The sequence below is a fragment of the Geodermatophilus sp. SYSU D00525 genome (assembly GCF_054050475.1).
Genome location: NZ_JBJGZK010000014.1, coordinates 54,943 through 103,950, shown reverse-complemented (window position 1 = coordinate 103,950; position 49,008 = coordinate 54,943). Strand labels below are relative to the sequence as shown.

Below are 49,008 nucleotides of genomic sequence, written 5' to 3'. Positions count from 1 at the left end.
CCCCCCCCCCCCCCCCCCCCCCCCCCCCCCCCCCCCCCCCCCCCCCCCCCCCCCCCCCCCCCCCGCCCCCCCCCCCCCCCCCCCCGTGACCGCGGGGGCGACCGCCTCAGAGCATCGTGCGCAGGCGCTCGCGGCGGGCGCGCAGGACCTCGACCGGCGCCGAGGCCGACGGCGGCCCCGGCACGTGCTGGCGCAGCTGCGTGTGCACCACGGCGTGCGGCGTCGACGTCTTCGCCGACACCCGGCTGACCAGGCGGTTGATCTCCCGCCGCAGCTCGGCGACGTCGCGCCAGCCGCGGCCGGCGTCGTCCTCGTCGGGGTGGTCCTGGACGATCGGCAGCTCGCCGGTGTCCTCCTCGTGCACGCGCTGGGCGATCCGCAGCCGCAGCTCGTCGTCGCGCTTGGCCAGCAGCGACGCCGTCTGCTCGGCGGTGAGCAGGCCGGGGATGCCGAGGAACTCCTCGTCCTCCGGCGCGACGGCGACCGCGCCGGCCCCCTCGCCGGTGTGCGCCGTCCCGCCGTGCAGCACGTGCGCGAAGCGGGCCTCGGCCTCCAGCGCCTCCCACTGCTTCAGGCCGACCGCCTCGCGCTCCTCGGGCGGCAGCGGGTCGAGGTCGAGCGCCTCGGGGTCCTTGGCCTTCGGCGGCGGCATGACGTGGTTGCGTTCCTTCTCCATGGACGCCGCCAGCGACAGCAGCGGCCGCACCGCGGGGAGGAACACCGTCGCCGTCTCGTGCGACGCCCGGGAGCGGACGACCCGGCCGACGGCCTGGGCGAAGAACAGCGGCGTCCGGTAGGAGGTCATCCACGCGAGGACGGCGGCGCGCGGGACGTCGACGCCCTCGGAGATCATCCGCACGCAGACGGCGATCCGCGCGGACCCGGTCGAGAAGCGCTCGATCTTCTTCGACGCCTTGGGGTCGTCGGACAGGATCAGCTCGGGCGCCTTGCCGGTGATCCGCTTGACGATGCGGGCGTAGGCGCGGGCGTCGTCCTGGTCGCTGGCGAGGATCAGCCCGGCGGCGTCGGGCATGCCGCCGTGCTCGCGCAGCTGGGTGATCCGGTCGTCCATGGCGGCGACGACGTGCGGCACCCACTGGCCCTTGGGGTCCAGCGCGGTGCGCCAGGCGGCCATCTCCACCGAGCGTGTGCCGGCCTCCGACAGCGACGCGGCCACGACCTCGCCGGCCGAGTTCCGCCAGCGCGAGGTGCCGGTGTAGGCGGCGAAGACGACCGGGCGGACGACGTTGTCGGCCAGCGCCTCCTTGTAGCCGTAGGTGTAGTCGGCGCGGCTGACCAGCCCGGCGCCGGCCTCCCCGGCGTCGCCCTCGAAGCCGTCCTCCTCGTAGCGCACGAAGGGGATCCGCTCGTCCGGCTTGGTGCGGAACGGCGTCCCGGTCAGGCACAGCCGGCGGGCGGCGAATCCGTAGGCCTCCTCGATCGCCTCGCCCCAGGACAGGCCGTCGCCGGCGTGGTGCACCTCGTCGAGGATCACCAGCGTCTTGACGGCGGTGGCGCGCGCGGCGTGCAGCATCGGCTTGCCCGCGACCTGCGCGTACGTCGTCACGTAGCCCTGGGTGCCGGCGCGCACGGGGCCGACGGCGTTGGTCAGGCCCGGGTCGAGGACGATGCCCATCCGGTCGGCGGCGTCGGCCCACTGCATCCGCAGGTGGTCGGTCGGGCAGACCACGATCACGCGGGCGACCTCGCGCCGCTGCAGCAGCCGCGAGGCCAGCGTCAGCGCGAAGGTGGTCTTGCCGGCGCCCGGGGTCGCGGTGACCAGGAAGTCCTTGGGGGAGGACTCCTCGTAGCGCTCGAGCGCCGCCTGCTGCCAGGCCCGGAGCGGTCGGCTGGTCGTCTGCGGGGCGACCGCCCCCGCCCGTGCTGCACTCGCCATCTCGCGGCCCATCCTGCCTGCGCGCGGGAGGACACGCCCAACCGGCCACCTCCCGCGCGCCCGCCCGCGGCCGTCGTATACGCGACACCCGGCACGCGTCTGACCTGCGGTTTCGTCCGCGGCGACCGGTGCGGCGTGGCAGGCCTCACATCGGGAACGGACTGGTCCGGCGCGTCCCGCCGGCCTCGTCCGCCCCGCGGCTCAGGGCAGCCCCGGCAGCAGCTTGTCCAGGGTCACCGGCAGGTGCCGCACCCGGACGCCGGTGGCGTGGAAGACGGCGTTGACGACCGCGGCCGCCGTTCCGACGATGCCGATCTCGCCGATGCCCTTGCTGCCCATCGCGTTGACGTACGGGTCGTGCTCGTCGATCCAGTGCGCCTGCACGTCGCCGACGTCGGCGTTGACCGTGACGTGGTACTCGGCGAGGTCGTGGTTGGCGACCTGGCCGATGCGGGTGTCCCAGGCGCTGTTCTCGTGCAGCGCCATCGACAGCCCCATGGTCATGCCGCCGACGAACTGCGAGCGGGCGGTGCGCGGGTTGACGATCCGGCCGCAGGCGAAGACGCCGAGCAGCCGCGGCACCCGCACCTCGCCGGTGTCGGCGTGCACCCGCGCCTCGACGAACTGCGCACCGAACGCGTAGGTGGCGTGTTCCTGGTCCTTGGCGGCCTGGTCCACCGAGCCCTGCGCCTCGTCGCCCTCCTCGGGCCGCGGGCCGAACTTGCCGCGGAACTCCCGCGCCGCCTCGACGATCGCCGAGCCCCACGTGTTCGTCCCCGAGGAGCCACCGGCCACCGAGGCGATCGGGTAGCGGGTGTCGCCGATGCGCACCTCGACGTCGTCGACGTCGACGTCGAGCGCGTCCGCGGCGATCTGCGGCAGCACCGTCCAGGCACCGGTGCCGAGGTCGGCGGCGCCGATCTCGACGACGTACCGGCCGTCCTCGCGCCGGACGGTCGCCGTCGACTGCGCCTGCCGCATGGTCGGGTAGACCGACGACGCGACGCCGGTGCCGACCAGCCAGCCGTCCTCGTGCCGGACGCCGGGGCGCGGGTCCCGGTCCGCCCAGCCGAACCGCTCGGCGCCCTCGCGCAGGCACTCGACCAGGTGCCGGCTCGACCACGGTTGGCCGGTCTCGGGGTCCTGCTCGGGCTCGTTGCGGACCCGCAGCTCCACCGGGTCGATGCCGAGCTCGTGCGCCAGCTCGTCCATGGCGACCTCGGGGCCGAACATGCCGGGGCACTCGCCGGGCGCGCGGAACCAGGAGGGCACGGGGACGTCGAGGGCGGCCAGCCGGTGCGTCGTCCGCCGGGCGGCGGCGGTGTACATCATCCGGGCCGGGACGCCGGTCTGTTCGGCGAACTCCTTGATCCGCGAGGTCTGCTCGACGACGTCGAGGGCCAGCGCGCGGATGCGGCCGTCGCGGTCGGCGCCGAGCTGCATCCGCTGGATGGTGGGCGTCCGGTAGCCGGCCATCGTGAACATCTGCTGGCGGGTGAGGGCCAGCTTGACCGCGCGCCCGGGCACCGCGCGGGCGGCCAGGGTCACCAGGACGACGTTGGCGTGCGGGGTGCCCTTCGAGCCGAACCCGCCGCCGACGTACGGGCAGACGACCTGCACCTGCTCCTGCCCGAGCCCGAACACCTCGCAGACCGCCGCCCGGTCGGGGTGCACGCCCTGCGTGGAGTCCCACAGGGTGAGCTTCCCGCTGCCGGCGGCGTCCCAGAGCGCGGTCGAGGCGTGCGGCTCCAGCGGGTTGTTGTGCACCATCGCCGTCGCGTAGGTCTGCTCGACCCGGACCGCGCTGGCAGCGAGCTCGGCGTCGACGTCGCCCTGGACGGTGTCCGTGTCGTAGGACGGGTTGACCTCATCGGGCGCGTAGAGGTCGTCGCGGTCGGCGGCGAGGGCGCTGTCGTGCGGCTGCTCGTCGTAGGTGACCCGCACGAGGTCGGCGGCCTGCCGGGCAACCTCCGAGGTCTCCGCGACGACGACGCCGATCGGCTGGCCGCGGAAGGCGACGTCGGGGGACTGCAGGACGGCGAGCTCGGCGTCGTCGGTGGAGGCCAGCCGCTCGGCGTTCTCGTGGGTGAGGACCGCGAGGACGCCGTCGAGCGCCTCGGCGGCGCCCGTGTCGACGGCGGTGATCCGGCCGCGCGCCACCGTGGCGGTGACCGGGTGGGCGAAGGCGGGGGTGTCGACGGGCGTCTCGTAGGCGTAGGTCGCCGTCCCGCGGACCTTCTGCACGCCGTCGCGGCGGACCAGGTCGTGGCCGATGGCGCGCGGTTCGAGCAGCTCGGTCATCGGTCAGCCCTCCCGGCCTGTGAGGACCCGCAGGGCGGCGGCGAGCGTGCGCGCGACCAGCGGGAGCTTGAACGCGTTGCCGCCGTCGATGCCCGGCTGCGGGACGGCGTCGGTCAGCTCGGCCTCGGCGGCCGCGCGGGCGGCGTCGTCGGTGGCCTGCTGCCCCCGCAGAGCCTCCTCGGCGCGGGTGGCCCGCCACGGCTCGTGCGCCACGCCGCCGAGGGCGATGCGGGCGTCGCGGACCGTGCCGTCGTCGGCGAGGTCGACCGCGGCCGCCACGCTGACCAGGGCGAAGGCGTAGGAGGCGCGGTCGCGGACCTTGCGGTAGGTGGACCTGCGCGCCGTCTCCAGCGGCGGCAGCTCGATCGCGGTGACCAGCTCGCCGTGCTCGAGGACGGTGTCGCGGGACGGGTCGTCGCCGGGGAGCCGGTGCAGCTCACCGAAGGGGATGGTGCGCGCGCCTCCGGGCCCCTCGGTGTGGACGACGGCGTCGAGGGCGGTCAGCGCCACGGCCATGTCCGAGGGGTGGGTGGCGATGCAGTGGTCACTCGCGCCGAGGATCGCGTGGTAGCGGGTGTAGCCGCCGATCGCGGCGCAGCCGCTCCCCGGCTCGCGCTTGTTGCACGCGGTGGTGACGTCTTGGAAGTAGACGCACCGGGTGCGCTGCAGCGGGTTGCCGCCGACCGTGGCGAGGTTGCGCAGCTGCCCGTTCGCGCCGGCGAGCAGCGCCTGGGTGAGCACCGGCCAGCGCTCGCGGACCCGCCGGTCGGCGGCCAGCTCGCTGTTGGTGACGGCGGCGCCGACGAGCAGGCCGCCGTCGTCGGTGTCGGTGATCTCGCGGGAGGTGAGCGTCCGGACGTCGACGACGAGGTCGGGCCGGGCGACGCCGAGCTTGAGGTGGTCGACGAGGTTGGTGCCGCCGCCGAGGAAGACGGCGTTCGGCTCCGCGGCGACCTCGCGGACGGCCCCGGCGACGTCCCCGGGCCGGGCGTAGGCGAAGGGCTTCACCGCGCGCCGCCGGCCTGCTGCACGGCGGGGGTGATGTGGGCGTAGGCGGCGCAGCGGCAGAGGTTGCCACTCATCCGCTCGCTGACCTCGTCGGTGGTCAGCTCGGGGTCGGCGGTGAGGTCGCCGGTGGCGTGGCTGGGCCAGCCCCGGTCGACCTCGCTGAGCACGCCGACCGCGCTGCACACCTGGCCTGGCGTGCAGTAGCCGCACTGGAAGGCGTCGTGGTCGAGGAAGGCCTGCTGGACCGGGTGCAGCTCCCCCTCGGGCGCCAGGCCGTCCGCCGTGGTGATCTCCGCACCGTCGTGGGCGACGGCGAGCGCGAGGCAGAGCAGGGCCCGCTCGCCGTCGAGGAGCACGGTGCAGGCGCCGCACTGGCCGTGGTCGCAGCCCTTCTTCGGGCTGGTGTTGCCCAGCCGCTCGCGGAGCAGGTCGAGCAGCGTGGTGCGCGTGTCCACGGTGAGCTCGTGGAGCTCGCCGTCCACTCGCAGCCTGATGTCGGCGTCCATGGCGGGCTCGGTGCCCGGTGCGCTCGGCGTGGCAAACCGCCGTCGCGGGCCGCCTGGTTCCGGATGATGCGGGGGCTGTTCTTCGCTTCCGTGAACGACCTGGCCGGCTACTGCGCCTGCCACCACCGCGGCAAGCACCAGGCACCCGGCTGGCGCCACCACCTGGCGCCCGACGGCATCCTCACCGTCACCACACCCACCGGCCTCACCGCCGTCACCACCCCACCGCCCTACTGAGCCGGAGCCCACGGGCTCCGGTCGGCTTGAGCGCACCCTTCGTCCTCGTGGGGTGACGCCTGCGCGCCCGGGTCCGGCCCAGGCTGGGGGTCACGAGCAGGTGCACCAGGGCGGTGTCGTTCTCGCGGACGACCGAGAGGGGCAACGGATGAACGGCTGGCTCATGTGGGGCGTGATCCTCCCGTTGCTGCTGGTCGTCGCCGGGATCATCACCATCCGCCGCCGCAACCACCGGCCCTGACGGGGCATCCCGGCGTCCCTGTCAGAGGGCGGGGCTCAGTGCGTGAGCTTGAGCCCGATCACGCAGCCGACGATGCCGAGCAGGAGCAGCACCCGCAGCGCGGACAGCGGCTCCTCGCCCGACGCCATGGCGTAGCCGGCGGTCAGGGCCGCGCCGATGCCCACCCAGACCGCGTACGCCGTCCCGACGGGCAGGGTGCGCATCGCCCAGGCGAGGCCGAGCATGCTGCCGACCAGGCCGAGGACGAACACGACGGTCGGCGCGAGCCGGGTGAGGCCCTCCGTGCGGCCGAGCGCAGTGGCCCACACCGCCTCGAGGGCACCGGACAGGACGAGGACGAACCAGGACACGACGACTCCCGAGGACGCCGTCTTGTCGCTGTCCGGGTACGGCGCCGCTCGTCCGGGGGCCCGCTGCGGACCCGCCTCCACGGTCGCACACCCCGGCCGCCCCGGCTGGTGAGAACGGCCACCACCCCTGGGAGGTCAGGCCCTCCAGCACCGCGAGCGCGCGGTCGGCGTCGTCGACGGGGACGAACAGGTGGTCGTGGTGGTACCCGGCCACCACGTTGCAGCTGATCCCGGCGTCCGCCAGCGCCGTGCTCACCGCCGCGGTCAGCCCCACGGCGGCGAGGTCCGAGTGCACGTGCAGCGTCACCCGGGCGGCGAGGAACCCGTACGCCAGCCCGGCCCGGTCGGCGTCCTCGCGGAGCAGGACCAGCGTCAGGCCCTCGTCCTCCCGCACGGTGGCGAACGGCGCCGGTCCGGCCGGCAGCCCGGGGCCGGGGACGGTCGTGAAGACGTACGTCCCCGGCGCGCGTCGCGGCGCCATGCCGGCCAGCAGCCGCCCGAGGTCCCGTTCACCGGCCACGGGCGCATCCTGCCCGGCGGACGACCGCGGCCCCCGGGTCACGGGGACCAGGGGGCCGCGGGCGACGGAACTCAGTCGGCGGGCTCGTCGACCCAGTCGGGGCCGTTGACCTCGCCGGGGCCGGCCAGGTCGGCGGCGTCGACGATCGTGTACGCGTAGCCCTGCTCGGCGAGGAAGCGCTGCCGGTGGGCGGCGTACTCGGCGTCGAGGGTGTCGCGGCTGACCACCGTGTAGAAGTGCGCCTGCCGGCCGTCGGCCTTGGGCCGCAGCACCCGGCCCAGCCGCTGCGCCTCCTCCTGCCGCGACCCGAAGGTCCCCGACACCTGGACGGCGACCGCGGCCTCGGGCAGGTCGATGGAGAAGTTGGCGACCTTCGACACGACGAGCGTCTTGACCTCCCCGGCGCGGAACGCGTCGAAGAGCTTCTCCCGCTCGCGGTTGGTGGTCGACCCCTGGATCACCGGGGCGTCCAGCGCCCGCCCGAGCTCCTCGAGCTGGTCGAGGTAGGCCCCGATGACCAGCTTCTGCTCGTCGGGGTGCCGCTCGAGCACCCGCCGGATCACCGGCAGCTTCGACGACGCCGTGGCCGCGATCCGGTACCGCTCCTCGGGCTCGGCGACCGCGTAGGTCATCCGCTCCTCGTCGTCGAGACCCACCCGCACCTCGATGCACTCGGCCGGAGCGATGTAGCCCTGCGACTCGATGTCCTTCCACGGCGCGTCGTAGCGCTTGGGCCCGATGAGCGAGAAGACGTCGTCCTCCCGCCCGTCCTCGCGCACCAGCGTCGCGGTCAGCCCGAGCCGGCGGCGGGACTGCAGGTCGGCGGTGAGCCGGAAGATCGGCGCGGGCAGCAGGTGCACCTCGTCGTAGACGATGAGGCCCCAGTCCTGGGCGTCGAACAGGTCCAGGTGCCGGTACTCGCCCTTCCGGCGGGTGGTCATCACCTGGTAGGTGGCGATGGTGACCGGGCGGATCTCCTTGCGCTCGCCCGAGTACTCGCCGATCTCGTCCTCGGTCAGCGTGGTGCGGGCCAGCAGCTCGCGCTTCCACTGCCGCCCGGAGACGGTGTTGGTCACCAGGATCAGCGTGGTCGCCCGGGCCTGGGCCATCGCCGCGGCGCCGACCAGCGTCTTGCCCGCGCCGCAGGGGAGGACGACGACGCCCGAGCCGCCGGCCCAGAACCCGTCGACGGCCTCCTGCTGGTAGTCGCGCAGGTGCCAGCCGTCCTGCGCCAGCTCGATCGGGTGCGCCTGCCCGTCGACGTAGCCGGCGAGGTCCTCGGCCGGCCAGCCCACCTTGAGCAGCGCCTGCTTGAGCCGCCCGCGCTCGGAGGGGTGCACCACGACGGTGTCGGGGTCGATCCGCGCCCCGAGCATCGGCGCCACCCGCTTGGAGCGGATGACCTCCTCCAGCACCGCGCGGTCGGTGGTGGTGAGCACCAGCCCGTGCACCGGGTTGTTGACCAGCGTCAGCCGGCCGAAGCGGTCCATCGTGTAGGCGACGTCGACCAGCAGCGCGTGCGGCACCGGGTAGCGCGAGTAGCGCACCAGCGCGTCCACGACCTGCTCGGCGTCGTGCCCGGCGGCGCGGGCGTTCCACAGCGCCAGCGGGGTGACCCGGTAGGTGTGCACGTGCTCGGGCGAGCGCTCGAGCTCGGCGAACGGCGCGATGGCCGCGCGGCACTCGCGGGCCGCCGGGTGGTCGACCTCGAGCAGCAGCGTCTTGTCCGACTGGACGATGAGGGGTCCGTCGTTCACGGGGATGGGTGGCCTCTCCTCGGCGGGTGGGCGTCTGTCAGGTCAACCGTTGCCGGCGGCCGGGGCTTCCTCGTCGACCAGCGCCACCGAGGTGATCCGGTGCACCGCGAAGGTGCGGTTCTCCTGCCGGCGCTCGTCCCACCCCTGGAGGAAACCACCGGCCAGTGACACCGGCTGCACCACGCGCTGGCTGCCGCTGCCCTGGGCGTCGACGTAGCCCAGCCACACGGGGACGCCCTCGCGGACGGCGCGGGACAGCAGCTCCAGCGTGCCCGCGGTGGTCACCCCGGGGACCTGCCGGACGGGGGCGGTGGGCCGGGCGGCGAGCGCGGCGTCGCCGGCGCGGATCTCGCGGACGGTCGCCTCCGCCTCGGCCGGCGTCAGCGGGCGCCCGGCGGCCGAGGGCGGCGGCCCGGGACGGCGGCCGGCGGCGCGGGGCCGGGCCGGCGGGCGGGTGAGCACCGCGCCGCCCGGCGACTCCCCGGCCGGGGCGTACCCGGCGGCCCGCAGCACGGTGAGCACCTCGTCGGCGCCCAGCCCGCTGACCAGCACACCCGGGGCCAGCCGGCGCAGCTCGGCACCCGCCGTCCGCCGGTCGCCGAGCACCTGGGACAGCAGCCCGTGGTCGTCGGAGCGGACGTAGCACTCGATCGCGCCGACCCGCAGCCGGCCGTGCTGGCGCGCGACGTCGTCGACCAGGTACCGCAGCGCCTGCGGCACCGGCGTCCGCGAGGCGCGGGTGAAGAACTCGTGCAGGTCGGTGGCCGACCACCCGGCGTCCAGCGCCCGGCGCACCGAGGACTCCGACACCCGGAACACCGTCGCCCCGCCGGAGGACTCGACGTCGGCGACGACGGCGAGGGTGTCGGCGAGGTCGGCCACCAGCGGGCCCGGCGCGACGAGGGTGAGGTCGGGCTGGGCGAGCACGTGGTCGACCGGCTCGGGCAGCAGCCCCTGGACCCCGTCGGCGGCGCCCTCCTCGCCGCGGGTCAGCAGGCCGCGCCCGCCGGAGGACAGCACCCCGCCCACCAGGACGCCGACCCGCGCGGCCTCGGCGAGCATGTCGGGCACCGGTGCGAGCCGGTCGGCGCGCCGCGGGGTCCGCCAGCGCAGCAGTGCGACGAGGTCGTCGGGCGCCAGGCCGCAGCCGGGCGGGGCGTCCAGCAGCGCGGCCAGCGCCGAGCGGCGGATCGCCGGGGCGGTGTGCCGGACCAGGTCGGGCGACAGCGCGTTGACCGCCTTGCCCGCCACGTCCCGCGACCCGACCAGGGAGGGCAGCCGGGTGCTGTCCAGCCAGCCCGCGACCAGCGCCGCCCACCGGTCGGGCAGCGGCTGCTCGCGCCACAGGTCGTAGCCGCGGGTGGGCAGCCACTCGTCGCGGTGCGGCCCACCGACGTCGAGCAGCCCCGCGGCGAACGCCAGCTCCAGCAGCCACCCGGCGTCGGCCTCGGACACCGACAGCGCCCTGGCCAGCCGCTTGCGGTCGCGGACGGCGACCCCGCCGCTGCGCAGCAGCCCGGCCGGCTCCTCCTCGAGCACCGCCAGCAGCTCGCCGACCCGCCCGACCGCCTCCAGCGCCGCCCCGGCCGCCTGCCGGTCGACCGCGGCAGGGTCCCGCTCCACGGCGGCGGGCTCCGGGCGCAGCCGCGGCGGGCCGTAGGGGAGGTCCCCGCGCAGCAGCAGGCCGATCTCGCGCGGCAGCTCGACGTTGAGCGCGTCGATGCGGGCCAGCAGTCCGGCCTGCAGCAGCCGCCGGGCGGGGGACGCCGCGCCGCCGCCGGTCTCGGGCAGGTGCCCGACCGGGCGGTCGCCGGCCAGCCGCTCGAGCACCTCGCGCTCGCTGGGGGCCAGCCCGCCGACGGCGGCGGCCAGGTCGGCGGGCAGGGTCACCCGCAGCTCGACGGCCCGGCGGCCGAGGCCCGCGGGGTACCGGACGGCGCGGCGCACCTGGTCGGGGGCGTGCAGGACCTCGTCGCCCCACAGCAGCGCCCGGGTGGTCAGCCGCTCGATCGCCGCGTCGACGACGTCCTCGGGCAGCCCGGGCAGCGCCGCGACGACGTCGGCGGCCGCCACGCCGTCGGTGGGGGCGAGCAGCACGACGTCCAGCACCTGCAGGGTGGCGGCATCGAGCTCGTCGAGGGCGCGGTCCACCGACACGGGCACCGCCAGCCGGCCGGCCAGCGCGACGACGTCGGAGGGCGCGGGCCGGGCCACGTCGGGCCGCGCGGCCAGCAGCGCCCCGAGCTGGGCGTCGCTGCGGGTGCGCAGCCACGCGGCCAGCGTGGCGGGGCGGTCGGCAGGCATCCGGACCACGTTACGTCCGCCCCCGACCGTGCCGCCCCGGCGGCCGGTCCTGCCAGCATGGACGCCGTGCAGCCGGCCGCCGACGACCCGCATACCCGGACCGCCCTGGAGGGCTACCGGGCCGGCGCGCTGCGCTGGCTGGTGGGCGGGCTGATCGCCGTCGTCCTGGCCGTGCTGCTCGGCGCGGTCGTCGTCGCCGTCGCGGAGGACCGCGGCCGCCCGGTGCCGCTGGCCGGGACGGTCGTCGTCGCCCTGGTCGTCGTCGGCCTGGTCGCCGCCGGCGCGGGCCTGGGCGCGATGGCCCGCGCCCTGCGCTGGCGGCGGGCGCTGGCCGCCGTCGCCTGGCAGCGCGGGCTGCTGCGGATCGCCGGGCCGGCGATCGTGGCCTTCGAGCCCGAGGGCTACGACGAGTGGGACCCCACCCACGAGCCGGTGCGGCTGACGCTGGCGAGCACCTCGGTCTGGCGCACCCGCCAGGTGCAGGGGCTCGACGGCGGCGAGGTCCGGCTCGCGCCGGTCGGCCCGGGGCAGTGGGTGCTCACCGCCGAGGGGCTGCCCACCCTCTACGGCGCCCGGTCCGCCCGCCGCGCTCCCCGCGATCGGGGGTGACGCGGACCGGGCTGCTGCGGGTAGGACCAGGGACACGCGAGAATGACGCCGCACGTGCGCCCCCCGAGGGAGCGCACCGGACACGGAGGCGAGATGGCCAAGCGCAACGAGAAGCACGCCCACCTGGTGGAGCCGACCTGGGGCCAGTCGGAGAACGCCGGCCCGCCGGTCACCGAGTTCCTCGGGGAGATGGCCGGCCCGCTGTCGCCGTTCGGCGAGGACCACAGCTTCCCGCTCCCGCCGGACCGCATCCGCTACGCCCACCCCACCGACAAGCCCAACCGGGCCGGGGTCCAGCTGCCCGAGAACCGGCGGCCGTGACCACCCCCGCGCTGCCGTCCTACGCCAGCGGCACCTCCACCGTCCCCCTCCTCGGGGACACGATCGGTGCGGACCTCGACCGGACGGCAGCGCGGGTGGGCGACCACGAGGCGCTCGTCGAGTGCGCCACCGGCCGGCGCTGGACGTACCCGCAGCTGGTCGCCGACGTCGACGCCTGCGCCCTCGGCCTCGACGCCCTCGGCGTGCAGAAGGGCGACCGGGTCGGCATCTGGGCGCCCAACTGCGCCGAGTGGGTGTTCGTCCAGTACGGCACCGCCAAGCTCGGCGCGATCCTGGTCAACATCAACCCGGCGTACCGCACGCACGAGCTGGCCTACGTGCTGCGCCAGGCCGGCATCTCCGTGCTGGTCGCCGCGCCGGAGTTCAAGACCAGCGACTACCGGGCCATGGTGGCCGAGGTCCGCGACGACTGCCCCGACCTGCGCGAGGTCGTCTTCCTCGGCGACCCGGAGTGGGAGCGGCTGCTGGCCACCGGCCGCGCCGCCGACCGCGCACTGCTGAGCGAGCGCGCCGCCGAGCTCTCGCCCGACGACCCGATCAACATCCAGTACACGTCGGGGACCACCGGCTTCCCCAAGGGCGCCACGCTGTCCCACCACAACCTGCTCAACAACGGGTTCTTCGTGGGCGAGGGCTGCGGCTACACCGAGGCCGACCGGATCTGCATCCCGGTGCCCTACTACCACTGCTTCGGCATGGGCATGGGCAACCTCGGGGCCACCAGCCACGGCGCGACGATGGTCATCCCCGCGCCCGCCTTCGACCCGGCGGCCACGCTGCGGGCGGTGCAGGACGAGCGGTGCACCTCGCTGTACGGCGTCCCGACGATGTTCATCGCCGAGCTGGCGCTGCCGGACTTCGGCACCTACGACCTCTCCAGCCTGCGCACCGGGATCATGGCCGGCTCGCCGTGCCCGGTGGAGGTGATGAAGCGGGTGGTCGCCGAGATGGGCATGACCGAGGTGACCATCTGCTACGGCATGACCGAGACCTCCCCGGTCTCCACCCAGACCGGCGCCGACGACGACCTCGACCGCCGGACCTCGACCGTCGGCCGGGTGCACCCGCACCTCGAGGTCAAGGTCGTCGACGCCGAGACCGGCACCACCGTGCCGCGCGGGACGCCGGGGGAGTTCTGCACCCGCGGCTACTCGGTGATGCTCGGCTACTGGGACGAGCCGGAGAAGACCGCCGAGGTCATCGACGCCGCCCGCTGGATGCACACCGGCGACCTCGCCGTCATGGACGAGGCCGGCTACCTCAACATCGTCGGCCGGATCAAGGACATGGTCATCCGCGGCGGGGAGAACGTGTACCCGCGGGAGGTCGAGGAGTTCCTCTACACCCACCCCGACGTCGTCGACGCGCAGGTGATCGGCGTCCCCGACGAGCGGTACGGCGAGGAGCTCATGGCCTGGGTCCGGCTGCGCGAGGGCGCCGAGCCGCTCACGCCCGAGGCGCTGCGCGAGTTCTGCGCCGGGAAGCTGGCGCACTACAAGGTGCCTCGCTACGTCAAGGTCGTCGAGGGCTTCCCGATGACGGTGACCGGCAAGGTCCGCAAGGTCGAGATGCGCGAGGTCTCGGTGGAGGAGCTGGGCCTGGAGGCGGCCGCCGCGGTCCGGAACGCCTAGACGAAGGACCCCGTCCTCCCCACCCTCCGCAGGCTCAGGACGGGACCCGGGACGGGGCCACCTGCCGATCGAACGGGGTCCTAGGGCGCGAGCCTCACCAGCAGCTTGGACACCAGGTTGCCGACGACGACCCAGACCAGCGCGGCGATCGCGGCGTTGACCGTCTCGCCGGTGCGCGGGTCCGACGGCCGGAACAGGTCGACGGTGAACCAGCCGAGGTCCCGGCGCACGTCCGCGGCGGCCGAGACCAGCGTGTTCGCCGGGTTCGCCTCGAAGAAGGTGAACACCGCGTGGAGCACGATCACCACCGCCACGAGCGAGGCGACCAGTCGCACCGCCGAGGCGACCAGGGTGAAGGCGCGGGTGCCGACGTCGGACGCAGCCATGGGCTGATCGTGACACCCCTCGCTGTCACGACGCCAACCGCCTCACCCGACCGCGCACGGCACCACCAGCGCGCGGTGGTCCGACAGCGGCAGCCGCACCACCTCGGCCGGGCCGGTGGCGGTCACCGGCCCGCGGGCCAGCACGTGGTCCAGCTGCCGGACCGGGACGTCGGCGGGGAAGGTCAGCCCCGCGGCCAGCGGCCGCAGCCCGCTGATCCGGGCGGCCTTGGGCGGCTCCATGTTGAGGTCGCCGAGGACCAGCAGCGGCTCGCGCGTCCCGCGCAGCGACCGCACCAGCCCGCGCAGCTGGACGGTGTTCCAGTACGGCACGAACGACAGGTGCGTGCAGGTGACGGTGAACTGCCCGGTCGGCCCGTCGATGACGGCGGCGACGGCGACCCGCGGCTCCTCGCTGACCAGCTGCGGCCGGCGCGCGCCACGGAACCACACCGGCACCCGCCCGCGCAGCGTCGGCATCCGCACCACCCGCCAGGACACCACCGGGTAGCGCGACAGCAGCGCGACGCCGTAGCTGGCCGCACCGGGCTGCTCGTCGCCGGTGGCCGCCATCCACGTGCCGCCGGGGGTCCCCGACAGCGCCGCCACGAACTGCTGGTCGACCGCGCCCATCGCCTCGGCGGCCACCGCGGTGAGGTCGGCGTTCATCGAGCGGGGCTGGTCGCGGTCGACCTCCTGCAGCGCCAGGACGTCGGCGTCCAGCGTCTTGACCGCCGAGGCCAGCCGGTCGACGTCGACCCGGTCGTCCTCGGGCGAGCGCCCGTGCAGGATGTTGAAGGTCGCGATGCGCACGGGACTCCCGTGCCCTCGCGGGCGGGACTCAACCGTGCGTGACCGGCCGGGCGCCGGGTAGACGCACCCCGTGCTGCCCTCCGACCGCGACGAGATCCGTGACCTCCTCAAGCGCACCGCCGTGGCCCTCAAGGAGGGCGGGGTGCCCTTCGCTCTGTGCGGCGGCTACGCCGCGTTCGTGCGCGGCGCCCCCGAGCCCGACCACGACGCCGATTTCCTCGTTCCCGCGGCCGAGGCCGAGCGGGCGGCCAAGGTGCTCGCCGACGCCGGCCTGCAGGTGGAGGACCCGGCCGAGGACTGGCTGACCAAGGTCGTGCAGGGCAACTCGTTCGTCGACGTCCTCTGGCGCACCTGCGGCAAACCGGTGGAGACCGACCTCATCGACCGCGCCGAGGACCTCTCCGTGCTGTCGGTGCACATGCCGGTGCTCGCGGCCACCGACATCCTGGTCACCAAGCTGATGACGCTCGACGAGCACTACTGCGACTTCGCGCGCCTCCTGCCGGTGGCCCGGGCGCTGCGCGAGCAGGTCGACTGGCCGTCCGTCCGGCGGGAGGTCGCCGGCAACGACTTCGCCGTCGTGTTCCTCGACCTGCTCGGCCGGCTCGGCGTCGTCGATCCCGAGGTGGTCAGCGGCTGAGCAGGGTCGCGGCGGCCGCCAGCGCCGTCGCGACGACGGCGACGGTGACCACCGCGGCCGCGGCCGGCGCCGGCCCGGGGGTCCGGGCGAGCGCGCGGGCCCGCCGGCGCGCGAGGACACCGAGGACGCCGAGGCCGGTGAGCGCCACCGCGGCCGCGAGGGCCAGGGGCAGCACCCGCTCGTCGAGCACGGCGTGCGAGCCGAGCACCGCGGCGACGCCGAGCAGGCCCAGCCCGGTGCGCTGCCAGGAGAGGACGGTGCGCTGCGGCTGGGTCTCCGGCGCGGTCATCAGGCGACCTCGACGACCAGCAGCACACCCACCAGCAGCACCACCGCCGTGACCAGCGCGACCAGCACCGGGACCTCGGGACCGACGCTCAGCGGGGCGTCGGTGGCGATCGCCCGCTCGTTGCGCCGCCACCGCCGGTAGCCGGCCAGCGCGGTGCCGAGCCCGGTCGCCACGAGCGCCAGGCCGACCGCGCCGCCGCCCCAGGACGCCCCCAGCCGGGGCACGTACGCCGCCACCGCCACCCCGCCGGCGACCAGCGCCAGCCCGGTGCGCAGCCAGGCCAGCAGGGTGCGCTCGTTGGCGAGGGTGAACCGGTAGTCCGGGTGCGGGGGAACCGGGTGCGCGGCGGACTCGGACGCGGGCGGCACCCGGCCAATCTAGGTGCGCGGGACGGCTAACCTGGCAGCGAGCGGTGCGCCCGCGCCGCCGTCCGCCGGCCCGCGCCGGGACACCCGCGAGCAGAAGCGACCCGAGGGATCAACGTGCCCACCGGCAGAGTCAAGTGGTTCAACCCCGAGAAGGGCTTCGGCTTCCTCTCGCGCGAGGACGGGCCCGACGTCTTCGTGCACAAGGACGCCCTCCCCACGGGCACCGCCGAGCTCAAGCCGGGCCAGCGGGTGGAGTTCGGCATCGTCGCCGGCCGCCGGGGCGACCAGGCGCTGCAGGTGCGGGTCCTCGACCCGCTGCCCTCGGTGGCGGCCAAGGTGGCCGAGGCGCGGCGGAAGAAGCCCGACGAGCTGGTCCCGATCATCGAGGACCTCATCAAGCTGCTCGACGACGTCTCGAACTCCCTGCGCCGCGGCCGGCACCCCGACCGCGCCGAGTCGCGCAAGGTCGCGGCGGTGCTGCGGGCGGTCGCCGGGGACCTCGAGGCCTGACCGTCAGCCGGCGGGCGTCGTGGTGGGAGTCGTGGTGGGCGTCGTGGTGGGCGTCGTGCCGACGTCCCCGCCGGCGCGCAGGAAGCCGATCGGCCAGGAGCCGGTGAGCAGGCAGTCGTCGTGCTCGTCCTCGACGACGACGAGGAAGTACGCCGGCGGGACGACGTCGGAGCTGTTGATCCCGTCGAACGTGGTCGTGCCCGCGTCGACGTCCACCTCGCCGAGCCGCTCCTCGAGGCGCTCGTCGAACACCTGCACGCTCCAGCCGTTCGCGGCGACGTCGTCGGGCACGGTGAGCGCGATCGGGGTGTCGGGGGAGACCTCGACCACCGGCGGCGAGACGTCGTAGCGCTGCCCCTGGCCGGACCCGCAGTACTGGCTCGGCCGGGCGGTGACCTCCTGCGGCCCGGCGGTCACCGTGACCTCGGGCGGGGTGTCCGACGAGCCGGACGAGCCGCCGCACCCGGTCAGCACGGCGGGGAGCGCGCCGGCCAGCAGGACTGCGGCGGGGCGGGTGGGGGTCCTCACGGGCGGGGTGCCTCCGGCACGGTCGGGGCGTCGGGCGCGGCGGGGACGGCGCCCGGGACGGTGGCGGCGTTCGGGTCGACCGGCGCCCACCGGCGGCGGCGCGGTGTCCACAGCACCAGCCCGACGGCGAGCACGAGCAGGGCCGCGGCCACGGTGAAGCCGAGCCAGCCGATCGGCGGCAGCGCGATGCCGAGCGCGCCGCCGAGGACCCAGGCCAGCTGCAGGACGGTCTCGGAGCGGGCGAACGCCGAGGCGCGCAGGCCCTCGGGCACCTCGCGCTGGATGATCGCGTCGAGGGCGACCTTGCCGAGGGCGTTGGCGACCGCCGCGACCCCGGCGACGGCGGCCGCGGTGGCCAGCCCGAAGAACACCGCGGCGAGCACGGTGACCGCGGCGGCGACGCCGGCCGACCAGACGACCACCCGGTCGGGGTCGGCGTGGTGCAGCCGCGACCCGATGCCGGTGCCGAGCACGCTGCCCGCCCCGGCCGCGCCGGCGATGGCGCCCAGCGCGAGGCTGGCCTCCCACCCGCCGTCGACGGTGGCCTGCACGAGGAACGCGGAGAAGATCGTCAGGAAGCCGCCGAGCCCGCGCAGCGCCGCGTTGGCGCGCAGCGCGAGCACCACGTGCGGGTTGACCGGGCGCCGCCGGCGGCCGGCGACGGGCACCGGGCCGGTGCTGAGCACGTCGGCCGGCTGCTCGCCGGCGGGGACGTCGACGTGCCGGGGCAGCCGGACGGCGAGCACCGCGGTGACGGCGAAGACCGCGGCGGTCACCCACAGCAGCGGCTCGAAGCCGAACGCCCAGGCGAGCCCCGCGCCGATGCCACCGAAGACGCCGGCGGTGACCAGGCCGAACACCGACAGCCGGGCGTTGGCCGAGGTGAGCGACATGGCCCCGGGCAGCACCCGGGGGACGACGGCGGCGCGCAGCACGTTGTGCGCCTTGGACAGCACCAGCACGCCGAGCGCCGCGGGGTAGAGCAGCCAGTCGGTCTGGTGCGCGGCCATGACCAGCGCCAGCGCCGCCCGGCCCAGCGAGGCCGCGCCGAGGGCCCAGCGGCGGCCGCGCTGCAGCCGGTCCAGCAGCGGGCCGACCACCGGGGCGACCACCGCGAACGGCGCCATCGTGACCAGCAGGTACAGCGCGACGTTGCCGCGCTGCGCGTCGGCGGCCGCGGCGAAGAACAGGGTGCCGGCGAGCGAGACGGCGACCATCGCGTCGCCGGCCATGTGCAGGGCGTTGACCCACAGCAGGTGGGTGAGGCCGCTCTCGGCGGCGCCGTCGGCCCGGCTGGCGGCGCGCACCCGGGCGACGGCCGCGCCGGTGAGCTCGCGGGTGCGCGCGACGGCGACCCGGGTGACGGTCACCCGCGGCTGCGCCTGCGGCGCCGCCGGCGGCTCGGCGGGCGGCGGGACCGGCGGGGGGGCGTAGCCGGGCGGCAGCGCCTGCGGCGGGGGGCCGTAGCCGGGCGGCGCCGGGGCGGTCGGCGGGCCGTGCCCGGGCGGGGGTGCTGCGGCCTGCGGCTGCGTTGCCGGGCGGGGCAGGTCCAGCGGGGTGGTGTCCAGGCGCTCGGGCGGGACCGGCTCCGCTCGCGACCGGCGCAGCGGGCCCCGGCGGGACCCGGGCGGACGCGACGACGGCACGTCCCCATGGTGCCGCACCTGCCTGGCAGTCCGGGGTGGGCGTGATCACGCGGGCTGCCCGCGTGCGCGTCGCCGGCACCCCCGTCTGGGAACATGGGGGCCGTGACCCCCGATCCCGCCCCCAGCGACGTGCTGACCGGCGCGGTCGACCTCGCCCGCGCCGCGGCCGAGGAGACCGCCGGCGACCCCGCGGTGGTCGGCGAGCACCTGGGCGCCTCCCCGGAGCGGCCCGGGGACGCCGCGGCTCCCCTCGACGTCCTCGGCGAGGTGGTCACGCACTCGTTCGCCAGCCGGCTGCCCGGCTACGTCGGCTGGCACTGGGCGGTCACCCTCGCCCACGTCCCGGGCGAGGACGGGGCCACCGTCGACGAGGTCGTGCTCCTGCCCGGCGACGCCGCGCTGCTGGCGCCGGCCTGGGTGCCCTGGCACGAGCGGCTGCGCCCGGGCGACCTGTCGGTGGGCGACGTCCTGCCGGCCACCGAGGACGACCCGCGGCTGGTGCCCTCCTACACGGCCGAGGACGACGCCGCGGCCGACCCCGAGGCGCAGGCGCTGGCGAGCGAGATCGGCCTGGGCCGGGAGCGGGTCATGTCCCGCGAGGGGCGCAGCGCCGCGGCCGCCCGCTGGCTGGCCGGGGACTTCGGCCCGCGCGCGCCGATGGCCCGCCACGCCCCGGGCCCGTGCGGCACCTGCGGCTTCTTCCTCCCGCTCGCCGGGTCGCTGCGGACCCTGCTCGGCGCCTGCGGCAACGAGTACGCGCCCGCCGACGGTCGCGTCGTCGCGGTCGACTACGGCTGCGGGGCGCACAGCCAGGCCACCCTCGTCGGCGGGGAGCCGGCCGAGGTCGTGACGTCGGCGCGCTACGACACCGCGGAGTTCGACGTCCTCACCGACTAGCGGCCGTGCCCGTCAACGGCGGGGCCCCAGCTGGCCCTGCCAGCGCATGACCGCCAGCCCCACTCCGGCCAGCACGATCCCGGCCACGCAGGTCCACGTCCACACGCGGTCCACCCGGTCGCCGAGGAGCAGCAGGACAACGAGGGCGAGCGCCCACAGCGCCGTCAGGGCGAGGACGACGCGGGCGGTGTCGACGCGCAGCGGGGGAGGGGCCTGCTTCAGGGGGCCGGGTGCAGCGGGGCGGGACACACGGCCGACACTAGGCGTCGTCCCCCGGAGACCGGCGGGGAGGCGCGCGTGCGGTGTGGCACGCTGTCGCGGCTCGCCGCCCGGCAGCCGCATGTCCGCAGGAGCCCGCATGCCCGAGAAGTCCCGTCCCGCCCGCGGCGCCCGCGCAGCCCGCGTCGACACCCCCACGGGGGGCACACCGGCCGACGTCGCGGTGGAGGCGCCCCGGCCGCGCCGCAGCGCCGGCCCGCAGGTCCGGCCGCGCAACGGGCTGGACCGCTACTTCGGCATCAGCGCGCGGCGCAGCACGGTCGGCCGCGAGGTCCGCGGCGGGCTGACCACGTTCTTCACGATGGCCTACATCGTGGTGCTCAACCCGATCATCCTGTCCGGGGTCGACGTCACGGGCGCCTCGCTGCCGTTCGGGGCCGTCGCCGCGGTCACCGCGCTGGTCGCCGGGGCGCTCACCGTCGTCATGGGCGTCGTCGGCCGGTACCCGTTCGCGCTGGCCACGGGCCTCGGCATCAACGCGATCGTCGCGGTCTTCGCCGCCACCCAGCTGGCCTGGCCGGAGGTCATGGGCCTGGTCGTGCTCGAGGGCTTGCTGATCACCGTCCTCGTGCTCACCGGCTTCCGGCGGGCGGTGTTCGAGGCGATCCCGCCGCAGCTGAAGACGGCGATCGCGGTCGGCATCGGCTTCTTCCTCACGATCATCGGCCTGGCCGACGCCGGGGTGATCCGCCCCGGCTCGCCGCTGATCAGCTTCGGCGTGGGCGGCCAGCTCGCCGGGTGGCCGCTGCTGGTGTTCGTCGTCGGGCTGCTGCTCACCGCCGTCCTGGTGGTGCGGAAGGTCCGCGGCGCGCTGTTGATCGGCATCGTGGTCTCGACCGTGCTGGCGATCGTGGTCGAGGCGGTCGCGGAGATCGGGCCGCGCGTCGGTCCCGACGGCCAGGAGCTCGACGCGCGCGGCTGGGCGCTGCAGGTGCCCACCCTCCCCGCCGACGTCATCAGCGCCCCCGACCTGTCGATCGTCGGGCAGTTCTCGCTGTTCGGCGGGTTCGAGCGGATCGGCGTCGTCGCCGCGCTGCTCATCGTCTTCTCGATCATGATCGCCGACTTCTTCGACACCGTCGGCACGGTCACCGCCGTCGGCGCGGAGGGTGACCTGCTGGACGAGGACCGCAACCTGCCCGGCGCGCAGCCGGTCCTGCTGGTCGACTCGGTGGCCGCGGCGGCCGGCGGCGCGGCGAGCGTCTCGTCGAACACGACCTACATCGAGAGCGCCTCCGGCGTGGCCGACGGCGCCCGCACCGGCCTGGCCAGCGTCGTCACCGGCGTGATGTTCCTGCTGGCGATGTTCTTCACGCCGCTGGTGCAGGTCGTGCCCTCGGAGGCCGCCGCCCCGGCGCTGGTGATCGTCGGCGCGCTGATGATCAGCCAGATCCGCACGCTGACCTGGGACGACATGTCCCTGGTCATCCCGGCCTTCCTCACCATCGCGCTCATGCCGTTCACGTACTCGATCACCAACGGCATCGGCGCCGGCGTGGTCAGCTACGTCCTGCTGCGCACGGCGGTGGGCCGGCGCCGCGAGGTGCACCCGCTGATGTGGGTGATCGCGCTGGCGTTCGTCGTCTACTTCGCGCTGGAGCCACTCCAGCAACTGTTCTGAGCGGCGCTAACGACCGGTAGTCTGGACCCGTGACCCGGTCGACGCTGGACACCGCAGCGCTCGCCCACGACCTGCGGCTGGCGGTCATGCGCTTCTCCCGCCGGCTGCGCAACCAGCGGGTCGACACCTCGGTCACCCTCACCCACCTCGCCGCGCTGTCCACGCTCCAGCGGCACGGCGCGATGAGCCCGGGGGAGCTGGCCGCGCACGAGCGGGTGCAGCCGCCGTCGATGACCCGCGTCGTCGTCGCGCTCGAGGGCATGGGCCTGGTCACCCGCACGCCGCACCCGACCGACGGCCGGCAGGTGGTCATCGACCTGACCCCGGCCGCCGAGACGCTGCTGGCCGAGGAGGCCCGGGCCCGGGAGGCGTGGCTGTCGGGCCAGCTGCAGCGGCTCACCCCGCAGCAGCGGGCGACCCTGCGCGAGGCCGCGGAGATCATGGAGGAGCTCGCCGGTGGGTGACGTCGACGCCTGCTGAACCGAGCCCGGGGGGACCGGCTGCCGGCGGACGCAGCCCGTTCCGGTCCCTCCGGGTGCACAACTTCCGGCTCTACGCGTCGGCGAACCTGGTCAGCCTGACCGGCACGTGGATGCAGCGCATCGGCCAGGACTGGCTGGTGCTGCAGCTGTCCGGCGACAGCGGGGTGGCGCTCGGCCTGATCACCGCCCTGCAGTTCGGCCCGACGCTGCTGCTGAGCCTGTACGGCGGGGTGCTGGCCGACCGCTACGACAAGCGCCGCGTCCTCGTCGTCACCCAGGCGCTCATGGGCCTGCTCGCGCTGGGCCTCGGCACGCTGGTGGCCACCGGCGCCGTCGCGCTCTGGCACGTGTTCGTCCTGGCCGGCGCGCTGGGGTGCGTGTCGGCGGTCGACGCCCCGGTGCGCCAGGCGTTCGTCTCGGAGATGGTCGGCGGCGACCTGCTGGCCAACGCGGTCGGGCTCAACTCGACGATCTTCAACGGCGCCCGGCTGGTCGGCCCGTCGCTGGCCGGGCTGCTCATCGGCGCCTCGGGCGGCGACACCGCGCCGGCGTTCCTCGTCAACGCCGGCAGCTTCGCGTTCACCATCGGCGCGTTGCTGCTCGTGCGGGCCGGGGAGCTGCGCCGCAGCGAGCCGGTCGCGCGGGCCCGCGGGCAGCTGCGGGCGGGGCTGGCCTACACCTGGTCGCGCCCGGACCTGCGGCTGGCGATGGCGCTGGCGTTCGTGATCGGCACTTTCGGGTTCAACTTCCAGGTCACCATCGCGCTCATGGCCCGCGAGGTGTTCGACCTCGGCGCCGAGGCGTTCGGCCTGCTGTCGACGACGTTCGCCGTCGGCTCGCTGACCGGCGCGTTCCTGTCCACCCGCCGCAGCGCCCGCCCGCGGCAGCGGTTCCTGGTCACCGCGTCGGTCGTGTTCGGGCTGCTCACCGTGGCCTGCGGCCTGGTGCCGGGCTTCTGGGCGTTCGCCGTCCTGCTGGTGCCCACGGGCGCGGCCGCCCTGGGGTTCAGCGTGGCCAACAACAGCTTCGTGCAGCTGGGCGCCGACCCGCAGATGCGCGGGCGGGTGATGGCCCTCTACTTCACGTGCTTCATGGGCGGCACGCCGCTGGGCGCCCCGCTCATCGGCTGGGCCTCCGAGCACCTCGGCGCGCCGTGGGGGCTGATCCTGGGCGGGCTGGTCGTCGCCGCGGCCGGCGCCGTCGCCGGGCTGTGGCTGGCCCGGGGGCGGCGGGTCCGGCTGGAGGCACGCGTCGTGCCGCCGCGGCTGCGGTTGCACGTCGGCGCGCGGGAGCCTGCGGGTCCCTGACCGGGCCCCCTGGCGGAGCGCGGTGTCCGCACGTACCGTCGCGGCCACCGTCCCCACGGAGTGACGATGACCTCCGCCCTGCTGCAGCTGGCCGGCATCACCGCGATGCTCGTCGGCGCCTTCGCCCTGATGGGTTTCGCCTTCCGCCTGCTCACCGGGCAGTTCCTGTGCGACCTGCGCGCCCGCCGGAGGGCTCGCGAGCAGCCGGCGCCCGTGCGGGCCGCGCCCCGGCCGGTCCAGGCCGTCGCCGCCGACCTGCGGCGGCTGGGCCGCCAGCTCGACGCCGTCCCCGCCGGGGTGCCCCAGGCCCGCCGCCGGGGCCTGCAGGCGGCCTACGACGACGTCCTCGCCGAGGCCGCCCTGCTGCTCGACATCCGGCACGAGCTGGGCGCCGTGCCCCCCGGCTTCCCGCGCGACGTCGAGCGGCTGCGGGTGGAGACCGAGCTGGCGGGGGCCGGCCTGGTGGTGCGCTGAGCGCGCCGGCGCCGCTGCGGCTGTTCGTCGCGGTGACCCCGCCCCCGCCGGCCCGGGACTCCCTCGCGGCGGCGGTCGCGCCGCTGCGCGAGGCCCCCGGCGCGCCCCGCTGGGGCGACCCCGCGCGCTGGCACCTCACCCTGCTGTTCCTCGGCGCCGTCCCGCCGGCCCTGCTGGAGCGGCTCACCGCCGCGGTCGGGTCCGCGGTCGCCGGCACGCCCCCGGCGGTGCTGCGGCTGGCCGGCGCCGGCCGGTTCGGGTCCGCGCGGCGGCCGCAGGTGTTCTGGGCGGGCCTGGACGGCGACGTCGCCGTCGTCACCACCCTGGCCGGGCGGCTGGCCCGCGCCGCCCGCGGGCTGGGCCTGCCGGTCGAGGACCGGCCGTTCCGCCCGCACCTCACCCTCGGCCGCTGGCACCCCCGCCGCCCGGCCGACGGCGACCTGCCCGCCCGGCTGGCCGGCTACCGCGGGCCGGAGTGGGCCCTGGCGGAGGTGACCCTCGTGCGCAGCACCGGCGGGCGGCACGAGGTGCTGGGCACCTGGCCCGTTCCCGACCGGGCCGGCCGCGGGAGCGGGCCCGCGGTCAGGTGACGGCGCCGGGCACCGGGAGGACCGCCTCGGGGTCGACCTCCTCGCCCGGCTCGAGCTCCTCACCGCCGTCGGGGACCTCGTCCTCCGGCAGTTCGTCCTCCGGCAGTTCGTCCTCCGGCAGTTCGTCCTCCGGCAGCTCGTCCTCCGGCAGCTCGTCCTCCGGCAGCTCGTCCTCCGGGGTCTCCTCCTCGGGCGCCTCCACCGCCCGCGGGTCGATCGCGTCGGCCCACAGGAGGAAGGAGCCGAACCCGTAGCCCGGGCCGGGGTCGAAGTCCGGCGCGGCGTTGAAGTAGGAGGTGCCGTCGCAGGCCATCAGCCCCAGGACCACCTCGGCGACGATCGTGCCGCCGACCGGTCCCAACCGGGTGCCGCCGAGCAGCTCGGCCTCCTTGAGCACGTAGAACCACAGCGGTGCCCTGCCCTGCCAGCCCGGCTCGGTCAGGCCCAGCTGCTGGTTGGTCAGCGGGGTGATCCCCATCGCGGCCGCGACGTCCTGGCCGGCGGGCAGGCCGAGCCGCTTGCCGCGGAGCAGGTTCCGCTCGGCGAGGGAGGTGATCGCCCCGGCCGTCGGGGCGACCACGGTCGGCGGCAGGGTCGACAGGGGCAGCGACAGCCGGGTGTCGATCAGCCGTGCCAGGTTGCGGTCGTCGGGCGTGGTCATCCCCGGGATCTCGAAGAAGTAGTTCCAGTCGATCCACAGGTCGGCGGGCACCGGCCGGTTGCCCCGCAGGTCCTGGTGGCCCTCGTTCGCGAAGACCGGCACCGTGTGCCGGTCGTGCACCTCGTACTCGGCCCGGATCATGCTGTGCCCGAACCGGTAGGCCGCCCCGGAGTACTCGACCGGCATGTACGGCCGGCGCCGGTCGCGCGGCCGGTAGAAGCGCGCCGTGCACTCGATCGGGCCGGTGCCCCGGCGGCGGAGCAGCCGGCTGACCACGTCGCGCCCGACGATCCGCGGCAGGTAGTCGTTGACGATCAGCCACTGGTAGTGCCAGCGGACCTGCTGCCGGGCCTGCTCGAAGGTCATCCCCTCGTCGCGCAGCCGGTTGTGCAGGCGCAGGAAGACCGCGTGCAACTGGGCCACGACGAGGTTCTCGTCGTTGCGGGGGTCGCCGAGCCAGGCGGCGCCCACCTCGTCGCGGGGCAGGTCGCGGACGCCGTCGTGGTCGTTGCACAGCAGGTACCCCGGGCGGGCGGGGTCGTAGAGCTCGGGGCTGCCGGCCGGCCCCCGGCCGTAGACGTTGCCCAGGTCGAAGCGCGGGGTGTCGTAGTTGACCGTCCCCCGCGGGTCCTGCTGCTGGAGGGTCAGCGGCGTGCGGTCCAGCGTCATGTCGTGGTCGATGAACTGGCCGAGGTAGATGTAGCCGGCCGGCATCCCCGGGTTGTCCGACGCCGGGTCGCTGTCGGCCACGTCGTCGAGCGGCGGACGGTCGTCGGTCATGCGCACCGCCAGCGCGGTCAGCAGCGCGTCCGGCGGGCTGAAGGCCGGGAGCTGCTTGAACATCACCCCGAACCGCGCCTCCCGGTCGCGGCCGATGCGCACCGCGACGTCGCTGCCCCGCGGGTTGCCGACGGCGTGCGCGCCGCGGGGAGCCCGGCGCGGAGCCGGTGGGGCGGGGGAGCGGGGCGGCGCCGCGGGCGGCCGCGGTGCGGCCTGTGCCGTCCCGCCGAGGACCGGCAACGCGGTCAGGGCCGCGAGTCCCGCCAGCACCGAGCGCCGGGTGAGCCGGACCGCGGCCGCGTCACGTGACCCGCTGAACGGGCAGCCGCCCCCGTCTCCCTCGAGACCCCGCACGATCCGCCCCCGCCGTCGGTGAGCGTGCCCCCCGCCGGCCGCTCTCGTCCCGGGGAGCGTCACGGCCGGACCAGCGGGCGGGACATCTCCGGGCGAGGGGTCGGTGCACCCCCAGTCCTGGGGACCGGTCCGGCGGGCCGCCGCGCTCGGGGTCCACGCGGTCACCGAGCGTCGACGGGCTCACCACGCGTACTCCATCGGAGCGGGCCGGAAGCCGGGGAAGACCTCGTCGAGGCGGTCGAGCTGGGCCCGCTCCAGCCGCACGTCGAGCGCGGCCAGCGACCCCGCGAACTGGTCCGTCGTGCGCGGGCCGACGATCGGCGCGGTGACGCCGTCCCGGTGCAGCAACCAGGCCAGCGCGACGTCGGCCGGGGCGAGCCCCCACCCGCGGCAGGCGTCCTCGTAGGCCTGCAGGGCCGGGCGGTGCCGCTCGATGCGCCGCTGCTGGCGGTCCTCCGTGCGGCGGGTGCCCTCCGGCTGCCCCAGCGCGCCGGCGAGCAGGCCGCCGGCGAGCGGGCTCCACGGGATGACGCCGATGCCGTAGTGCCGCGCGGCGGGGAGCACCTCGAGCTCCACGTGCCGGGTGAGCAGGTTGTAGTGCGACTGCTCGCTGACCAGCCCGAGGAAGTGCCGGCGGGCGGCGGCCTCGTTGGCGGCGGCGAGCTGCCAGGCGGCGTGGTTGGACGACCCGACGTAGAGCACCTTGCCCTGGGCGACGAGCGTCTCGCAGGCCTGCCAGATCTCGTCCCACGGCGTCTCGAGGTCGACGTGGTGGAACTGGTAGAGGTCGATCCAGTCCGTCTGCATCCGGCGCAGCGACTCGTCGGCCGAGCGCACGAGGTTGCGCGCGGACAGGAACGTGTCGTTGGGCCACTCGCTCATCGAGCCGTAGACCTTGGTGGCCAGGACGGTGCGCTCGCGGCGGCCGCCGCCCTGCGCGAACCAGGTGCCCAGCACCTCCTCGGTGCGGCCCTTGCCGGCGTCGAAGCCGTAGACGTTGGCCGTGTCGAAGAAGTTCACGCCCTCGTCGTGCGCGCGGTCCATGATCGCGTGGGCGTCGGCCTCCTCGGTCTTCCAGCCGAAGTTCATGGTGCCCAGGCACAGCCGGGAGACCGACAGGCCGCTGCGCCCGAGGTGCGTGTACTCCACGGGGGACCACCCTGGCACCCTGTCCGCCGTGCCGCAGACCGACACCGTGCAGTCCGCCTTCGACCGGGCCACCGCCGTCACCCGCACCGAGGGCGGCGGTGTCCGGGCCGAGCTGGACCCGGGCTGGGACGTCGGCAGCGGCGTCCTCAACGGCGGCTACCTGCTCGCCGTCGTGGCGCGGGCGGCGCTGCTGTACAGCCCGCACCCGCACCCGGTGGCGCTGTCGGCGAGCTACCTGCGCGCCACGCCGGGCGGGCCGGCCGACCTCGCGGTCACCGCCGGGCCGGCCGGGCGCACGCTCGCGCACTCCTCGGTGCTGCTCGCCGGGGCGGGCGGGCCGTCCCTCGCCGTCCAGGTGACGACGGCGACCCTCGGCACCGACCCCGCGGACTACACGGTCAACCCGGCGCCGGAGCTGCCTCCGCCCGGCGAGTGCGTGGCGACCCGGACCACCGAGGGCGGGCCGGCCGTGGGCCTGGCCCGGCAGCTGGACACCCGGCTGGACCCGGCGACGGCGGGCTGGGTGTCCGGCCGGCCCTCGGACCGCCGGTTGCTCCGCGCCTGGATCCGGCTGGCCGACGGCCGCGACCCCGACCCGCTGGCGCTCCTGCTGTTCGCCGACGCGCTGCCGCCCACCGCCTTCGCCGTCGGGAAGCCCGGTTGGGCGCCCACCGTGCAGCTGCAGGTGCTGGTGCGCGCGCTCCCGGCGCCGGGCTGGTGCGTCGTCGAGTCCCGGTCCACCGAGGTCACCGGCGGCTGGTCGGACGAGGAGTGCCGGATCTGGGACTCCACCGGCCGGCTGGTCGCCCAGGCCCGGCAGCTGGCCCGCGTCGCGCGCTAGTCCCGCCTCGCCTGCTCGTCCCGCCGGCCCGGGAGGGCGACGTCCCCGGTCAGGTAGCGCTGCAGGGTGGGTCCGACGGCCGCGACCAGTTCCTCGGCCGGCGCGGAGGCCAGCGGCTCGACGCGGAGCACGTAGCGGGTCATCACCACGCCGACCAGCTGGGAGGCCACCAGCGCGCCGCGGGCCTCGCCCTCGGCGGGCGGCAGGTCGAGGGCGCCGAGCACCCGTCGCAGCACCTGCGAGACGAGGAACTCGCGCAGCAGCCGCGCGGTCCACTCGTTGCCGACCGCGGAGCGGACCAGCGCCAGGCCGGCGGGGCGCATGGGGCCGTCCCACACCCGCAGCAGCATGCGGACGACGTTCTCCCCGAGGTGCTCCGGGCCGGCCGCGAGCACCTCGGGGAGGAAGGCCTCGGGGTCGGCCGGGGCCTCGATCGCGGCGAGGAAGAGCTTGTCCTTGGTGCCGAAGTAGTGGTGCACCAGGGCGGGGTCCACGCCGGCGGCCGTGGCGACCGCGCGGATCGACGTCGCGTCGAAGCCGCGCTCGGCGAAGGCGGCGCGGGCCGCAGCCAGCACCGCCTGCCGGGTGTCGGGGTTGCCGGGGCGCCGTCCCGAGCGCCGTGCTGCCGTCAGCTGGTCCTCCTCCGCAGGGTCGCCGCCGCCAGGGCGAGGGCGAGCACCGCCGCGCCGGCCACGATGCCGACGTCCCGCCACATCGTCCCCGTCTCGGCGGCCGACCGCCCGACCTCCTGCAGCGCCTCCACCGCGTAGGTCAGCGGCAGCACGTCGCTGATCGCCTGCAGCCAGCCGGCCATCTGCTCGCGGGCCACCAGCAGCCCGCAGAGGAAGAACTGCGGCAGCACGATCACCGGCATGAACTGCACGGCCTGGAACTCGCTGCGGGCGAAGGCGCTGGCCAGCAGGCCCAGCGCCACCCCGAGGACGGCGTTGGCGACGGCGATGAGCACCACCAGCCACGGCGACCCGGCGATGTCGAGGTCGTAGAGCGTGGTGGCCACCGTGACCGTGACGACCGCCTGCACCGCGGCGGCCAGGCCGAAGGCGGCGCCGTAGCCGAGCAGCAGGTCCAGCCGGGACAGCGGGGTGGTGAGCAGCCGCTCGAGCGTGCCGGAGGTCCGCTCGCGCAGCATCGCGATGCTGGTGACCAGGAACATCACCACGAAGGGGAAGACGCCGAGCATGGTCAGCCCGACCCGGTCGAAGACGCTGGGCTGACCGGGCAGCGTGGGCACGTCCCGCCAGAGCAGGTACAGCAGCCCCAGCAGCAGGCTGGGCAGCAGCACCATCATCGCGATGGTGCGGTGGTCGTGCCGCAGCTGCCGCAGCACCCGGGTGGTGATCGCGCCGGTGAGCCGGGGGCTCAGGACGGCGGCCGGGGCGCTCACGCCGCCACCTCCTGCTGCTGCGCCCGCACGAGGCGGAGGAAGGACTCCTCGAGGTCGTCGGTGCCGGAGTCGGCGCGCAGCCGCGCGGGGGTGGAGTCGGCCAGCAGCCGGCCCTCCCGGAGCAGCAGCAGCCGGTCGCAGCGCCCGGCCTCGTCCATGACGTGGCTGGAGACGACGAGGGTGGTGCCGGCCGCGGCGAGGGCGTGGAACCGGTCCCACAGCTCCACGCGCAGCACCGGGTCCAGGCCGACGGTCGGCTCGTCGAGGACCAGCAGTTCCGGCTCGCCCACCAGCGCGCAGGCCAGGGACGCCCGGCCGCGCTGGCCGCCGGAGAGGTCGCCGACCAGCTGCCCGGCGGCGTCGGTCAGGCCGACGGCGGCCAGCGCGTCGTCGGCGGCGCGGGCGCCCCGGCCGTACAGGGCGGCGAAGTGGCGGGCGTTCTCCCGCACGGTGAGGTCGGCGTAGACGCTCGGCGCCTGGGTGACGTACCCGACCCGTCGGCGCAGGCCGGGGGAGCCGGCGGGCTCGCCGAGCACGGTGACCGTGCCCGAGCGCACCTTCTGCACGCCGACCAGCGCGCGCATGAGCGTCGTCTTCCCGCTGCCGCTGGGCCCCAGCAGGCCGGTGACCCGCCCGGCGGGGACCGCGCACGACAGGTCGTGCAGCACCCGGCGGCGCCCGCGGTCGACGACGAGGTCGGTGACGGTGACGGCGTCGGTCATGTCGGCCTCCCGAGTGGCGAGAACTCAACGCCTGATGAACTCAACGCTAGATGAGTTCCGCGGGCGCCGTCAACGGCCCCGTGCGCGGGGAGGGGTCAGCGGCGGCGGGCGGCGGCGTCGACCAGCGCGATGAGCAGCAGCGGGACGGCGCACCACAGCCCGAGGACCCACGCGGCGCGGGCCACGCCGTCGCCGTCGAGGTAGGCCAGGCCGCGCAGCGCCCGCACCGCCACGCCGGGCGGCAGGACGGAGGCGAGCGGTTCGAGCCAGCCGGGCAGGTACTCGGGGGGGAAGCTGCCGGTGCTGGTCGCGGCGCCGACCGTCAGCAGCACCGCGGTGGCGACGAAGGTGCCCGCGCCGCCGAGCAGGCGCAGGGCCAGCGCGGCCGCGCAGCCGCACGCCAGGGCCAGCAGGCCCACGAGCCCGGCCACCGGCCAGGAGCCGGCGGGCAGGGCGGCGAAGACCGGGCCGGCCAGCAGGGCGCCGGTCAGGCCCGCCGCGGCGGCGAAGAGGACGGCGCTGAGCAGCCGCAGCCCCAGCCGCTGCTGCGGGGCGACCTGGTAGCTGGTGATGCCGAACAGGAAGCCCCCGAGCACCACGCCGAACGCGAGGTGGTCGATCGCCCGCCCCCGCTGGTCGCCGGCCGCCAGCGGCGTGAGGTCGGTGACCGTGGGCGGGGTGCCGGTCCGCGCGGCGACCGCCGGGACGAGGACCTCGGTCAGGTCCTGCGTGACCGCCCGGCCGTGCGCCCCGGCCACCAGCAGGGCCGGGCCCGGCGGCCCCAGCACCAGGGCCGCGTACGCGTCGCCGGAGGTCACCGCCCGCTCGGCGGCCCCCGGGTCGGGCAGGGCGACGAACCGGACCGCACCCGGCCGCGCCTCGTCCACCGCCTGCCGGACCGCGTCGACCTCGGCCGCCGGGCCGGTGACGCCGACGGGCAGGTCGTGCGGCGCCGCGGTGGGGAAGGCGGCCAGGTAGACCACGACCAGCAGGGTGCCGATGGCGACGGCCACCGCCGCCGGCAGGACGATGCCGCGCAGGCCGGCCCGCGCCGGGGACCCGTCCGAGCGCTGCTCCTCGGCCGCCTGGTCGGCCGGGCCCGGGGGAGGGGCGAGGCCCGCGGGCACTCAGTGCCCGCCCAGCGCGGCGCCGAGCAGGTGCCCGCTGCTCCAGGCGCTCTCCACCTTCGACGGCGCCCGCCACCCGTCGCCGCAGACGCCGACGCCCTCGGCCAGCCCGAACGGCTCCTCGCGCGGCGCCGCCGGCTTGGCGAACGTCCAGCGGTGCACGTGCGTCCACGCCGGCGGCGCGTCGATGCCCAGCGCCCGGCACACGGCGGCGGTGACCTCCGGCGCCGCCCGGCCGGGGTCGTCGAGGTGCGCGGCGGCGGTGCCCGGCGTCGTGTGCGCCACCAGCACCGGGGCGCCGTCGCCGCGCCGGTCGCCGTCGTCGGCGATCCACTCGACCACCGGGTCGTCGTGCACGAAGGCGCCGTGCAGGTCGGCCGGCCAGGAGCGCTGGTCCCAGCCCAGCGCCACCGCCAGGGTCGGCTGCCAGGGCCGCGCGTCCTCGTCGCCGAGCAGGCGGGCGGCCAGGTCCGGCGGCAGCAGCCGGCGGGCCTGCGGGTCGGGCAGCGCGAGGACGGCGGCGGGCACGTCCGCGCCGTCGACCCGGGCGCCGGGTTCCACCCGCTCCACCGCGGACTCCTGGACGACGTCGAGGCCCGCGGCGAGGTCGGCGACCAGCGAGCGCAGCCCGCCGGGCGCGGCGTACCGGACCGGGCCGCTGCTGCTGTCCCGGATCCCGTCCGGCCCGGCGACGGCGAAGGTGTCGGTCCACGGCCGGGCCAGCCCGCGGGCCACCCAGTCCTCGACGACGGCGGTGAAGGGCGCGCCGGCCGACGCGGTCAGGTAGGAGGCGCCGAGGTCGGTGACCCGGCCGGCCAGCGTCCGGGACGCCATGCGGCCCCCGGGGCGGCGGCCGCGGTCGCGGACCCGCACCGGCACGCCCGCGTCCGCGAGCGCGCGGGCACAGGCGACGCCGGCGATCCCGGCTCCGACGACGACGGTCTCGTGGGGCACCACTGGATCCTGCGGGCAGCCGGCGCGGACCGCTCGGGGAGGATCGGGGCGTGAGCGTGCCGATCACCGACGTCGCCGACGAGCGGGTGGCCGACTTCCGCGACCTGCACGCCGGCGACCGCCCCGCCGGGCGGGCGCGGGGGACCGGCCCGGTGATCGTCGAGGGCGTCCCGGCGGTGCAGCGGCTGCTGGCCTCGCCGTACCGGGTGCGGGCGGTGCTCGGCGTACCCGGGCGGCTGGCCGAGCTGGACCTGCCCGAGGGCGTGCCGGCCTACGAGATGGACAAGTGGGCGCTGTCGGAGCTGATCGGCTTCCGGCTGACCCGCGGCGTCCTGGCCTCGGCGGACCGTCGCCCCCCGGCCGACGTCGGCGCGCTGCTGGCCGGGCCGGACCCGGCGGCGCCGCGGCGGCTGGCGGTGCTCGAGGCGCTCAACGACGCCGAGAACCTCGGCTCGATCGCCCGCTCGGCGGTGGCCCTCGGCGTCGACGGGCTGCTGCTGGACCCGCGCTGCGCCGACCCGCTCTACCGGCGCGCGGTGCGGGTCTCGATGGGACACGTGCTGGTGCTGCCGTTCGCCGTCCTGCCCGACTGGCCGGCGGGGCTCGAGCGGCTGCACGCGGCCGGCTACCTCACCGTCGCGCTGACCCCCGCCGCCGACGCGGTGGACCTGGACGAGGTGGACCCGCGGGCGCACCCGCGCACCGCGGTGCTGCTCGGCGCGGAGGGACCCGGGCTCACCCCGGAGGCGCAGGCCGCCGCCCGGGTGCGCGCCCGGATCCCCATGCGGGCCGGCGTCGACTCCCTCGGCGTCGCCGCCGCGGCCGCCGTCGCGTTCGCGACCCTGAGATGAGTCGCCCTCCGGCCCCCTCGCAGGGGCCCGCGGCGAGCGTGCGAGCCGTGGGAGCGAGGGGGTCCTCCTACTGACGCAGGGACCAGCGGGCCAGGATGGCGCGGGCCTCCTCGGCGCGGGAGGGGTCGCACATGACGTCGTACCGGCTCGCGGTGACCTGCGAGACGCTGGTGAAGTCGCGCTGGCCGCGGGTGGCCGCGTAGCCCACGGCGCCGAACAGCGCGCCGAACGCGAGGCCGATGAGCAGCCCGGTCAGCACCGCGCTGAGCCAGCTGGTGCCGTCGGGGGCGAAGATGCCCAGCAGCAGGCCCACGAACAGGCCCCACCAGGCACCGCCGGCGGCACCCGCGCCGATCGCCCGGCCCCAGGTGAGCCGTCCGGTGACCCGCTCGACCAGCCGCAGGTCGGACCCGATGATCGTCACGTTCTCGACCGGGAACTTCTCGTCGGAGAGGTGGTCCACCGCGGCCTGCGCCGCCTGGTAGGTGTCGTACGACCCGACCTGGACACCGCCCAGGGGCATCGACACGGACATCGACATGTTGCGCTCCACTCCCGCACTCGTTCGGTTGTGGACGACGTACCCGCGGCCCCCCGGACGGACACGTCGGTCCGGAGCGGTGAGCGTACTGCTCAGCGGTTGCGGCGGACCCCGAAGACGATGTCCTCCCAGGCGGGCACCCGGGCGCGCGGGTCCTCGTCCTCGCCGTCGGACTCGCCGGTGCGCAGGACGACGGTGTCGTGCTCGGAGACGTCCTCGTCCTCGGTGGGGTCGGTGCGCCGCTCACCGCCGCCGGGGCGCGGCTCGTCGGCCGGCGGCACCGGCCGCTCGGGCGCGGGCCGCTCCGGGACGGCGGCGTTGCGGTGCACGGGCAGCGCCGGGCGCTCGGCGGGCACCCCGGGGACGACGCGGACCAGCCGGGTGCCCTCCGCGAAGTCGCGGGTGGGGGCGTCGAGGGGGCTGACCGCGCGGCCGGCGAGGTCGTAGGCCCACTGCGTGGTGCCCTCCTTGGTCCCGGCGCGCCAGGCGGCGGTGACCACCCAGGTGCCGTCCTCGGAGCGGGCGGCGTCCCAGCGGACGGCGTCGAGGTCGGCGCCGAGCAGCCGCAGCCGCTCGGCCATGAACTGCTGGAGCGGCTCGCCGGAGGTGCCCTCCGACAGCCGGACCCGCGCCTGGCGGGCCTGCTCGGCCATGCGGGCGCGCTCCTGCAGCACCGTGTGCGCGAAGCGCATGATCCGCTCGACCCGGGTGCCCGAGGCGGCCGCGACCTGCTCGGGGGTCTCGCCGGCGCGGATGCGGGCCTGGATCACCCGCGGCGACAGGCCGCCGTCGGACTCCATCTGACCCAGCCGGCGGGTGTCCCCGCGGGCCGCGGCGCGCACCCGGTCGTCGATCGGCAGCTCGAAGCGCTCGCCCTCCTCGCCGTCCCCGCCGTCGAGGGCGAGGACCAGGCTGCGGCCGTCGTCGGACAGGCCCACGAGACGCAGCGAGCGCACGGGACCTCCTCGGGCGGACGGCGGGACGACGGGATCCCCTGGGTGACAGGGGACCACGCGCGAGGCTATCCGCGGCAGCCGGGTCCGTGCCGGACGTGCCCCGGCGTGGCGGGCCCCCGGGGCGCCCGGCCGGCCCGCCTTAGACTCGACCTCCATGCTGACCGGTCCCCGGGACGACGCCGGCCTCGTCCGCGACGACGGCGAGCTCAACCCCCGTTTCCTGCCGAGTCCGGTCGACGCGGGGCAGAAGCGCCTGCCCATCGACATGGACTACGTCCAGCGCGTGCTGCTGGAGATGCTCGACATCCCGAGCCCCTCCGGGCGCACCGACCACGTCATGCAGCTGATCGGCGGTGAGCTGCGCAGCCTGGGCATGGACTTCGAGGTCACCCGCCGCGGCGCGCTGCTGGCCGAGCTGCCCAGCGCCTCGCCCGGCGCCGACCGGACCGTCGTGGTGCACGCCGACACGATCGGCTGCATGGTCAGCGGGCTCAAGGACAACGGCCGGCTGGCGATCGTGCCGGTGGGCACGCACAGCGCCCGCTTCGCCGAGGGCGCCCGGGTGATCATCTTCTCCGACGACGTCTCGGGCGACTACCGGCACACCGGGACGATCCTGCCCAACAAGGCCAGCGGGCACCGCTTCGGCGACGAGGTCGACGAGCAGGGCGTGGGCTGGGACCACGTCGAGGTCCGCGTCGACGAGGTGGTGCACAGCCGCGCCGACCTCGAGCGCCTGGGCATCCAGGTCGGCGACTTCGTGGCCATCGACCCGCAGCCGGTGATCACCTCGAGCGGCTTCGTCAACAGCCGCCACCTCGACGACAAGGCCGGCATCGCCGCCGCGCTGGGCGCGTTCAAGGCGATCATCGACTCCGGCACCCAGGTGCCGGTGACCGCGCACCTGCTGGTCACCATCGCCGAGGAGGTGGGCCTGGGGGCCAGCCACGGCCTCGACGCCGACGTCGCCGAGCTCGTCTCCATCGACACCTCGGTGGTCGCGCCCGGTCAGGCGTCGTCCGAGCAGTGCGTGAACATCGCGATGCAGGACTCGACCGGGCCGTTCGACTACCACCTGACCCGGCACCTGATCGACCTGTGCCGGGTGCACGAGGTGCCGCACCGCCGCGACGTCTACAAGTACTACCGCTCCGACGCCGCCTCGGCGCTGGAGGCCGGCGCCAACACCCGCGCCGCGCTCATCGGGTTCGGCATCGACGGCAGCCACGGCAACGAGCGCACCCACCTCGAGGGCATCCGCAGCACTGCCGAGCTGGTCGCGCTGTACCTGCAGACGGACCTGACCTTCCGCAGCTGGGACCGTCGCCCGTCCGGCGACCTGCGGGACTTCCCGAGCACCGCCGTCCAGCCGGCCGACGGCGAGCAGGCCCGGTGAGGAGCCTCCGGACGTGCTGGAACGGCCCCCTCGCAGGGTCCCGCCGCGAGCCGCGCGAGTGGCGGGACCCTGCGAGGGGGTCCTTTCTCAGAGGCGCTCGACGACGAAGTCGATGCAGGCGGTCAGCGCGCTGACGTCGTCGGGGTCGACGGCGGGGAACATGCCGACCCGCAGCTGGTTGCGGCCGAGCTTGCGGTAGGGCTCGACGTCGACCACGCCGTTGGCCCGCAGCACCCTCGCCACCTCGGCGGCGTCGACGGACGGGTCGAAGTCGACCGTGCCGACGACGAGGCTGCGCTGCTCCGGGTCGGCGACGAACGGCGTCGTGTACGGGGTCTTCTCCGCCCACCCGTAGAGCCGGCTCGAGGACTCCCGGCTGCGGGCGACCGCGCCGGAGAGCCCGCCGAGGCCGAGCATCCAGCGGACCTGGTCGGCGAGCAGGAACAGCGTCGCGACCGCGGGGGTGTTGTAGGTCTGGTCCTTGGTGGAGTTGTCGACGGCGATCGACAGGTCCAGGAACCCGGGGATCCACCGCCCCGACGCCTTGACCTCCGCCACCCGCTCCAGCGCCGCCGGGCTCATCAGCGCGATCCAGAGCCCGCCGTCGGAGGCGAAGGACTTCTGCGGCGCGAAGTAGTAGGCGTCAGCCTCGGCGACGTCGACCGGGAGGCCGCCGGCGCCGCTGGTGGCGTCGATCAGCACGAGTGCGTCGTCGTCGGCGCCGTGCGGGCGCACCACCGGCGCCATGACCCCGGTCGAGGTCTCGTTGTGCGCCCACGCGTAGGCGTCGACGCCGGGCTGCGCCGTCGGCAGCGCCAGCGTGCCCGGCTCGCCCCGCACGACGACCGGCTCCTCGAGGAACGGCGCCTCGGCGACCGCGGAGGCGAACTTCGCGGAGAACTCGCCGTAGGTGCCGTGGGCGCTGCGCCGCCGCACCAGCCCCAGCGCGGCGGCGTCCCAGAACGCCGTCGACCCACCGTTGCCGAGCACGACCTCGTACCCCTCGGGCAGGTCGAACAGCTGGGCCAGCCCCTCGCGGACCTGCCGGACCAGGCCCTTGACCGGGGCCTGGCGGTGCGAGGTGCCCATGAACGCCGCGCCGTCGGACGCCAGCGCCCGCAGCGCCTCCGGGCGGACCTTCGACGGGCCGCAGCCGAACCGCCCGTCGGCGGGCAGCAGGTCGGCGGGGATGGTGGTGCTCATGCCGGTGGGTGCTCCTCGACGGGCGGTGCGGCCGCGGGTCAGGCGGGGGCGGCCTCGTTGACGGCCTTGACCGTGATGGTGTCGAAGCCGTCGACCTCCTCGGGCTTGCGCGCGGCCGGCCCGACGTAGCGGGCCGACGGGCGCACGAGGCGGCCGGTCTGCTTCTGCTCCAGGATGTGCGCGCACCAGCCGGCGGTGCGGGCACAGGTGAACATCGACGTGAACATGTGGCTGGGGACCTCGGCGAAGTCGAGGACGATCGCCGCCCAGAACTCGACGTTGGTCTCGATCGGCCGGTCGGGACGCCGCTCGCGCAGCTCCTTGAGCGCGGCGTTCTCCAGCGCCAGCGCGGCCTCGAAGCGCGGCGCGCCGAGCTCCTTGGCGGCCTTGCGCAGCGTGCGGGCGCGGGGGTCCTCGGCCCGGTAGACCCGGTGCCCGAAGCCCATCAGGCGCTCCTTGCGGTCCAGCAGGTCCTTGACGTACTTCTCCGCGTCGCCGGCCTGCTCCACGCCGTCGAGCATGTGCAGCACGCGCGAGGGGGCGCCGCCGTGCAGCGGGCCGGACATCGCGCCGATCGCGCCGGACATGGCGGCGGCGACGTCGGCGCCGGTGGAGGCGATGACGCGGGCGGTGAAGGTGGAGGCGTTCATGCCGTGCTCGGCGGCCGACGTCCAGTAGGCGTCGACGGCGGCGACGTGGCGGGGGTCGGGCTCGCCGCGCCAGCGGACCATGAACCGCTCGACGATGGTCGCGGCCTCGTCGACGCGGCTCTGCGGCACGGCCGGGACGCCGATGCCGCGCGCGGACTGGGCGACGTAGGACAGCGCCATGACCGCGGCGCGGGCCAGCTGGTCGCGGGCCTCGTCGTCGCTGATGTCCAGCAGCGGGCGGTAGCCCCAGAACGGGGCGAGCATCGCCAGCGCGGCCTGGACGTCGACGCGCACGTCGCCGCTGTGCACCGGGATCGGGAACGGCTCGGCCGGGGGCAGGCCGGGGCCGAACTTGCCGTCGACCAGCAGCGCCCAGACGTTGCCGAAGGTGATCTTGCCGACCAGGTCCTCGATGTCGACCCCGCGGTAGCGGAGGGAACCGCCGTCCTTGTCGGGCTCCGCGATCGTGGTCTCGAAGGCGATGACGCCCTCCAGGCCGGGTACGAAGTCGTCGGCCATCTCGCATGCTCCTCTGCGCGCGCGGACCTCGTGCCCGCACGTTCAGCGGCGCACGACTGCACCGCGACACTAGGCCCAGCGGCCGCCTCCGTTCCATCCGGGGCTGCCGCCCAGCGGGAGCCGTTCCGCACCCGGCCCCCGGCGCGGTGTCAGCATGGCGGGGTGGCCGACCTCTCCCGCATGCGCAGGGACTACGACCGCCCGGGGCTGCGCGAGGAGGACCTCGCGCCCACCTGGGTCGAGCAGTTCGACGCCTGGTTCCGCGACGTCGTCGCCGCCGACGTCCCCGACCCGAACGCGGTGGTCGTGGCCACGGCCGACGCCGACGGCGCCCCCGACGCGCGGATCGTGCTGCTCAAGGGCTACGACGAGGCCGGCTTCGTCTTCGGCACCAGCTACGCCTCGGCCAAGGGCGCGCAGCTGGCCGCCAACCCGCGCGCGGCGCTGGTCTTCCCGTGGCACGCGCTGCAGCGCCAGGTCCGGGTGACCGGCCGGGTCGAGCGGATCGGCGGCGCCGCCTCCGACGACCTGTGGGACCCCCGCCCGCGCGAGGCGCAGCTGGCCGCGGTCGCCTCGGTGCAGTCGACCGTCGTCGACTCCCGGGAGGAGCTCGAGGCGCGGGTGCGGCTGCTCGACGAGGAGACGACGACGGAGAAGGTGCCCCGGCCGCCGGTCTGGGGCGGCTACCGGGTGGTGCCGCGGACCGTCGAGTTCTGGCAGGGCGGCCCCGGGCGGCTGCACGACCGGCTGCGGTTCGTCCGCGACGACGAGGAGGGCGGCGGCTGGGTGCTCCAGCGCCTCGCCCCGTGAGGAAGGACCCCACCGGGCAGCTGCCCGTCGACCCGGTCGAGCCCGGGGAGGTCGCCGAGCCGGTGCCCGTGCCGGAGCCCGCCCCGCGCCGCCGCGGCTGGGCGCTGGACACCAGCCCGCTGCGCAACCCCGGCTACCGGCGGCTGTTCTGGGGGCTGACCGCGACGACGGTCGGCCAGCAGATGACGCTGGTCGCCGTCCCCGTGCAGGTGTACGCGATCACCCGCGACTCGCTGCTGGTCGGCATCACGTCGATGGTCTCGCTGGTGCCGCTGGTGGTCTTCGGCCTGCTCGGCGGGGCGATCGCCGACGCGATGGACCGGCGCAAGCTGATGCTGGTCACCGGGGTCGGCTCGGCGGTGACCAGCGCGCTGCTGGCCCTGCAGGCACTGCTGCCCGGCGGCGGGAACCTCTGGCTGCTGTGGCTGCTCGTGGCCGCGGTCTCCGGCTTCACCGCGGTCAACCAGCCCGCCCGCAGCGCGGTGATCCCGGCGCTGGTCGGGCCGGAGGGCGTGGCGGCGGCCAACGCGCTGGCGATGACCGTGCGGCAGGTCGGCGTCATCGTCGGCCCGCTGGTGGCCGGGCTGCTCATCGGCCTGGGCGACCTGTTCGTCGCCTACGCCGTCGACGCGGCCACGCTGCTGGTCGCCGTGCTCCTGGTGCGCGGGCTGCCGCCGCTGCCGCCGGGCGGGAACACCGGGCCGCTGCGGCTGGGGGCCGCCGTCCGCGGGGTGGGGGAGGGCTTCGCCTTCCTGCGCACCCAGCCGGTGCTGCTCATGACCTTCGTCGTCGACGTCATCGCGATGCTGTTCGCCTGGCCGCAGGCGGTGTTCCCCGAGCTCGCCGCCGACCGGTACGCCGGCTCGGCCAACGCCTACGGGTGGCTGTTCGCCGGCATCTCCATCGGCGCGCTGCTCATGGGCCTGACGTCGGGCTGGGTGTCGCGGGTCGACCGGCAGGGCGCGGTGGTGCTCGCCGCGATCGCCGTGTGGGGTGTAGCGATCATCGGGTTCGGGCTCGCGCAGTCGCTGTGGCTGGCGGTGTTCTTCCTCGCCGTCGCCGGCGCCGGGGACATGGTCAGCGCGGTGCTGCGCTCGTCGATGCTGCAGACCGCCGCGCCCGACGAGATGCGCGGGCGGATGCAGGGCGTGTTCATCGTCGTCGTGGCCGGCGGGCCGCGGCTGGGCGACCTGCGGGCCGGCGCGGTGGCCAGTGCCGCGGGCGTCGGCGTCGCGATGGTCTCCGGCGGCGTGGTCGTCGTCGTCGCGATGGCGGTGGTCGCGCTGCTGGTGCCCTCGTTCCGGCTGTTCCGGGCGTCCCGGGTCGCTTAGGCCAGGGCGCCGGCGACGACCCGCAGGTCCGCCACCAGGGCGTCGAAGGCCGCGGCGCGGGCGTCGTCCGGCGTCCGCAGGATCGCCGAGGGGTGCGCGGTCGCGAGCATCCAGGTCTGCGCCGGCTCGTCCTCCTCCGGCTCGTCGTCGCCGGCCTCGGCGCGGGCGACGCCCGGCGGCGTCCACGGCATGAGCTTCCCGCGCTCCTTGGTGATCCGGAACGACGGCGAGATGAGCGCCTTGGCCGCCGTCGCGCCCAGGCAGACGACGACCTCGGGCTTGAGCACCTCGAACTCCGCCTCCAGCCACGGCCGACAGGCCCGGAGGTGCTCGGCGCCCGGCGACTGGTGGATCCGCCGCTTGGGCGTCGGCGTGAAGCGGAAGTGCTTGACCGCGTTGGTGACGTAGGCGTCCCTGCGCTCGATGCCGGCGTCGGCCAGCGCCCGGTCCAGCAGCCGGCCGGCCGGGCCGACGAACGGCTCGCCCCTGCGGTCCTCCTGGTCGCCGGGCTGCTCGCCGACGAACACGATCCGCGCGGTCTCGGGGCCCTCCCCGAACACGGTCTGGGTCGCCGGCTCCCACAGCTCGCAGGCCCGGCAGCCGGCCGCGGCCTGGCGCAGCCCGTCCAGCCCGACGCCCGACGGCGGGCTGGCGGGGACGTTCTCCTGGCTCATGGGCCTGATGACACCGCAGCGGACGCCGGAGCGCGAGGGGAGCCGGCGGCCGTCCGGATCCGCTCAGCTCGCGAGGGCCTCCGCCAGCCGGTCGAGGCTGTCCGACCAGCCGGCCCGGTGCAGGTCCTCCCGTTCCCGCGTGGCGAACGGCTCCTGGGTCAGGGACAGCACGGTCCCGGTGCCGCGGTCCCCGAGGACGAGCGTCACCACCGTCTCCCGGTCGTCGGGTGCGGGCTCCTCGTACCGGAAGGTGTAGGAGAGCCGGCGGCCCGGGTCGACGGACAGGAACCGCCCGGACAGGTGGAACGGGGGAGCTCCCGGCGGCTGCACGGTGAACCGGTAGCGGCCGCCCACCCGCAGGTCGACCTCGGCGCCGACCAGCGTGAACCCCCGGGGTCCCCACCAGCGCACGAGCTCGCCCGGCTCGGTCAGCGCGCGGAACACCCGCCCGGGCGGCGCCCCGAGCACGCGGCTGAGGGTCAGGCGCAGTCCGTCGTCCCGGTCCACGGGTCGACGGTGGCACCCCGGGGGTCCCTCCCGGTGGTCCGGGCGCGCGGCGGGACACGGTCCCGGTCGGGCGGGCGTCGTCGCCTCGACCGATAGCGTCGGCGCGCACGGGGATCATGGGACGGAGGCACGGTGCTCGAGTTCGACGGGCTCCACAAGAGCTACGGGGACAACCGCGTGCTGGAGGGCGTCGGCTTCACCGTCGCCCCCGGCTCGATGTTCGGCTTCTGCGGGTCCAACGGGGCCGGGAAGACGACGACCATGCGCATCGCCATGGGCCTGGCCCGGGCCGACGCGGGCGAGGTGCGCTGGCGCGGCCGGCCGCTGGACGAGGAGACCCGCCGGCGCATCGGCTACATGCCGGAGGAGCGCGGGCTCTACCCCAAGATGCGGGTCGGCGAGCAGCTGGCCTACTTCGCCCGGCTGCACGGCATGGGCGCCGCCGCCGCGGCCCGCGCCGCGGAGGAGTGGTCCGGGCGGCTGGGCCTGGCCGCGCGCCGCGGCGACCCCGTCGAGAAGCTCTCGCTGGGCAACCAGCAGCGGGTGCAGCTGGCCGCCGCGCTCGTCAGCCGACCCGAGGTGCTCATCCTCGACGAGCCGTTCAGCGGCCTGGACCCGGTCGGCGTCGACGCGCTGGCCGAGGCGCTGCTCGAGCAGTGCCGGGCCGGGGTGCCGGTGGTGTTCTCCAGCCACCAGCTCGACCTGGTGGAGCGCCTGTGCGACTCCGTCGGCATCCTCGCCCGCGGCCGCATGGTCGCCACGGGCACCGTCGAGGAGCTGCGCCGCCGCGAGGCCGGGCGGCTGCTGCGGGTCGTCGCCCCCGACGCCGCGCCCGGCTGGGCCGCCGCCGTGCCCGGCGTCCGGGTCGTCTCCGAGCGGGCCGGTGACACGCTGCTGGAGCTGGCCGCGGGCGCCGACGACCAGGAGGTCCTCGCCGCCGCGGTGCGCACCGGCCGGGTCACGCACTTCGCCTGGCGGGAGGCCACGCTGGTCGAGCTGTTCCGCGAGGCCGTCGCCGACCCGGCGCAGCAGGCCGCCGACCGCGAGGAGGTGGCCGCGTGAGCTCCCCGCTCTCCAGCGCGCAGTTGGTCCGCCTGGTCGCCGCCCGCGAGGTCTCCACGCGCATCCGCGACAAGACGTTCATCGCCAGCTCGGTGCTGATGATCGTGCTCATCCTCGGCGTGCTGGTCTTCCAGATCGTCGTCAACTCCGGCGAGGACACCAGCCGGGTGGGCGTCGCCGCCGAGCCCGGGCGGGTGGGCCAGGCCCTCGAGGCCCAGGGCGAGGCGCTCGGCGTCGACGTCGAGGTGGTCCGGTTCGACACCGACGACGCCGCCCGCGCCGCCGTCGAGTCCGAGGACGTCGACGGCGCCCTGGTCGGCGCGGCCGCCGCCCCCGAGCTGGTGGTCCGCGAGCCGGACACCACGCTGGAGGCGGTCGTGTCCGGCGCGGTCGGGGCGGTCGCGCTCACCGACGCGCTGGCGCAGGCCGGCGTCGACCCCGCCGACCTGCCACAGCTGTCGGTGACCGCGCTCGACGGCGACGGCGACGGGCAGGGCGTCGTGGTCGCGATCGTCGGCGTCGTCGTGCTCTACAGCCTGCTCATCCTCTTCGCCCAGTTCGTCGCGCAGGGCGTCGTCGAGGAGAAGTCCAGCCGGGTGGTGGAGCTGCTGCTGGCCACGATGCGGCCGTGGCAGCTGCTGGCCGGGAAGATCCTCGGCCTCGGCGTGCTGGGCCTCGGGCAGATCGCCGTCATCGCCGCGATCGGGGTCGGCGGCGCGCTGGCCTTCGACGTCGTCGACCTGCCCGGCGAGCTGGTCGGCACGGTGCTGTGGCTGCTGTTCTGGTTCGTCCTCGGCTACGCGCTCTACGCGTCGCTGTTCGCCGTCGCCGCCTCGCTGGTCAGCCGGCAGGAGGACCTCGGCAGCGTGCTGACGCCGGCGTCGCTGGTGCTGGTCGCCGGGTTCGTCGTCGCGGTCCAGGCGGCGAGCGACCCGGACGGGACGCTGGCCGCGGTGACCTCGTACGTGCCGGGGCTGTCGCCGATGGTCATGCCGGTGCGCCAGGCGGCCGGCGACGTCGCGCCGTGGGAGGTGGGCGTGGCCGTCGCCCTCATGCTGGTGGCGATCGCGCTGGTGGTCCGGCTGGGCGGCCGGGTGTACTCCGGAGCCCTGCTCCGGACCAGCGGCAAGACCAAGCTGCGGGAGGCCCTGCGGGCCGGGCAGGCCTGAGCGCCGGGCGGCGGGACACCCGCCCGGACGAGCACCGGACACGTTGGGGTGACCTCACCCCTGCGGAGGGCGTGCGCCCAGGTCAGCCCGGCCATCATCGGCGCCATGACCGAGGACCTGGACGCGCGCCTCTGGCGGCTGCAGGCCTCCGAGGACGCCGACGAGCTGATCGACCTGGGCTGCGACCTCGCCGACGCCGGCCGGCAGACCGACGCCGAGTGGTGCTTCCGCCGCGCGGCGGAGCTCGGCGACGTCACCGGCTACTACGACCTGGGCAACAGCCTCGCCGCGCAGGAGCGCTGGAGCGAGGCCGCCGAGGCCTACGAGGTCGCCCTGGCCGGGGGCGAGGACGACGCCTGGCGCAACCTCGGGCTGGTGCTCGAGCAGCTCGGCGACCTCGCGGGGGCCATGGCCGCCTACCGCGGTGCCGCCGAGGCGGGTGACACCGCGGGCGGCCTGCAGCTGGCCTTCCTGCTGCGCGAGCAGGGGGAGCGGGACCAGGCCCTGGACGTCGCCGAGGAGCTGGCCGCGGCCGGCGACGCCGAGGCCGACGCCGTCGCCGCCTGCTGGCAGTGGTGCGCGACCCTCGACCCGGCCCTGGAGGACCGGCTGCGCACCGGCGCCGCCCACTTCGCCGCCGCCCGCGCCGACCTCGCCGCGCTGCTGCTGCAGACCGGCCGCCCCGAGGAGGCCCGGTCGGTGCTCGAGCGCGGCGCCAAGCTCGGCGAGCAGGTGGCCTGGCTGCCGCTGGGCAACCTCTACCGCGAGCTGCTCGCCGACGACGAGGCCGCCGAGGAGGCATACCGCGCCGGGATCCAGGCCGGCGACGCGTACTGCCACCACAACCTCGGCGTGCTGCTGGCCGACCGCGGCGACCTCCCCGGCGCCGCGGAGGAGTTCGAGCGGGGCGCCGCGGCCGGCGACCGGCTCGCCGCCGCCGCGCTGGCCCTGCTCCAGGGGAGCTAGACCAGCCGGCGCAGGCCGCTGAGCGGGCCGCGGTAGGGGTCGGCCGGCGCGCCGGTGACGCCGGGCCGGACGGTGAACAGCCGCCCCGCCGCGTCCTCGTCGCCGTCGCCGTGCGCGGTGCTGATCACCAGCAGGCCGCGGTCCGGTCCGGCGAAGGCGCAGCTGGAGGTGTTGGCCACCGGCACCTCGACGACGGCGAGCAGCTCGCCCTCCGGTGACCAGCGGCGCACCTGCCCGCCGCCCCACATCGCCGTCCACAGGCACCCCTCGTCGTCGACGGTGAGGCCGTCGGCCACGCCGTCGGGACCGCCGGTCTCCAGCAGCACCCGCCCGCGGCTCCACGCGCCGGAGGACGGGTCGTGGTCGAAGGCGTGCACCAGCCCGGGGCCGGAGTCGGCGAGGTAGACGGTGCGGTCGTCCGGCGACCAGCCCAGCCCGTTGGAGACGGTCAGCCCCTCGCGGACGGTCGTGACGGTGCCGTCGGTGTCCAGCCGGTAGAGGGTGCCGGCGCCGGGGCGCTGGTCGAAGGCCATCGTCCCGGCGTAGAACCGGCCGGCGCGGTCGCACTTCGCGTCGTTCATGCGGGTGCCGCCGTCGTCCGGGCCGCCGCCCTCGCCGGCCAGTTCCAGCAGCACCCGCGCGGTGCCGTCCTCGGCGAGGTGGGTGAAGCCCGCGCCGGCGGCGGCCAGCCACCCGCCGCCCGCGGCCGGGACGACGGCGCCGACGGTGTCGCCGGCGTGCAGCGAGCCGGTGTCCGTGAGGGTGTCGCCGTCGAGGGCGGCCCGCCGGACCCTCCCGGCGCTGATGTCGACCCACAGCAGCTCGGAGCGGGCGTCGTCCCAGGTGGGGCCCTCGCCGTGGTCGGCGCGGGCGGGGTCGGCGGGGGTGGCGCGCAGCGTCTGCACGCAGGGGAGCTTCCCCCGGGACACCCGCGCGTCACATGGGGGGCCGATACTGCCCGCATGTCGGAAGCCACCGTCGACGTCGCCGACCTGCGCCTGCCCGGGCGAACCCCGGAGGGGGACGGCCGGGCCGACGACGCCCCGCTGCGCGAGGACATCCGGCTGCTCGGCCGGGTCCTCGGCGAGGTGATCAGGGAGCAGAGCGGCGACGACGTCCTGGACCTGGTCGAGTCCACGCGCGTGCAGGCCTTCGCCGTCCGCCGCTCGGAGACCGACCGCGCGGAGGTCGCCGCCCGCATGGGGGACCTCGACGTCCGCGCGGCCAACCACGTCATCCGCGCGTTCAGCCACTTCTCGCTGCTGGCCAACCTCGCCGAGGACCTGCACCACGAGCGCCGCCGCCGGCACCACCGCCGGGCCGGGTCGCCGCCGCAGCCGGGCAGCCTCGCGGCCACCTTCGCGCTGCTGGACCGGGCGGACCTGGACCCCGACGTCGTCGCTCGGGAGCTGACCGGCGCGCTGGTGGTCCCGGTGGTCACCGCGCACCCCACCGAGGTGCGCCGCAAGACGGTCTCCCAGGTGCAGCAGCAGGTCACCGAGCTGATCCGGGAGCGCGACCGGATGGCGCCGGGCGAGGTCGACGAGGCCGCCTGGTCGGCGCAGCTGGAGCGGGCGGTGCTCACCCTCTGGCAGACGGCGCTGCTGCGGCTGTCCCGGCTGCGGCTGGCCGACGAGATCGACGAGGCGCTGCGCTACTACGACCTGTCGCTGTTCCGGGTGGTCCCCGAGATCAACGCCGACCTGCGCCGCGCGCTGCGGGAGCGCTGGCCGCACGCCGCCCTGCCGACCCAGCCGGTGCTGCAGCCGGGCTCGTGGATCGGCGGCGACCGCGACGGCAACCCGTTCGTCACCGCCGACGCCGTCCGCCGGGCCAGCACCCGCCAGGCCGAGACGGCGCTGGCCCACCACCTCGGCGAGCTGGTGCAGCTGTACCGCGAGCTGTCGATGTCCGACCGGCTGGTCACGCCGACGCCGGAGCTGGCGCACCTGGCCGAGGCATCCCGCGACGACTCGCCGTTCCGCGCCGACGAGCCCTACCGGCGGGCGCTCAACGGCGTGCACGCCCGGCTGGCCGCCACCGCCAAGCGGGTCGTCGGGCGGGTGCCCGGCGTGCCGCCGATCGCGGAGCTCGACCCCTACGACACCCCTGACGAGCTGCTCACCGACCTCGCCGTCGTCGACGCCTCGCTGCGCAGCCACGGCGCAGGAGCGCTGGCCGACGACCGGCTCGCCCGGCTGCGCGACGCCGTCGAGGTGTTCGGCTTCCACCTCGCCGGGCTGGACATGCGGCAGAACTCCTCGGTCCACGAGGAGGTGCTCGCCGAGCTGCTGGCCTGGGCCGGCGTCTGCCCCGACTACGCCTCCCTCGACGAGGCCGCCCGGGTGGAGCTGCTGGCCGGGGAGCTGCGGATGCGCCGGCCGCTGGTGCGCCCGGGCGCCGAGCTGTCGGAGCTGGCCCGCGGGGAGCTGGACCTGCTGGAGGCCGCCGCCGGGCAGGTCGCGCTGCTCGGGCCGCGGGCGATCCCGAACTACGTGATCAGCATGTGCGAGTCGGTGAGCGACGTGCTGGAGGTCGCCGTCCTGCTCAAGGAGGTCGGCCTGCTCGACCCCGACGGCGAGGACGGCCCCACCTGCCCGGTCGGCATCTCGCCGCTGTTCGAGACGATCGCCGACCTGCAGGGCGCCGGGGAGACGATGACCGCCGTCCTCGCCCAGCCGGTGTACCGGGCGCTGGTGGCCAACCGCGGCGACGCGCAGGAGGTCATGCTCGGCTACTCCGACAGCAACAAGGACGGCGGCTACCTCGCCGCCAACTGGGCGCTGTACCGGGCCGAGCTCGCGCTGGTCGAGGTGGCGCGGGGCGAGGGCATCCGGCTGCGGCTGTTCCACGGCCGCGGCGGCACGGTCGGCCGCGGTGGCGGCCCGAGCTACGAGGCGATCCGCGCCCAGCCGCCCGGCGCGGTGGCCGGTGCGCTGCGGCTCACCGAGCAGGGCGAGGTCATCGCGGCCAAGTACGGCGAGCCCGACCTCGCCCGCCGCAACCTCGAGGCGCTGGTGGCGGCGACGCTGGAGGCCACGCTGCTCGACGTCGAGGGCCTCGGCGACGGTGCCGAGGACGCCTACGCGCTGCTCGACGACCTCGCCGCCCGCGCGCAGGCGGCCTACCGGGCCCTGGTCCACGAGACCCCGGGGTTCGTGGAGTGGTTCCGCGCCGCGACGCCCATCCGCGAGCTGGCCGAGCTGAACATCGGCAGCCGCCCGCCCTCGCGCAAGGCCGGCGACCGGATCGCCGACCTGCGGGCCATCCCGTGGGTGTTCAGCTGGTCGCAGGCGCGGATCATGCTGCCCGGCTGGTACGGCACCGGGTCGGCGCTGGAGTCCTGGATCGGGGACGACCCGGCGCGGCTGGCGCGGCTGCAGGAGCTGCACCGGCGGTGGCCGTTCTTCCGGACGGTCCTGTCGAACATGGGGATGGTCCTGGCCAAGACCGACCTCGACCTCGCCGCCCGCTACGCGGGACTGGTGCCCGACGAGGAGCTGCGGGCGCGGGTGTTCGACCAGATCACCGCCGAGCACGAGCGCACCTGCCGGGTGCTGCTCGCGGTCACCGGCGACGACCACCTGCTGGCCGACAACCCGTCACTGGCCCGGTCGATCCGCAACCGGTTCCCCTACCTGGAGCCGCTGCACCACCTGCAGGTGGAGATGCTGCGCCGGCGCCGGACCGGGGACGACGACGAGCTGGTGCGGCGCAACATCCAGCTGACGATCAACGGGATCGCGACGGCGCTCCGGAACTCGGGTTGAGCCGGGACGGGCTCAGCGACCCGGGCTGACGTCGAGGCGGTTGGCCTCCAGCCAGGCCGCCAGCCGGTCGCCGTCCCACG

The 49,008-nt window shown here is 75.9% G+C and carries 51 protein-coding genes, 1 pseudogene and 1 riboswitch (1 of these 53 only partly in view); of the genes and pseudogenes, 22 read left to right on the top strand and 30 right to left on the bottom strand.

All coding sequences use genetic code 11. The features are described 5' to 3' along the window. Positions 1–106 precede the first annotated feature (106 nt). The 4 genes from ACI796_RS14025 to ACI796_RS14010 all read right to left on the bottom strand — a co-directional run bounded on the left by ACI796_RS14025 (position 107) and on the right by ACI796_RS14010 (position 5,712). Positions 107–1,897 (bottom strand): DEAD/DEAH box helicase, encoded by a 1,791-nt coding sequence (locus ACI796_RS14025; protein WP_456941840.1) that lies wholly within the window; start codon positions 1,895–1,897, stop codon positions 107–109. Positions 1,898–2,098: 201 nt separating this feature from the next. After that, positions 2,099–4,198 carry a xanthine dehydrogenase family protein molybdopterin-binding subunit gene (locus ACI796_RS14020; protein WP_456941839.1) on the bottom strand — a complete coding sequence of 700 codons (2,100 nt, stop codon included), beginning with the start codon at positions 4,196–4,198 and terminating at the stop codon, positions 2,099–2,101. Positions 4,199–4,201: 3 nt separating this feature from the next. Beyond that, entirely contained in the window at positions 4,202–5,206 is a 1,005-nt protein-coding gene (locus ACI796_RS14015; protein ID WP_456941838.1) for an FAD binding domain-containing protein, read from the bottom strand. Further along, positions 5,203–5,712, bottom strand: coding sequence for a 2Fe-2S iron-sulfur cluster-binding protein (locus tag ACI796_RS14010; protein WP_456941837.1), 510 nt, complete (start codon positions 5,710–5,712; stop codon positions 5,203–5,205). Before ACI796_RS14010 ends, ACI796_RS14015 begins: the two co-directional genes overlap by 4 nt. A gap of 90 nt (positions 5,713–5,802) precedes the next feature. Here ACI796_RS14010 and ACI796_RS14005 point away from each other — a divergent pair, with 90 nt between their 5' ends. Both ACI796_RS14005 and ACI796_RS14000 read left to right on the top strand, forming a co-directional pair. Beyond that, positions 5,803–5,949 carry a hypothetical protein gene (locus tag ACI796_RS14005; protein WP_456941836.1) on the top strand — a complete coding sequence of 49 codons (147 nt, stop codon included), beginning with the start codon at positions 5,803–5,805 and terminating at the stop codon, positions 5,947–5,949. Between the two features lie 148 nt (positions 5,950–6,097). Then, positions 6,098–6,190 carry an LPXTG cell wall anchor domain-containing protein gene (locus ACI796_RS14000; RefSeq protein WP_456941835.1) on the top strand — a complete coding sequence of 31 codons (93 nt, stop codon included), beginning with the start codon at positions 6,098–6,100 and terminating at the stop codon, positions 6,188–6,190. A 35-nt stretch (positions 6,191–6,225) separates the two neighbouring features. Here ACI796_RS14000 and ACI796_RS13995 read toward each other — a convergent pair whose 3' ends face one another. From ACI796_RS13995 to ACI796_RS13980, 4 genes and pseudogenes are all read right to left on the bottom strand, one after another. Next, the gene (locus ACI796_RS13995) at positions 6,226–6,540 is read right to left on the bottom strand and encodes a DMT family transporter (RefSeq protein WP_456941834.1); all 315 of its coding nucleotides are present in this window, start codon (positions 6,538–6,540) and stop codon (positions 6,226–6,228) included. An 11-nt stretch (positions 6,541–6,551) separates the two neighbouring features. Continuing rightward, positions 6,552–6,616: riboswitch (guanidine-III (ykkC-III) riboswitch) on the bottom strand. Positions 6,617–6,694: 78 nt separating this feature from the next. After that, positions 6,695–7,060: pseudogene (locus ACI796_RS13990) on the bottom strand (ACT domain-containing protein); the annotation flags it as partial. 71 nt (positions 7,061–7,131) lie between these two features. Then, positions 7,132–8,817, bottom strand: coding sequence for a DNA repair helicase XPB (locus ACI796_RS13985; protein WP_456941833.1), 1,686 nt, complete (start codon positions 8,815–8,817; stop codon positions 7,132–7,134). A 42-nt stretch (positions 8,818–8,859) separates the two neighbouring features. Then, positions 8,860–11,121 (bottom strand): helicase-associated domain-containing protein, encoded by a 2,262-nt coding sequence (locus tag ACI796_RS13980; RefSeq protein WP_456941832.1) that lies wholly within the window; start codon positions 11,119–11,121, stop codon positions 8,860–8,862. Between the two features lie 57 nt (positions 11,122–11,178). Here ACI796_RS13980 and ACI796_RS13975 point away from each other — a divergent pair, with 57 nt between their 5' ends. The 3 genes from ACI796_RS13975 (at position 11,179) to ACI796_RS13965 (ending at position 13,703) form a co-directional block, all read left to right on the top strand. Then, positions 11,179–11,730, top strand: a complete 552-nt coding sequence (locus tag ACI796_RS13975; protein ID WP_456941831.1) for a hypothetical protein — start codon at positions 11,179–11,181, stop codon at positions 11,728–11,730. Between the two features lie 93 nt (positions 11,731–11,823). After that, entirely contained in the window at positions 11,824–12,051 is a 228-nt protein-coding gene (locus tag ACI796_RS13970) for a hypothetical protein (protein WP_387988018.1), read from the top strand. Beyond that, positions 12,048–13,703, top strand: a complete 1,656-nt coding sequence (locus ACI796_RS13965; RefSeq protein WP_456941830.1) for an AMP-binding protein — start codon at positions 12,048–12,050, stop codon at positions 13,701–13,703. The genes ACI796_RS13970 and ACI796_RS13965 overlap by 4 nt, the downstream gene beginning before the upstream one ends. An 80-nt stretch (positions 13,704–13,783) precedes the next feature. Here the strand turns inward: ACI796_RS13965 and ACI796_RS13960 are convergent, their stop codons facing one another. Further along, positions 13,784–14,089: a hypothetical protein gene (locus ACI796_RS13960; RefSeq protein ID WP_456941829.1), complete on the bottom strand. Its 306-nt coding sequence runs from the start codon at positions 14,087–14,089 to the stop codon at positions 13,784–13,786. A gap of 42 nt (positions 14,090–14,131) precedes the next feature. Continuing rightward, entirely contained in the window at positions 14,132–14,899 is a 768-nt protein-coding gene (locus ACI796_RS13955; protein ID WP_456941828.1) for an endonuclease/exonuclease/phosphatase family protein, read from the bottom strand. A 70-nt stretch (positions 14,900–14,969) separates the two neighbouring features. On the opposite strand from ACI796_RS13955, the gene ACI796_RS13950 reads away from it, so the two are divergent. Then, complete coding sequence (locus ACI796_RS13950) at positions 14,970–15,539, top strand: nucleotidyltransferase family protein (RefSeq protein ID WP_456941827.1); 570 nt, start codon at positions 14,970–14,972, stop codon at positions 15,537–15,539. Here the strand turns inward: ACI796_RS13950 and ACI796_RS13945 are convergent. Together ACI796_RS13945 and ACI796_RS13940 are read right to left on the bottom strand one after the other, a co-directional pair. Then, a complete protein-coding gene (locus ACI796_RS13945; RefSeq protein WP_456941826.1) occupies positions 15,529–15,828 on the bottom strand; it encodes a DUF202 domain-containing protein in 300 nt (99 codons plus the stop codon). The genes ACI796_RS13950 and ACI796_RS13945 overlap by 11 nt on opposite strands. After that, a complete protein-coding gene (locus tag ACI796_RS13940) occupies positions 15,828–16,196 on the bottom strand; it encodes a YidH family protein (protein WP_456941825.1) in 369 nt (122 codons plus the stop codon). Before ACI796_RS13940 ends, ACI796_RS13945 begins: the two co-directional genes overlap by 1 nt. Before the next feature lie 114 nt (positions 16,197–16,310). Here ACI796_RS13940 and ACI796_RS13935 point away from each other — a divergent pair, with 114 nt between their 5' ends. Continuing rightward, positions 16,311–16,706 (top strand): cold-shock protein, encoded by a 396-nt coding sequence (locus ACI796_RS13935; RefSeq protein ID WP_456901690.1) that lies wholly within the window; start codon positions 16,311–16,313, stop codon positions 16,704–16,706. A gap of 3 nt (positions 16,707–16,709) precedes the next feature. On the opposite strand, the gene ACI796_RS13930 is transcribed toward ACI796_RS13935, so the two are convergent. Both ACI796_RS13930 and ACI796_RS13925 read right to left on the bottom strand, forming a co-directional pair. Beyond that, positions 16,710–17,234 carry a DUF2771 family protein gene (locus tag ACI796_RS13930; RefSeq protein WP_456941824.1) on the bottom strand — a complete coding sequence of 175 codons (525 nt, stop codon included), beginning with the start codon at positions 17,232–17,234 and terminating at the stop codon, positions 16,710–16,712. After that, positions 17,231–18,880, bottom strand: coding sequence for an MFS transporter (locus ACI796_RS13925; protein WP_456941823.1), 1,650 nt, complete (start codon positions 18,878–18,880; stop codon positions 17,231–17,233). Before ACI796_RS13925 ends, ACI796_RS13930 begins: the two co-directional genes overlap by 4 nt. A gap of 93 nt (positions 18,881–18,973) precedes the next feature. Here ACI796_RS13925 and ACI796_RS13920 point away from each other — a divergent pair, with 93 nt between their 5' ends. Beyond that, complete coding sequence (locus ACI796_RS13920) at positions 18,974–19,777, top strand: DUF3027 domain-containing protein (protein ID WP_456941822.1); 804 nt, start codon at positions 18,974–18,976, stop codon at positions 19,775–19,777. A gap of 12 nt (positions 19,778–19,789) precedes the next feature. Here ACI796_RS13920 and ACI796_RS13915 read toward each other — a convergent pair whose 3' ends face one another. Further along, positions 19,790–20,026 carry a DUF2530 domain-containing protein gene (locus ACI796_RS13915; RefSeq protein WP_456941821.1) on the bottom strand — a complete coding sequence of 79 codons (237 nt, stop codon included), beginning with the start codon at positions 20,024–20,026 and terminating at the stop codon, positions 19,790–19,792. Positions 20,027–20,135: 109 nt separating this feature from the next. Between ACI796_RS13915 and ACI796_RS13910 the strand changes: the two genes are divergently transcribed. The 5 genes from ACI796_RS13910 (at position 20,136) to thpR (ending at position 24,530) form a co-directional block, all read left to right on the top strand. Continuing rightward, positions 20,136–21,677, top strand: coding sequence for an NCS2 family permease (locus ACI796_RS13910; protein WP_456941820.1), 1,542 nt, complete (start codon positions 20,136–20,138; stop codon positions 21,675–21,677). 29 nt (positions 21,678–21,706) lie between these two features. After that, complete coding sequence (locus ACI796_RS13905; RefSeq protein ID WP_456941819.1) at positions 21,707–22,141, top strand: MarR family winged helix-turn-helix transcriptional regulator; 435 nt, start codon at positions 21,707–21,709, stop codon at positions 22,139–22,141. Beyond that, the gene (locus ACI796_RS13900; protein WP_456941818.1) at positions 22,138–23,466 is read left to right on the top strand and encodes an MFS transporter; all 1,329 of its coding nucleotides are present in this window, start codon (positions 22,138–22,140) and stop codon (positions 23,464–23,466) included. Before ACI796_RS13905 ends, ACI796_RS13900 begins: the two co-directional genes overlap by 4 nt. 66 nt (positions 23,467–23,532) lie before the next feature. Beyond that, positions 23,533–23,940 (top strand): hypothetical protein, encoded by a 408-nt coding sequence (locus ACI796_RS13895; protein WP_456941817.1) that lies wholly within the window; start codon positions 23,533–23,535, stop codon positions 23,938–23,940. Next, positions 23,937–24,530, top strand: a complete 594-nt coding sequence (gene thpR, locus ACI796_RS13890) for an RNA 2',3'-cyclic phosphodiesterase (RefSeq protein ID WP_456941844.1) — start codon at positions 23,937–23,939, stop codon at positions 24,528–24,530. Before ACI796_RS13895 ends, thpR begins: the two co-directional genes overlap by 4 nt. Here thpR and ACI796_RS13885 read toward each other — a convergent pair. Both ACI796_RS13885 and ACI796_RS13880 read right to left on the bottom strand, forming a co-directional pair. Then, entirely contained in the window at positions 24,523–26,241 is a 1,719-nt protein-coding gene (locus ACI796_RS13885; RefSeq protein WP_456941816.1) for a peroxidase family protein, read from the bottom strand. The genes thpR and ACI796_RS13885 overlap by 8 nt on opposite strands. 264 nt (positions 26,242–26,505) lie before the next feature. Continuing rightward, complete coding sequence (locus ACI796_RS13880; protein ID WP_456941815.1) at positions 26,506–27,474, bottom strand: aldo/keto reductase; 969 nt, start codon at positions 27,472–27,474, stop codon at positions 26,506–26,508. Between the two features lie 28 nt (positions 27,475–27,502). Between ACI796_RS13880 and ACI796_RS13875 the strand changes: the two genes are divergently transcribed. After that, positions 27,503–28,315: a thioesterase family protein gene (locus ACI796_RS13875; protein WP_456941814.1), complete on the top strand. Its 813-nt coding sequence runs from the start codon at positions 27,503–27,505 to the stop codon at positions 28,313–28,315. Here ACI796_RS13875 and ACI796_RS13870 read toward each other — a convergent pair. The 5 genes from ACI796_RS13870 to ACI796_RS13850 form a co-directional block, all read right to left on the bottom strand. After that, the gene (locus tag ACI796_RS13870; RefSeq protein WP_456941813.1) at positions 28,312–28,890 is read right to left on the bottom strand and encodes a TetR/AcrR family transcriptional regulator; all 579 of its coding nucleotides are present in this window, start codon (positions 28,888–28,890) and stop codon (positions 28,312–28,314) included. The genes ACI796_RS13875 and ACI796_RS13870 overlap by 4 nt on opposite strands. Positions 28,891–28,943: 53 nt before the next feature. Beyond that, entirely contained in the window at positions 28,944–29,720 is a 777-nt protein-coding gene (locus ACI796_RS13865; RefSeq protein ID WP_456941812.1) for an ABC transporter permease, read from the bottom strand. Beyond that, positions 29,717–30,442 carry an ABC transporter ATP-binding protein gene (locus ACI796_RS13860; RefSeq protein ID WP_456941811.1) on the bottom strand — a complete coding sequence of 242 codons (726 nt, stop codon included), beginning with the start codon at positions 30,440–30,442 and terminating at the stop codon, positions 29,717–29,719. Before ACI796_RS13860 ends, ACI796_RS13865 begins: the two co-directional genes overlap by 4 nt. A gap of 95 nt (positions 30,443–30,537) precedes the next feature. Continuing rightward, positions 30,538–31,569, bottom strand: coding sequence for a hypothetical protein (locus tag ACI796_RS13855; RefSeq protein WP_456941810.1), 1,032 nt, complete (start codon positions 31,567–31,569; stop codon positions 30,538–30,540). Next, positions 31,570–32,523 (bottom strand): NAD(P)/FAD-dependent oxidoreductase, encoded by a 954-nt coding sequence (locus ACI796_RS13850; RefSeq protein WP_456941809.1) that lies wholly within the window; start codon positions 32,521–32,523, stop codon positions 31,570–31,572. A gap of 50 nt (positions 32,524–32,573) precedes the next feature. Here ACI796_RS13850 and ACI796_RS13845 point away from each other — a divergent pair, with 50 nt between their 5' ends. Next, complete coding sequence (locus ACI796_RS13845; protein ID WP_456941808.1) at positions 32,574–33,374, top strand: TrmH family RNA methyltransferase; 801 nt, start codon at positions 32,574–32,576, stop codon at positions 33,372–33,374. Between the two features lie 67 nt (positions 33,375–33,441). On the opposite strand, the gene ACI796_RS13840 is transcribed toward ACI796_RS13845, so the two are convergent. Both ACI796_RS13840 and sepH read right to left on the bottom strand, forming a co-directional pair. Beyond that, on the bottom strand, positions 33,442–33,915 hold the full coding sequence (locus ACI796_RS13840; protein ID WP_456941807.1) for a general stress protein: 474 nt from the start codon (positions 33,913–33,915) through the stop codon (positions 33,442–33,444). 92 nt (positions 33,916–34,007) lie between these two features. After that, positions 34,008–34,871, bottom strand: a complete 864-nt coding sequence (sepH, locus tag ACI796_RS13835; RefSeq protein WP_456941806.1) for a septation protein SepH — start codon at positions 34,869–34,871, stop codon at positions 34,008–34,010. 154 nt (positions 34,872–35,025) lie between these two features. On the opposite strand from sepH, the gene ACI796_RS13830 reads away from it, so the two are divergent. Beyond that, positions 35,026–36,267 carry an osmoprotectant NAGGN system M42 family peptidase gene (locus tag ACI796_RS13830; RefSeq protein WP_456941805.1) on the top strand — a complete coding sequence of 414 codons (1,242 nt, stop codon included), beginning with the start codon at positions 35,026–35,028 and terminating at the stop codon, positions 36,265–36,267. A gap of 87 nt (positions 36,268–36,354) precedes the next feature. On the opposite strand, the gene serC is transcribed toward ACI796_RS13830, so the two are convergent. Both serC and ACI796_RS13820 read right to left on the bottom strand, forming a co-directional pair. Then, complete coding sequence (serC, locus tag ACI796_RS13825) at positions 36,355–37,470, bottom strand: phosphoserine transaminase (RefSeq protein WP_456941804.1); 1,116 nt, start codon at positions 37,468–37,470, stop codon at positions 36,355–36,357. A 38-nt stretch (positions 37,471–37,508) separates the two neighbouring features. After that, positions 37,509–38,639 (bottom strand): citrate synthase 2, encoded by a 1,131-nt coding sequence (locus ACI796_RS13820; protein ID WP_456941803.1) that lies wholly within the window; start codon positions 38,637–38,639, stop codon positions 37,509–37,511. Between the two features lie 162 nt (positions 38,640–38,801). Here ACI796_RS13820 and pdxH point away from each other — a divergent pair, with 162 nt between their 5' ends. Both pdxH and ACI796_RS13810 read left to right on the top strand, forming a co-directional pair. Next, a complete protein-coding gene (pdxH, locus tag ACI796_RS13815; RefSeq protein ID WP_456941802.1) occupies positions 38,802–39,449 on the top strand; it encodes a pyridoxamine 5'-phosphate oxidase in 648 nt (215 codons plus the stop codon). Beyond that, positions 39,446–40,780 carry an MFS transporter gene (locus ACI796_RS13810; protein WP_456941801.1) on the top strand — a complete coding sequence of 445 codons (1,335 nt, stop codon included), beginning with the start codon at positions 39,446–39,448 and terminating at the stop codon, positions 40,778–40,780. Before pdxH ends, ACI796_RS13810 begins: the two co-directional genes overlap by 4 nt. Here the strand turns inward: ACI796_RS13810 and ACI796_RS13805 are convergent. Then, positions 40,777–41,454 (bottom strand): UdgX family uracil-DNA binding protein, encoded by a 678-nt coding sequence (locus tag ACI796_RS13805; RefSeq protein WP_456941800.1) that lies wholly within the window; start codon positions 41,452–41,454, stop codon positions 40,777–40,779. The genes ACI796_RS13810 and ACI796_RS13805 overlap by 4 nt on opposite strands. Positions 41,455–41,517: 63 nt before the next feature. Then, complete coding sequence (locus tag ACI796_RS13800) at positions 41,518–41,961, bottom strand: SRPBCC family protein (protein ID WP_456941799.1); 444 nt, start codon at positions 41,959–41,961, stop codon at positions 41,518–41,520. A gap of 132 nt (positions 41,962–42,093) precedes the next feature. Between ACI796_RS13800 and ACI796_RS13795 the strand changes: the two genes are divergently transcribed. From ACI796_RS13795 to ACI796_RS13785, 3 genes are all read left to right on the top strand, one after another. Next, positions 42,094–43,023, top strand: a complete 930-nt coding sequence (locus ACI796_RS13795; RefSeq protein ID WP_456941798.1) for an ABC transporter ATP-binding protein — start codon at positions 42,094–42,096, stop codon at positions 43,021–43,023. Next, positions 43,020–44,192, top strand: a complete 1,173-nt coding sequence (locus ACI796_RS13790) for an ABC transporter permease (RefSeq protein WP_456941797.1) — start codon at positions 43,020–43,022, stop codon at positions 44,190–44,192. Before ACI796_RS13795 ends, ACI796_RS13790 begins: the two co-directional genes overlap by 4 nt. Positions 44,193–44,297: 105 nt before the next feature. After that, on the top strand, positions 44,298–45,158 hold the full coding sequence (locus tag ACI796_RS13785; protein WP_456941796.1) for a tetratricopeptide repeat protein: 861 nt from the start codon (positions 44,298–44,300) through the stop codon (positions 45,156–45,158). Here the strand turns inward: ACI796_RS13785 and ACI796_RS13780 are convergent. Continuing rightward, positions 45,155–46,063 (bottom strand): SMP-30/gluconolactonase/LRE family protein, encoded by a 909-nt coding sequence (locus tag ACI796_RS13780; RefSeq protein ID WP_456941795.1) that lies wholly within the window; start codon positions 46,061–46,063, stop codon positions 45,155–45,157. The genes ACI796_RS13785 and ACI796_RS13780 overlap by 4 nt on opposite strands. 57 nt (positions 46,064–46,120) lie before the next feature. On the opposite strand from ACI796_RS13780, the gene ppc reads away from it, so the two are divergent. After that, entirely contained in the window at positions 46,121–48,928 is a 2,808-nt protein-coding gene (gene ppc / locus ACI796_RS13775; RefSeq protein WP_456941794.1) for a phosphoenolpyruvate carboxylase, read from the top strand. A gap of 12 nt (positions 48,929–48,940) precedes the next feature. Here the strand turns inward: ppc and ACI796_RS13770 are convergent, their stop codons facing one another. Next, positions 48,941–49,008: the 3' portion of a glycosyltransferase gene (locus ACI796_RS13770; protein ID WP_456941793.1), read on the bottom strand. 862 nt of this gene lie beyond the right edge of the window; 68 of the gene's 930 nt are visible here — the last part of the coding sequence; its start codon lies beyond the right edge, outside the window; it ends in the stop codon at positions 48,941–48,943.

What these genes read in the sequence shown, in the direction of transcription:
- ACI796_RS14025 (WP_456941840.1), bottom strand. Translation starts at nt 1,897, where the DNA reads ATGGCGAGTGCAGCACGGGCGGGGGCGGTCGCCCCGCAGACGACCAGC.
- ACI796_RS14020 (WP_456941839.1), bottom strand. Translation starts at nt 4,198, where the DNA reads ATGACCGAGCTGCTCGAACCGCGCGCCATCGGCCACGACCTGGTCCGC.
- ACI796_RS14010 (WP_456941837.1), bottom strand. Translation starts at nt 5,712, where the DNA reads ATGGACGCCGACATCAGGCTGCGAGTGGACGGCGAGCTCCACGAGCTC.
- ACI796_RS14000 (WP_456941835.1), top strand. Translation starts at nt 6,098, where the DNA reads ATGAACGGCTGGCTCATGTGGGGCGTGATCCTCCCGTTGCTGCTGGTC.
- ACI796_RS13980 (WP_456941832.1), bottom strand. Translation starts at nt 11,121, where the DNA reads ATGCCTGCCGACCGCCCCGCCACGCTGGCCGCGTGGCTGCGCACCCGC.
- ACI796_RS13975 (WP_456941831.1), top strand. Translation starts at nt 11,179, where the DNA reads ATGGACGCCGTGCAGCCGGCCGCCGACGACCCGCATACCCGGACCGCC.
- ACI796_RS13970 (WP_387988018.1), top strand. Translation starts at nt 11,824, where the DNA reads ATGGCCAAGCGCAACGAGAAGCACGCCCACCTGGTGGAGCCGACCTGG.
- ACI796_RS13960 (WP_456941829.1), bottom strand. Translation starts at nt 14,089, where the DNA reads ATGGCTGCGTCCGACGTCGGCACCCGCGCCTTCACCCTGGTCGCCTCG.
- ACI796_RS13945 (WP_456941826.1), bottom strand. Translation starts at nt 15,828, where the DNA reads ATGACCGCGCCGGAGACCCAGCCGCAGCGCACCGTCCTCTCCTGGCAG.
- ACI796_RS13920 (WP_456941822.1), top strand. Translation starts at nt 18,974, where the DNA reads ATGGGGGCCGTGACCCCCGATCCCGCCCCCAGCGACGTGCTGACCGGC.
- ACI796_RS13910 (WP_456941820.1), top strand. Translation starts at nt 20,136, where the DNA reads ATGCCCGAGAAGTCCCGTCCCGCCCGCGGCGCCCGCGCAGCCCGCGTC.
- ACI796_RS13895 (WP_456941817.1), top strand. Translation starts at nt 23,533, where the DNA reads ATGACCTCCGCCCTGCTGCAGCTGGCCGGCATCACCGCGATGCTCGTC.
- ACI796_RS13860 (WP_456941811.1), bottom strand. Translation starts at nt 30,442, where the DNA reads ATGACCGACGCCGTCACCGTCACCGACCTCGTCGTCGACCGCGGGCGC.
- ACI796_RS13840 (WP_456941807.1), bottom strand. Translation starts at nt 33,915, where the DNA reads ATGTCGATGTCCGTGTCGATGCCCCTGGGCGGTGTCCAGGTCGGGTCG.
- ACI796_RS13830 (WP_456941805.1), top strand. Translation starts at nt 35,026, where the DNA reads ATGCTGACCGGTCCCCGGGACGACGCCGGCCTCGTCCGCGACGACGGC.
- serC (WP_456941804.1), bottom strand. Translation starts at nt 37,470, where the DNA reads ATGAGCACCACCATCCCCGCCGACCTGCTGCCCGCCGACGGGCGGTTC.
- ACI796_RS13820 (WP_456941803.1), bottom strand. Translation starts at nt 38,639, where the DNA reads ATGGCCGACGACTTCGTACCCGGCCTGGAGGGCGTCATCGCCTTCGAG.
- ACI796_RS13805 (WP_456941800.1), bottom strand. Translation starts at nt 41,454, where the DNA reads ATGAGCCAGGAGAACGTCCCCGCCAGCCCGCCGTCGGGCGTCGGGCTG.
- ACI796_RS13785 (WP_456941796.1), top strand. Translation starts at nt 44,298, where the DNA reads ATGACCGAGGACCTGGACGCGCGCCTCTGGCGGCTGCAGGCCTCCGAG.
- ppc (WP_456941794.1), top strand. Translation starts at nt 46,121, where the DNA reads ATGTCGGAAGCCACCGTCGACGTCGCCGACCTGCGCCTGCCCGGGCGA.